At 53.7% G+C, this 57,671-nt stretch carries 51 protein-coding genes (1 of these 51 running past the window's edge); 20 read left to right on the forward strand and 31 right to left on the reverse strand.

Annotated elements, in window-relative coordinates:
* Window positions 1-127: 127 nt before the first annotated feature.
* From Q0336_RS08840 to dut, 7 genes are all read left to right on the forward strand, one after another.
* A complete protein-coding gene (locus Q0336_RS08840) occupies window positions 128-526 on the forward strand; it encodes a transposase (protein ID WP_366139538.1) in 399 nt (132 codons plus the stop codon).
* Between the two features lie 256 nt (window positions 527-782).
* Window positions 783-1,436, forward strand: coding sequence for a transporter (locus tag Q0336_RS07565; RefSeq protein WP_298527334.1), 654 nt, complete (start codon window positions 783-785; stop codon window positions 1,434-1,436).
* A 234-nt stretch (window positions 1,437-1,670) separates the two neighbouring features.
* Window positions 1,671-2,393: a hypothetical protein gene (locus Q0336_RS07570; RefSeq protein ID WP_298527335.1), complete on the forward strand. Its 723-nt coding sequence runs from the start codon at window positions 1,671-1,673 to the stop codon at window positions 2,391-2,393.
* 133 nt (window positions 2,394-2,526) lie between these two features.
* Window positions 2,527-2,907, forward strand: a complete 381-nt coding sequence (gcvH, locus tag Q0336_RS07575; RefSeq protein WP_021666630.1) for a glycine cleavage system protein GcvH — start codon at window positions 2,527-2,529, stop codon at window positions 2,905-2,907.
* Complete coding sequence (gene purE, locus Q0336_RS07580) at window positions 2,907-3,419, forward strand: 5-(carboxyamino)imidazole ribonucleotide mutase (protein ID WP_298527336.1); 513 nt, start codon at window positions 2,907-2,909, stop codon at window positions 3,417-3,419. Before gcvH ends, purE begins: the two co-directional genes overlap by 1 nt.
* A 79-nt stretch (window positions 3,420-3,498) precedes the next feature.
* Window positions 3,499-5,286, forward strand: coding sequence for a (E)-4-hydroxy-3-methylbut-2-enyl-diphosphate synthase (gene ispG, locus Q0336_RS07585; protein ID WP_298527343.1), 1,788 nt, complete (start codon window positions 3,499-3,501; stop codon window positions 5,284-5,286).
* 54 nt (window positions 5,287-5,340) lie between these two features.
* The gene (gene dut / locus Q0336_RS07590) at window positions 5,341-5,775 is read left to right on the forward strand and encodes a dUTP diphosphatase (RefSeq protein WP_298527344.1); all 435 of its coding nucleotides are present in this window, start codon (window positions 5,341-5,343) and stop codon (window positions 5,773-5,775) included.
* 97 nt (window positions 5,776-5,872) lie between these two features.
* On the opposite strand, the gene folD is transcribed toward dut, so the two are convergent.
* The 12 genes from folD to pflB all read right to left on the reverse strand — a co-directional run bounded on the left by folD (window position 5,873) and on the right by pflB (window position 19,689).
* A complete protein-coding gene (gene folD, locus Q0336_RS07595) occupies window positions 5,873-6,766 on the reverse strand; it encodes a bifunctional methylenetetrahydrofolate dehydrogenase/methenyltetrahydrofolate cyclohydrolase FolD (protein ID WP_298527345.1) in 894 nt (297 codons plus the stop codon).
* A 261-nt stretch (window positions 6,767-7,027) separates the two neighbouring features.
* On the reverse strand, window positions 7,028-8,749 hold the full coding sequence (gene lpdA, locus Q0336_RS07600; RefSeq protein ID WP_298527346.1) for a dihydrolipoyl dehydrogenase: 1,722 nt from the start codon (window positions 8,747-8,749) through the stop codon (window positions 7,028-7,030).
* Between the two features lie 39 nt (window positions 8,750-8,788).
* Window positions 8,789-9,901: a dihydrolipoamide acetyltransferase gene (locus Q0336_RS07605; protein ID WP_298527347.1), complete on the reverse strand. Its 1,113-nt coding sequence runs from the start codon at window positions 9,899-9,901 to the stop codon at window positions 8,789-8,791.
* Window positions 9,902-9,990: 89 nt separating this feature from the next.
* Window positions 9,991-10,995, reverse strand: coding sequence for an alpha-ketoacid dehydrogenase subunit beta (locus Q0336_RS07610; protein ID WP_298527348.1), 1,005 nt, complete (start codon window positions 10,993-10,995; stop codon window positions 9,991-9,993).
* 42 nt (window positions 10,996-11,037) lie between these two features.
* Entirely contained in the window at window positions 11,038-12,006 is a 969-nt protein-coding gene (locus tag Q0336_RS07615; protein WP_298527349.1) for a thiamine pyrophosphate-dependent dehydrogenase E1 component subunit alpha, read from the reverse strand.
* Window positions 12,007-12,763: 757 nt separating this feature from the next.
* Window positions 12,764-13,165: a DUF5606 domain-containing protein gene (locus Q0336_RS07620; protein ID WP_298527350.1), complete on the reverse strand. Its 402-nt coding sequence runs from the start codon at window positions 13,163-13,165 to the stop codon at window positions 12,764-12,766.
* A gap of 90 nt (window positions 13,166-13,255) precedes the next feature.
* Window positions 13,256-13,897, reverse strand: coding sequence for a dephospho-CoA kinase (coaE, locus tag Q0336_RS07625; RefSeq protein WP_298527351.1), 642 nt, complete (start codon window positions 13,895-13,897; stop codon window positions 13,256-13,258).
* Complete coding sequence (locus Q0336_RS07630; RefSeq protein WP_298527353.1) at window positions 13,875-14,897, reverse strand: CdaR family protein; 1,023 nt, start codon at window positions 14,895-14,897, stop codon at window positions 13,875-13,877. Before Q0336_RS07630 ends, coaE begins: the two co-directional genes overlap by 23 nt.
* Before the next feature lie 101 nt (window positions 14,898-14,998).
* Window positions 14,999-15,316: a preprotein translocase subunit YajC gene (gene yajC / locus Q0336_RS07635; protein WP_298527355.1), complete on the reverse strand. Its 318-nt coding sequence runs from the start codon at window positions 15,314-15,316 to the stop codon at window positions 14,999-15,001.
* 39 nt (window positions 15,317-15,355) lie between these two features.
* Window positions 15,356-16,411: a transcription antitermination factor NusB gene (gene nusB / locus Q0336_RS07640; RefSeq protein WP_298527358.1), complete on the reverse strand. Its 1,056-nt coding sequence runs from the start codon at window positions 16,409-16,411 to the stop codon at window positions 15,356-15,358.
* Between the two features lie 231 nt (window positions 16,412-16,642).
* A complete protein-coding gene (gene pflA, locus Q0336_RS07645; RefSeq protein WP_298527361.1) occupies window positions 16,643-17,371 on the reverse strand; it encodes a pyruvate formate-lyase-activating protein in 729 nt (242 codons plus the stop codon).
* A gap of 86 nt (window positions 17,372-17,457) precedes the next feature.
* Complete coding sequence (pflB, locus tag Q0336_RS07650) at window positions 17,458-19,689, reverse strand: formate C-acetyltransferase (RefSeq protein WP_298527364.1); 2,232 nt, start codon at window positions 19,687-19,689, stop codon at window positions 17,458-17,460.
* Window positions 19,690-20,263: 574 nt separating this feature from the next.
* Here pflB and feoB point away from each other — a divergent pair.
* Genes feoB through Q0336_RS07670 form a run of 4 tightly spaced genes read left to right on the forward strand, consistent with a single transcriptional unit; the run spans window position 20,264 to window position 26,258 of the window.
* Window positions 20,264-22,798, forward strand: coding sequence for a ferrous iron transport protein B (gene feoB / locus Q0336_RS07655; RefSeq protein ID WP_298527367.1), 2,535 nt, complete (start codon window positions 20,264-20,266; stop codon window positions 22,796-22,798).
* An 11-nt stretch (window positions 22,799-22,809) separates the two neighbouring features.
* Window positions 22,810-22,953 carry a FeoB-associated Cys-rich membrane protein gene (locus tag Q0336_RS07660; RefSeq protein WP_298527370.1) on the forward strand — a complete coding sequence of 48 codons (144 nt, stop codon included), beginning with the start codon at window positions 22,810-22,812 and terminating at the stop codon, window positions 22,951-22,953.
* A gap of 33 nt (window positions 22,954-22,986) precedes the next feature.
* The gene (locus Q0336_RS07665) at window positions 22,987-23,961 is read left to right on the forward strand and encodes a calcium/sodium antiporter (RefSeq protein ID WP_298527373.1); all 975 of its coding nucleotides are present in this window, start codon (window positions 22,987-22,989) and stop codon (window positions 23,959-23,961) included.
* Window positions 23,962-23,981: 20 nt separating this feature from the next.
* Complete coding sequence (locus Q0336_RS07670; protein WP_298527376.1) at window positions 23,982-26,258, forward strand: RelA/SpoT family protein; 2,277 nt, start codon at window positions 23,982-23,984, stop codon at window positions 26,256-26,258.
* Window positions 26,259-26,348: 90 nt separating this feature from the next.
* Here Q0336_RS07670 and Q0336_RS07675 read toward each other — a convergent pair whose 3' ends face one another.
* Both Q0336_RS07675 and Q0336_RS07680 read right to left on the reverse strand, forming a co-directional pair.
* The gene (locus Q0336_RS07675; RefSeq protein WP_298527380.1) at window positions 26,349-27,272 is read right to left on the reverse strand and encodes a magnesium transporter CorA family protein; all 924 of its coding nucleotides are present in this window, start codon (window positions 27,270-27,272) and stop codon (window positions 26,349-26,351) included.
* Window positions 27,273-27,679: 407 nt separating this feature from the next.
* Window positions 27,680-27,949, reverse strand: a complete 270-nt coding sequence (locus Q0336_RS07680; protein ID WP_298527756.1) for a helix-turn-helix domain-containing protein — start codon at window positions 27,947-27,949, stop codon at window positions 27,680-27,682.
* 369 nt (window positions 27,950-28,318) lie between these two features.
* On the opposite strand from Q0336_RS07680, the gene Q0336_RS07685 reads away from it, so the two are divergent.
* A complete protein-coding gene (locus tag Q0336_RS07685; protein WP_298527384.1) occupies window positions 28,319-32,341 on the forward strand; it encodes a glycoside hydrolase family 2 TIM barrel-domain containing protein in 4,023 nt (1,340 codons plus the stop codon).
* Between the two features lie 115 nt (window positions 32,342-32,456).
* On the opposite strand, the gene Q0336_RS07690 is transcribed toward Q0336_RS07685, so the two are convergent.
* The 4 genes from Q0336_RS07690 to Q0336_RS07705 form a co-directional block, all read right to left on the reverse strand.
* Window positions 32,457-33,287: a GLPGLI family protein gene (locus Q0336_RS07690; protein ID WP_298527386.1), complete on the reverse strand. Its 831-nt coding sequence runs from the start codon at window positions 33,285-33,287 to the stop codon at window positions 32,457-32,459.
* Window positions 33,288-33,382: 95 nt separating this feature from the next.
* Window positions 33,383-36,031, reverse strand: coding sequence for a carboxypeptidase-like regulatory domain-containing protein (locus Q0336_RS07695; protein ID WP_298527389.1), 2,649 nt, complete (start codon window positions 36,029-36,031; stop codon window positions 33,383-33,385).
* 54 nt (window positions 36,032-36,085) lie between these two features.
* Window positions 36,086-36,934: a GLPGLI family protein gene (locus Q0336_RS07700; RefSeq protein WP_298527392.1), complete on the reverse strand. Its 849-nt coding sequence runs from the start codon at window positions 36,932-36,934 to the stop codon at window positions 36,086-36,088.
* Between the two features lie 1,044 nt (window positions 36,935-37,978).
* Entirely contained in the window at window positions 37,979-38,383 is a 405-nt protein-coding gene (locus Q0336_RS07705) for a nuclear transport factor 2 family protein (protein ID WP_298527395.1), read from the reverse strand.
* A 134-nt stretch (window positions 38,384-38,517) separates the two neighbouring features.
* On the opposite strand from Q0336_RS07705, the gene Q0336_RS07710 reads away from it, so the two are divergent.
* A complete protein-coding gene (locus tag Q0336_RS07710; protein WP_298527398.1) occupies window positions 38,518-38,832 on the forward strand; it encodes a helix-turn-helix domain-containing protein in 315 nt (104 codons plus the stop codon).
* Between the two features lie 407 nt (window positions 38,833-39,239).
* Here the strand turns inward: Q0336_RS07710 and Q0336_RS07715 are convergent, their stop codons facing one another.
* The 10 genes from Q0336_RS07715 to Q0336_RS07760 all read right to left on the reverse strand — a co-directional run bounded on the left by Q0336_RS07715 (window position 39,240) and on the right by Q0336_RS07760 (window position 47,046).
* On the reverse strand, window positions 39,240-39,938 hold the full coding sequence (locus Q0336_RS07715) for a TatD family hydrolase (RefSeq protein ID WP_298527400.1): 699 nt from the start codon (window positions 39,936-39,938) through the stop codon (window positions 39,240-39,242).
* Window positions 39,939-39,967: 29 nt separating this feature from the next.
* Complete coding sequence (gene yidD / locus Q0336_RS07720) at window positions 39,968-40,210, reverse strand: membrane protein insertion efficiency factor YidD (RefSeq protein WP_298527402.1); 243 nt, start codon at window positions 40,208-40,210, stop codon at window positions 39,968-39,970.
* Complete coding sequence (locus tag Q0336_RS07725; RefSeq protein WP_298527405.1) at window positions 40,207-40,641, reverse strand: ribonuclease P protein component; 435 nt, start codon at window positions 40,639-40,641, stop codon at window positions 40,207-40,209. The genes yidD and Q0336_RS07725 overlap by 4 nt, the downstream gene beginning before the upstream one ends.
* Before the next feature lie 31 nt (window positions 40,642-40,672).
* Window positions 40,673-41,419: a uroporphyrinogen-III synthase gene (locus Q0336_RS07730; protein ID WP_298527407.1), complete on the reverse strand. Its 747-nt coding sequence runs from the start codon at window positions 41,417-41,419 to the stop codon at window positions 40,673-40,675.
* Window positions 41,416-42,114 (reverse strand): DUF4271 domain-containing protein, encoded by a 699-nt coding sequence (locus Q0336_RS07735; protein WP_298527409.1) that lies wholly within the window; start codon window positions 42,112-42,114, stop codon window positions 41,416-41,418. The genes Q0336_RS07730 and Q0336_RS07735 overlap by 4 nt, the downstream gene beginning before the upstream one ends.
* A gap of 107 nt (window positions 42,115-42,221) precedes the next feature.
* Window positions 42,222-43,133: a sugar phosphate nucleotidyltransferase gene (locus Q0336_RS07740; RefSeq protein WP_298527412.1), complete on the reverse strand. Its 912-nt coding sequence runs from the start codon at window positions 43,131-43,133 to the stop codon at window positions 42,222-42,224.
* Window positions 43,134-43,181: 48 nt separating this feature from the next.
* Window positions 43,182-44,639: a lytic transglycosylase domain-containing protein gene (locus Q0336_RS07745; RefSeq protein WP_298527415.1), complete on the reverse strand. Its 1,458-nt coding sequence runs from the start codon at window positions 44,637-44,639 to the stop codon at window positions 43,182-43,184.
* A 12-nt stretch (window positions 44,640-44,651) separates the two neighbouring features.
* The gene (locus Q0336_RS07750) at window positions 44,652-45,341 is read right to left on the reverse strand and encodes a DUF5683 domain-containing protein (protein WP_298527418.1); all 690 of its coding nucleotides are present in this window, start codon (window positions 45,339-45,341) and stop codon (window positions 44,652-44,654) included.
* 40 nt (window positions 45,342-45,381) lie between these two features.
* Window positions 45,382-46,281 (reverse strand): ParB/RepB/Spo0J family partition protein, encoded by a 900-nt coding sequence (locus Q0336_RS07755; protein ID WP_298527420.1) that lies wholly within the window; start codon window positions 46,279-46,281, stop codon window positions 45,382-45,384.
* Complete coding sequence (locus Q0336_RS07760) at window positions 46,282-47,046, reverse strand: AAA family ATPase (RefSeq protein ID WP_298527422.1); 765 nt, start codon at window positions 47,044-47,046, stop codon at window positions 46,282-46,284.
* Between the two features lie 625 nt (window positions 47,047-47,671).
* Here Q0336_RS07760 and tyrS point away from each other — a divergent pair.
* From tyrS to Q0336_RS07795, 7 genes are all read left to right on the forward strand, one after another.
* Window positions 47,672-48,967 (forward strand): tyrosine--tRNA ligase, encoded by a 1,296-nt coding sequence (gene tyrS / locus Q0336_RS07765; RefSeq protein ID WP_298527425.1) that lies wholly within the window; start codon window positions 47,672-47,674, stop codon window positions 48,965-48,967.
* 257 nt (window positions 48,968-49,224) lie between these two features.
* Window positions 49,225-50,955 (forward strand): lysine--tRNA ligase, encoded by a 1,731-nt coding sequence (lysS, locus tag Q0336_RS07770; RefSeq protein ID WP_298527428.1) that lies wholly within the window; start codon window positions 49,225-49,227, stop codon window positions 50,953-50,955.
* A 136-nt stretch (window positions 50,956-51,091) separates the two neighbouring features.
* Window positions 51,092-52,114: an NAD(P)H-dependent glycerol-3-phosphate dehydrogenase gene (locus Q0336_RS07775; RefSeq protein WP_298527431.1), complete on the forward strand. Its 1,023-nt coding sequence runs from the start codon at window positions 51,092-51,094 to the stop codon at window positions 52,112-52,114.
* Between the two features lie 32 nt (window positions 52,115-52,146).
* A complete protein-coding gene (locus Q0336_RS07780; RefSeq protein ID WP_298527434.1) occupies window positions 52,147-52,941 on the forward strand; it encodes a polysaccharide deacetylase family protein in 795 nt (264 codons plus the stop codon).
* Between the two features lie 27 nt (window positions 52,942-52,968).
* On the forward strand, window positions 52,969-53,715 hold the full coding sequence (locus Q0336_RS07785; protein WP_298527437.1) for an SIMPL domain-containing protein: 747 nt from the start codon (window positions 52,969-52,971) through the stop codon (window positions 53,713-53,715).
* 55 nt (window positions 53,716-53,770) lie between these two features.
* Entirely contained in the window at window positions 53,771-54,721 is a 951-nt protein-coding gene (locus tag Q0336_RS07790) for a glycosyltransferase family 2 protein (protein ID WP_298527758.1), read from the forward strand.
* Window positions 54,714-55,931: a glycosyltransferase family 87 protein gene (locus Q0336_RS07795; RefSeq protein ID WP_298527440.1), complete on the forward strand. Its 1,218-nt coding sequence runs from the start codon at window positions 54,714-54,716 to the stop codon at window positions 55,929-55,931. Before Q0336_RS07790 ends, Q0336_RS07795 begins: the two co-directional genes overlap by 8 nt.
* 115 nt (window positions 55,932-56,046) lie before the next feature.
* Here Q0336_RS07795 and Q0336_RS07800 read toward each other — a convergent pair whose 3' ends face one another.
* The 3 genes in view from Q0336_RS07800 to Q0336_RS07810 are tightly spaced (at most 8 nt apart) and all read right to left on the reverse strand, a layout consistent with a single transcriptional unit that may run on beyond the window.
* On the reverse strand, window positions 56,047-56,391 hold the full coding sequence (locus Q0336_RS07800) for a GntR family transcriptional regulator (protein WP_298527442.1): 345 nt from the start codon (window positions 56,389-56,391) through the stop codon (window positions 56,047-56,049).
* A gap of 5 nt (window positions 56,392-56,396) precedes the next feature.
* Window positions 56,397-57,179, reverse strand: coding sequence for a hypothetical protein (locus Q0336_RS07805; RefSeq protein ID WP_298527444.1), 783 nt, complete (start codon window positions 57,177-57,179; stop codon window positions 56,397-56,399).
* A gap of 8 nt (window positions 57,180-57,187) precedes the next feature.
* Window positions 57,188-57,671: the 3' portion of an ABC transporter ATP-binding protein gene (locus Q0336_RS07810; protein ID WP_298527446.1), read on the reverse strand. 371 nt of this gene lie beyond the right edge of the window; 484 of the gene's 855 nt are visible here — the last part of the coding sequence; its start codon lies off the right edge, out of view; it ends in the stop codon at window positions 57,188-57,190.

Here is a 57,671-nt window from a genome sequence, read left to right on the forward strand (position 1 = left end):
CGGGTACAAAAAGCACGTGCTGACCGATGGGCAAGGGTTGGTGGAGAGCATAATTGCCACGCCAGCCAATTGTGCCGACACGGTGGTATTGCCCGATCTGATAGAGTAGGCTGAGCTTACGCAGGGTATTAGTGTCCTTGCCGATAAAGGTTATTGTGGCAAGAGAAACTCGGCATGTCTCCTTGAGCGCGGCTTGATTGATGGGATTATGCTCAAAGCGCAGAAGGGGATGGAGCTCACAGAGCGACAACGTGAGCTGAATAACGCCACCAGCAAAATACGCTGTTTGATAGAGCGTACCTTCGGGAGTATTCGAAGGTGGATTTCAGGAGGGCAATGCCGCTACCGAGGGCTTGAGCGAACGCACACACAGAATATCTTGGAGGCTATGGCATACAATCTGAAGCGTATACCTGGGCTTCTTGTGCTCCAGAGCACCAATAGCCCAGAAAAGCCCCCTCTCGGGAGGATAATCCTCCCGAGAGGGGGCAAGGGGGAGAGACAGGCATCTCACTTCCCAGCCTAAAGATCCAGATTTTCAAGGCAAGAAGGTGGAAGCTGTAAAGAGATGGGCTTGCGCAATGGCCTCATATTGTCTGCTCAACACAAGCTCATCGGCAGAGCTTGGCACTAGGTATGGTGGGAGACGAAGCACTAAGCAAGAGGCCGATTGCTATCTTTGCACGAGATACTAGTTTGTACCTATACATCATCATATTAAGATGCGATTACACTCTTCTTTGTTCCGTAGATGGAGCCTCACACTCATAGCTATCACGGGGATGACCTGCGCTCTATCTGCCCAGACGGACGACGACAGGATGCAGGTAGACCGCCCTGACCATAGCCAAGGAACAAGCATCTTGAGTCCACGAAGCTTACAAGTAGAATGGGGCGTAGGTGGCGACTCTGGAGCACATAGCATGGACTTGATGCTTCGCTATGGTCTCATCCCAGATTTAGAACTCCGTCTAGGGGGACAACTCGAGCGCCCGCACCACGGAGCAGTACAATTCTCCACCCTCACCTTTAGTTCGAAGCTAGGCCTCTTCTCTGGCGAAGGATGGATCCCAGCGATGGCACTTGTCGGGGACCTGAACTATGCACCCCAAGAGGAGCAACGGAGACTCACCGGCGATCTCACCCTTGCCTTCGAGCATGAGCTGACCTCGGGCTTCTCCCTTACCTACAATATAGGTTCTGCCGAAGGGATGCGTCGGCTGGCTGTGACTGCAGAGCTGGGCTACGACTTCTCCGATCGACTCAGCTCCTTCGTCGAGTATTATGGGGTCTTTGGACCAGCGGAGCATGGGTGGGATCTCGGGCTAAGCTATGCACTGACGAAGGATCTACTCATCGACCTCTCTTGTGGTAGGACCTACTATCAGAGTGGAGGGGTGAGCTATGCCGCCTTCGGAGCTTCCGTTAGATTGTAGCCCAAACCTACAAGTCCCTCCTCCAGCGTCTCTTCAGACGGAGAAGAGATGATTATCGACTAGATAGCTCCTTATACAGCTAGCGAAGATCCCATCTAAGTACAATTAAATACCCCCACACCTCCTATATCAAGGGAGGTGTGGGGGTATTATCTTTAGGTAAAGATGGGCTTAGTAGATGCCCGATCTGCCCTCTAAAGTGTGTATCTTTGCGTAAACGTGTGATAATTGCCTATGGTCAAGATCTTCCCCCAGTTTCGCTATTTACTCCTACTCCTTATACTCGTCCCCCTATCCCTCGTGCGAGGCTATGCCCAGACCTTCGAAGACTACCTACAGCCCGACCGACCCGAGCAAAGTGAAGGCGTGGGGATCACCGACCCTGGTCGCCTTCGGCTAGAATGGGGGATCGGAGCCTCCTCACATGCCAAGATGGCGGGGCTGATGATTCGCTATGGGGTCATCCAAGATCTTGAAGTTCGCTTGGAAGGTGTAGTAAGAAAGCGAGGCGCAGAGGCTCCACGCTTTACTAACCTTAACTTCTGCTCCAAGCTCAACCTCTTCTCTGGTGAGGGGATCATCCCTGCGATGACGCTTCTCGGCTACTTGAGCTATGCCCCCGACTTCCAGAGCCGTCCGATCACCTCGGACCTCTGTATGGCCTTCGAGAATGCGATCACCTCTGCGCTTGCTCTCACCTACAACCTCGCTTCCTCCGACGGCATGCGAGGCCTCTTCGTCGTCACAGAGCTGAGCTACACCCCTTCGAAGCGATGGAACTGCTTCGTCGAATACTACGGCAACTTCCGCACCTATTACCACCCCGAGCATGGAGCAGATATAGGGATGCGGTATGCCCTCTCCTCAAGCCTCGAGCTTGAGCTCTGCTACGGCAGGACACACTCGAGCTATGACCCGATCAGCTATGCCTCTCTTGGAGGGACTTGGAAGCTCTAATTAGAGGAGAAAAAGAGAGAGGACAAAAGTTCCCGCTCCACTAGCGTAACATCCGAATATGTTGCTTATCTTTGCTTCATCAAGCAAACAAGCAAATCGTATCAACTAACTTTTATAACCCCAAAGAAAGAACATGAACATTCCACAGGAACTACGGTACACCAAGGATCACGAATGGGCTCGTCTCGAAGGTGATGTCGTCTACGTAGGTATCACGGACTACGCTCAGGGTGAGCTCGGTGAGATCGTCTTCGTCGATGTCGACACCGAAGGCGAAAGCCTCAGCGCAGAAGAAGTCTTTGGCTCCATCGAAGCTGTCAAGACCGTCTCTGACCTCCTCCTCCCTCTCGAAGGCGAAATCCTCGAAGTCAATCCTGACCTAGAAGACAGCCCTGAGCTCGTCAATAGCGATCCTTATGGCAAGGGTTGGATCGTGAAGATCAAGCCTGCCAATGCTGATGATGTAGAAGGTCTGCTCAGCGCTGACGACTACAAGAAGCTCATCGCAGGATAATGCAAGCCTCCCCACTAGTCAGCATCATCATGGGCAGTACCTCTGATCTGCCCATCATGGAGAAGGCCGCAGCTCGTCTGGATGCCCTAGGTATCCCCTTCGAGATGCTTGCTCTCTCAGCGCACCGTACTCCTAAGGAAGTGGAGCAATTCGCTACCTCTGCTAAGGAGCGAGGTATCAAGGTGATCATCGGCGCTGCAGGTATGGCTGCTCATCTCTGTGGTGTCATCGCTTCGATGACCTCCATCCCCGTCATCGGTGTGCCTATCAAGGCTTCCCTTGAGGGAGTAGATGCTCTCTACTCCATCGTACAGATGCCTCCAGGCATCCCCGTAGCGACAGTAGGGATCAACGCTGCAGAGAATGCCGCCCTCCTAGCCGTACAGATGATGGCGACCTCCGATGAGGAGCTCTACCGTAGACTTGAGGCCTACAAGGAGTCTCTCAAGGAGAAGGTAGTGAAGGCTAACAAAGAACTTTCTGAGGTGAAGTTTGCCCACAAGACGAACTAACACCTTGGTCTATATGTTGTAAGCCCAGAAGGTATCCCATGCCTTCTGGGTTTACTTTTGCACTCAAGATGACTCATTCATGGTAGAAAACCAATCCCCCTCGCTACACTCCCTCCCCTGCACCTATCACCGACGACACTCGGTCGTCGTACAGATCGGAGATACCCCTCTAGGCACTGGCTATCCCATCCGTGTCCAGTCCATGGCTACCGCCTCGACGCTAGACACAGAGGCAGCCGTAGCACAAGCTCAGCGTATCATAGCTGCTGGAGCTGAATATCTACGCTACACAGCACAGGACAAGCGTGTGGCTACTAACCTCGGAGTAATCCGACAAGAGCTAAGAGCTCGTGGGATCACTACTCCTCTAGTAGCAGATATTCACTTCAATCCGACAGCTGCCGATACCGCCCTAGAGCATATAGAGAAGGTACGTATCAATCCAGGGAACTATGTAGATAGCAAGGGTACTACCGAGTGGAATGATGAGGTATATGAGGCCATGCACCAGCGCGTGCGTGAGCGCTTCGGAGCATTCGTAGAGCGTGCTAAGGAGCTTCGTCGAGCTATCCGCATCGGAGTCAATCACGGCTCACTCTCTGAGCGTATGGTCATGCTCTACGGAGATACACCCGAAGGGATGGTCCAGAGCTGCCTCGAGTACCTCGATGTATCCAGGGAGCATGACTTCCATGATATCGTGATCTCGATGAAGTCCTCCAATACCGTCGTGATGACAGCTGCAGTGCGCCTGCTCGTCCAGCGTCTCGATGAACTAGGCTATCCAGCCTATCCTCTACACCTTGGGGTAACTGAGGCTGGAGAGGGAGAGGATGGCCGTATCAAGAGTGCCGTAGGCATTGGATCCCTCCTAGCCGATGGCATAGGTGACACCATCCGTGTCTCCCTTAGCGAAGAGCCCGAGTGTGAGATCCCCGTAGCTAGAGCCCTTGTAGACTACATCTCCCAGCGAGAGGAGGTCGCCTCACCCACAGGTGAATTACCCTCTTGGGAGGAATACCGATCCCTCAGCCAAGAGGACCGCAAGCGAAGCATAGCTCTAGGCTCATTTGTCGGAGGAGCTAACCTCCCCATAGTCCTCTATCCCTCCAGAGGCAATGAGGATCTATCTATGCTAGCACAGCGCCCCGATGCTATACTAACCTCTGAAGGAGAACTCCAACTCCCCAACTCGACTCCGATCATCGGGATACCCGTCTGCTCGCTCTCAACTGATGAGATCACCCCCGAGCGTGTGGCATCCCTCCTTGACCAGCCACAGACCCTTATTCTCCTTGAGAGCAAGGGTGCAAATCCCGTAGCAGACTGGCGCTGGGGCTTCACTCAGCTTCGCCGTCTAGGCATCCATGCTCCTATCCTACTCCGACGCACCTATGAGACGACCGACCTAGATCTCTTCCGCCTCTACGCTGCCGCAGACTGTGGGAGCATCTTCCTCGATGGTTGGGCAAATGGACTTGCACTAGAAGCACCTCACATCTCCCCCAAAGAGATCATCAAGACAGAGTTCGGGATCCTTCAGGCTGCCCGTCTGAGGATGAGTAAGACCGAGTTCATCAGTTGCCCAGGCTGTGGACGTACCCTCTATGACCTACAGAGCACCATCGCCGAGATCAAGTCAGCAACAGCACACCTCAAGGGACTCAAGATCGGCATCATGGGCTGTATCGTCAATGGACCTGGGGAGATGGCCGATGCAGACTACGGCTATGTAGGTGCCACCCCAGGGAAGATCGACCTCTACAAGGGACAGGAATGTATCAAGAAGGGGGTAGCTCAGGCACAAGCTGTAGAGCACTTGATCAACCTCATCAAGGAGGGGGGAGACTGGAAGGATCCAGCCTAGCGCAGCCTACATTCTTTCAATTCATCAGACACGACCCCTACTCTACTCAGCACTATGTTCGTCAAGCTAATCAATAAGTCACACCATCCAGCTCCAAGCTATGCGACAAGAGGGTCTGCTGGCATGGATATAAGGGCCAACCTAACAGCACCTATCGCCCTAGAGCCACTTGATCGGGTACTCGTCCCCACAGGGCTCTTCTTTGAGCTTCCCTTTGGCTACGAAGCTCAGATCCGCCCTCGTAGTGGACTTGCCACCAAGCATGGGATCACCCTCCCCAATAGCCCTGGCACCATCGATTCAGACTACAGAGGCGAACTCATGATCCCACTGATCAACCTCTCTCGTGAGCCCTTCACGATCCAAGATGGAGAGCGTATAGCTCAGATGGTCGTCGCCCGCCACGAGCTGGTCGAATGGGAACTTGTGACCGACCTCGAAGACACCGATAGAGGCTCGGGAGGCTTCGGCCATACGGGGAGAGAGTAAATCACCGAGTCGGGGACTAGCCCCCGTAATAGCAGAGAGCCTGCACCTAGTACACGAGGTATTAGGTGCAGGCTCTCTGCTATTACGGGAGGACGAACTAGGCCTCTTGGAGCTTAGCTGCTTGGAGGGTATTCAGCATGAGCGATATGATCGTCATAGGGCCCACACCTCCTGGGACTGGAGTGATGTAGGAGCTAAGAGGGGCAACTTCATCGAAGGCAACGTCTCCCGTGAGCTTGAAGCCGCTCTTGCGTGAAGCATCGGGTACACGAGTCGTCCCTACGTCTACGATGACGGCTCCTGGACGAACCATATCCCCCTTGAGGAACTCAGGCACCCCAAGGGCAGCGATGATGATATCGGCTTGTAGACAGAGCTCCTTGATATTGGTCGTACGGCTATGGCAGACCGTGACGGTACAGTCACCTGGATAGCCCTTATGAAGGAGGAGCTGGGCCATGGGCTTCCCTACGATATTGCTACGACCGAGGACGACGCAGTGCTTCCCACGAGTCTCGATCTTGTAGCGACTCAATAGCTCCATGATCCCCTGAGGTGTAGCCGAGACGAAGCAGGGAAGACCAATGCTCATTCGCCCGACATTGATTGGGTGGAAGCCATCCACATCCTTCTTAGGATCAACCGCCTCGATGATCTTCTGCTCATCGATGTGCTTCGGCAGGGGAAGCTGGACAATGAAGCCATGGACTTCGGGATCTTCATTGAGGCGGTGGATCTCCTGAAGTAGGCGCTCTTCAGTCACATCATCCTCAAAGCGAACCAACGTAGATCGGAAACCTACCTCGGCACAAGTCTTGATCTTAGAGGCCACATAGGTCTCACTGCCCCCATCATGCCCGACAAGGATAGCTACTAGGTGAGGTGCAGGCTTGCCTGCACCCACTCGAGCAGCTACCTCCGCAGCGATCTCACTCTTGATCTGTGCAGAGGTTGCCTTCCCGTCAAGGAGCTTGTAGTTCTGTTCTTCCATCGTGTTGTGTAGTGTTATTAGGACTAATCGTATCAGCCGTGTGTGAAACGATATTCAAAGATAGAGAAAGACCTATACATAGCCATAGGAGAACAAAAGTAGTAGATAGGCTGATCCGATCACCTCTGAGAGCTCTTCCCTCTGAGTTCCGATCTAGCCCTAAGCTATGAATAAAACGAAGTGGCTAGAGTATCACTATGGATACTCTAGCCACTCTTTTAGAATCAAGGAGATATACAGGCTCCTCGAACTAGGGGAATACTACTTCTTCTTAGCAGGAAGGTGGATAGCAAGCCCAAGGGCATCACCAATCGCTTCGTAGAGAGCTTCGGAGTAGGTTGGGTGACCGTAGATAGTAGCGATCACTTCCTCTGCCGTAGCCTCCATCTCCATGATCAGCGAAGCCTGGCTGATCATTTCAGCAGCCATAGCACCGATGATGTGGATACCAAGGATCTCACCATACTTGTTGTCGAGGATGACCTTGACGAAGCCCTGAGTTTCACCAGAAGCAAGGGCACGACCGTTAGCGACGAAGGCGAACTTACCGACACGGACTTCGCCATACTTCTCACGAGCCTGATCTTCGGTGAGACCAACCGTAGCTACCTCGGGACGCGTGTAGACGACCGAAGGAGCGGAGAGCATCTTGAGGGCACGTTCGTTGCCATGGAGAGCATTCTCAGCTGCGACTTCACCCATACGGAAGGCCGTGTGAGCAAGCATCTTCAGACCATTGACATCACCAGGAGCATAGATGCCCTTGACGCTCGTCTCCATGTACTTGTCTACCTTGATGCGACCACGTTCGATCTCGAACTCAACTTCGCCAACACCTTCGAGGTCAGGTACACGACCAATGGAGAGAAGAGCCTTCTCACCCTCGATCGCACGACCATCCTTGAGGATAGCAGCGAGCTTACCAGAGCGGTCTTCGATCTTATCGATAGCAGCACCCGTGAGGATGGTCACACCACGCTTCTCGAGCTCAGCACGAAGAGTCTGGGAGATTTCCTTATCAAGCGCAGGGATGATATAGTCAGCCATCTCGATGATCGTCACCTTAGTACCCAGAGATACCAGAGCTTCGGCCATCTCGACACCGATAACACCACCACCGATGACGACGAGGCTCTCAGGACGCTCCTGAAGGCTGAGTATATCGTCACTGGTCAGTACTGCAGGGTGCTCGATACCTGGGATAGGCAGACGGCCTACCTTAGAGCCACCAGCGAGGATGATCTTATCCGCCTTGATGATGTCCTTACCATCGACTACGACATCCTTGTCGCGGTTGATCTTACCGACACCACGGAAGACTTCGACACCATTGCTCTTGAGGAGGGAGTAGACACCACCCGTGAGCTTCTTGACGACGCTATCCTTGTAGCTAACGAGCTTCTTCATGTCTACGGAGAAACTCATATCTGCAAAGTTGATCCCACGTGCAGCTGCCTGCTCTACCCCGTCGATGATCTCAGCATTGCGGAGGAAGGTCTTCGTAGGGATACAACCCTTGTTGAGGCAGGTACCACCGAACTCAGACTTCTCAACGATAGCGACCTTAGCACCGAGCTGAGCGGCACGGATAGCTGCTACATAACCAGCAGGGCCACCACCGATGACGCAGAGGTGATAGGAGCCATCGAGACGGATCAGAGGCTTCTCTGCACCTTCGTGCTTAGGTCCGTCCTGCTTCTCAGGGATGATCTCATCCTTGGTACGGACGGTTTCGAGGCTTTCGCCTGGTTCGCCGATGTAGCCGATGACCTCAGCAATGGGCACCGTCTCGCCAGCTTGGTGGGTGATCTTGAGCAGGACACCAGAAGCTTCTGCTTCGAGCTCCATGCTCGTCTTGTCCGTCATGATCTCGAGGAGAACTTCACCAGCCTGCACGGGGTCACCCTCGTTCTTACGCCAGCTTACGATCTCACCTTCTGTCATGTCTAGGCCCGTTTTGGGCATGATGATCTCTGTTGCCATATCTATATAGGATATCTTTTGTGTTTCGTATGAGGTGAATTAAACGAGGAGTGGTAGGGGCGACTCCAGGGTAGCCTTGAGTTCCTGCATGAACTTAGCAGCGGCAAGGCCATTGATGACACGGTGGTCGGAGGTCAAGCTCATCTTCATGATGGGACGGATGACGACCTCGCCATTGCGTACGACAGGCATCTCCTTAGTCCCAGCGATGGAGAGAATAGCGGAGTTAGGCTGATTGATGATCGAAGTAAAGGACTCAACACCATACATCCCGAGGTTGGAGATCGTGAAGGTACTCCCTTCCTGATCTGCAGGCGTGAGCTTCTTACCGACAGCACGCTCAGTGATGTCCTTGAGACGAAGCATCAAGTCTACAAGGCCTAGCTTCTCAGCACCGTGGACGACTGGCACGAGAAGACCTTCGTCCATCCCTACAGCCATAGCGAGGTTCACATAGTTGTGAAGCTCGATCTGTGAGCCATCTGCTGAGAGAGTAGCATTGATGTAAGGGTGATTCATCAGCGTGCGCACGACAGCGATGGAGATGATATCGGTGACGGTAAGCTTCTTGCCCGTCTTCTCCTTGATTGGCTCGAGGAGCTGCTTACGGAGCTTGGTAGCCTCGTACATATCGACCTCGTAGTTCAGCACGAAGGTAGGTGCAGAGAAGTAGCTATCAGCCATGCGCTTAGCGATGACGCGGCGCATCATATTCATAGGTACGATCTCGATATCGCCCTTAGGAGCAGCAGATGCTGCGGGAGCTGCTACCGAAGCGGCAGGAGCAGAAGCCTTAGCAGCAGGAGTAGCTGCGGGAGCAGATGCTACAGCACCATCGGTATCCGTGAATGGATCGACGATGTCCTCGAGGTTAGGATAGTAGCGATCGCCCAGAGCCTTAGCTACGTCGGCACGCGTGATCTTGCCACGGAAGCCGGTTCCTTGGATCGAAGTCGTATCTAGCCCAAAGGAGTCTGCGATCTTCTTAGCCAAAGGAGTGATACCACCAGCCTTCTCGTAGCTGAACTCAGCCACATCCTCTGCATGGATACGTCCCTTGTAGCCCGATCCAGCGATCGCATTAAGGTCGACCCCCATGCGCTGAGCTAGAGAACGAGCCGCAGGTGTGGCTCTTAGTTTATCATTTCCCATATTTAGATTATGCTTATGGCGTATAGCCCTCTCCAGCGAATGAGTGGGAGGGCTATACGCATGAGTAGTTTCACTTATGTGAGGGGAGACTAGCGCTTGTTGTAGAGACGCTCAATATACTCTAGGATGCGATCTACATCGGGGAGCATGGCAGTCTCAAGAGAGCGGTTGTAGGGGGTAGGAATATCGTCTGCAGCAAGACGTAGGATACGGCTATCGAGGTAGTCGAATGCATCGCTCTCGATGATCGTCGCAGCGATCTCTCCGAGGAAGCCACCCGTCTTGTGGGCATCATTGACTAGCAGTACACGCCCTGTCTTCTTCGCAGAGTTGATGATCGCTTCCTTATCCAGAGGCATCAGGGTCATCAAGTCAACGACTTCGACTTCAATACCCTTTTCGAGTGCCTTGTCAGCAGCCTTGAGGACACGCTCCAGCATACGGCCATAGGTGACGACAGTCACGTCCTTACCCGTACGCTTCAGGTCTGCCTTACCAAGAGGCAGGACGAAGTCAGGAGAAGTAGGCACTTCACCCTTCATATTATACTGAGCCTTGTACTCGAGGAAGATCACGGGATTGTTGTCACGGATAGCAGCCTTGAGGATACCCTTGACATCAGCAGGGGTACCAGGAGCTACGACCTTCAGACCAGGGATGTGGCAGAACCACGCTTCCAAGCTCTGTGAGTGCTGAGCAGCAGAGCCCAGACCCGAACCAGCAGCACAGCGGAAGACTACGGGCACAGAGCCCTTACCACCATACATATAGCGCGTCTTAGCAGCCTGGTTGACGATGTTGTCCATCATGTAGACGATGAAGTCCATGAAGGTCACGTCGACGATGGGGCGCATCCCCGTCAGAGCAGCACCGACAGCACAGCCCGAGATAGCATTCTCGGAGATGGGGGTATCACGCACACGCTCGCTCCCGAACTCTTCAAGCATACCGACAGAGGTACCGAAGTCACCTCCATAGACACCGACATCTTCACCGATGAGGAAGACATTCTCATCTCGACGCATCTCTTCGCTCATCGCTTCGATGATCGCATCGCGTACGGACATCACCTTTGTTTCTTGTCCTTCTATCATAATAGTCTATTCGTTTAATAGGGTTAGTGAAGACCGAATGGCTTATTCGGTGAAGATATCTTCGAAGGCAGACTCTGGAGAGGGATCTGGACCCTTGCGTCCATACTCTACGGCTGCATCGACATCTGCATGGCTTGCTGCCTCCAGAGCATCCAGCTCTTCAACCTTAGCAAGCTTCTTATCGACAAGGTAGTTGCGGAACTTGAGGATAGGATCCTTCTTCTTCCACTCATCGACCTCTTCCTTTGTGCGGTACTTCCCTGGGTCAGAGGTTGAGTGACCAAACCAGCGATAGGAGATTGCTTCTACGAGTACAGGACCCTTGCCAGCACGTACATCCTTGATGACCTTGTCCATCGTCTCGCGTACAGCTATGACATCATTACCATCTTCGATGAAGATACCTGGGACACCATAGGCCGCAGCACGCTCATAGACATGCTTGGTACGCATCACCGAGGTAATGGGAGTAGAGATCCCATAGCCATTGTTGATACAATAGAAGATCACTGGGAGATTCCAGATCGCTGCCATGTTGAGCGTTTCGTGGAAGGTACCTTCGTTGGTAGCTCCATCACCGAAGCAGCAGACGACGATCTTGCCTGTGTTCTTCATTTTCTGAGTGAGGGCAGCACCGATAGCGACACCCATACCGCCACCGACGATCCCGTTGGCACCGAGGTTCCCTGCATCCACATCTGCGATATGCATTGAGCCCCCCTTACCCTTGCAGATACCATTAGCCTTACCCATGATCTCGGCCATCATCCCATTGAGGTCGATACCCATAGCGATACTCTGGCCGTGGCCACGGTGATTGGAAGTAATGAGGTCTCCCTTCTCAAGGCCACAGATAGCCCCGACATTGGCAGCCTCCTCTCCCACGGAGAAGTGCGTCATCCCTGGGATTTCCCCACGGCGCACGAGCTGATTGACCTTGTTGTCGAAGTTGCGGATGTCCTCCATCTTGCGGTACATCTCTAGCAAGTCTTCTTTCTTGAGTTTAGCCATAACTGCATTCTATATTAGGTACTTATGTAATCTTCTGTCCTCCGAACCGAAGGTGCGCCTACCCTACCTCATTGCGAAGTAGAGGACCACCCTATCTTCTCGTTCTGGTCGGTGGCAATCGAGGGGAGCAAAATACCCTTAATAATGGAAAATAATCTGTATTAACACCCTTTATTGCAACACTGACTACGCAAAGATATATATTATATCAAAACTTCAAGTCCAGCCATTCCCCTTCACCCCACTTGATAAGGCTCTACTGCTGAATAGAATGGGGCATTTCCCCTATAATCCTAGGCGGAAGAGGTGCTTCTAGCAAGTATTTTCCAAGGGAAAACCCTACTCTTCGAATAGGAAACCCCAAGATTATCAAATAGTTCATCTCATGGAAGCCTTATTTAATACCCTCTATCAATACCCATATTTACATCATCTATATCATGGGCTAAAAAGGGGGGAAGTAAGCGATGAAATTGCATCGGGAATAGAAGCAGATAGAATTCAAGCGACAGAGGGAAATAGCCATTCTACGCAAGGGGAAAAATCATCATCCTTAATATAGAAAGCAATTGCCCGAAAAGTTATCGGTGCCTAGGAGTAAGCCTCGATGACTTTACGGGCAATGAAATCATAACACTCAGGCGGAAAGAATAACTGCGTAATTAAGGGGTGACTACTCAGCCGAAAGAAGAGCCCCAAACACTAGGAGCATTTCTCCTATCGCTTGGGGCTATCAACTCAACTAAGAGTATTGGGCTTATTCTTCCGTCTCTTCAGCAAAGTCCGTGATTCCAGCTTCGAGGAGGATATTATACCAAGTATAGAGCTTCTTGATGTCTGAGGTGTAGACGCGATCACGGTCAAAGTTGGGGATCACCTCACCGAAAGAGGTACGCAGAGCATCTCCATCCTTGAGCAGATCTTCAGCGATAGCTACACCGGCCTGCTTCTCATGAAGGCGAGTGAGTACTTCGGAGAGGGGAAGATCCTCGCCATCGGTGAACATTGAGATATCTGATAGCGCTACGACACGATCCTTAGGCAGGATGGGCATACGCTTCTTCGTCTGAAGGGATTCGACGATGAGGTTATTCTTCCCCGAAGAGAGGAGGCGATAGAGTCCAGGCTTACCTGAGACTGAGAGAATGGTATTCAACATAAATGATACTGATAGTTCGGTGGACCTCCTAAGAGTTCCGTTTGGATGCAAAAGTAGGGATATTTGGGAGAATAGCCTCTAGCGAGAGGATCAGAGGGGAAGCTCTGCTAGAAGTCGATCGATCTGGGGAGCGAGGGGATGAGCATCATCGTTGTATAGGATGTAGTCTGCCCGATCAATGAGTTCCTCCTGGGCCATCTGATGCTGAATACGTGCCCGCACTGCTTCTTCGCTAGCTCCATCTCGGAGCATAGCTCGAGAGAGACGCACTTCTTCCTCAGCTACGACAGCTACAACGAGATCGACATACTCATCCAGCCCCGCATTGAGGAGCAAAGCACTCTCTAGCGCACAGAGACGCACACCCGCTTCGACCTGCTCACTACGCCAGCGGCAGAAGTCTCTACGCACGGCAGGGTGAACGAGCTTATTCACCTCCTCAAGCAAGGCACGATCGGCGAAGATCAGCGAGGCGAGGTAGGCTCGATCCAGATGACCTTCCGAAGAATAGATCCCAGCACCACAGAGCCTCATCATCGCCTCACGTAGCTCCTCGTCTTCATCATAGAGAGCCTTGGCACGCTGATCGGTAGCATAGACGGGGATGTGGCGCTCTTGGAGCATACGAGCGACAAAGGTTTTACCCGCTCCTATGCCACCAGTGAGGCCGATGGTATAGATACCTTCAGAAAAGAATGCGGAGAGCGAGCTACTTCCTCTCCTCGATGACATACTGCACATGGTCGGGAGTGATACGGTAATTCTTTAGCCAGTCAGGCTTCTTGATCAGCTGAATCGGGAGCTGTCGAGGTGCGTCGGACTTAGCCTCTCCACTGGAGACCAAGGTGGGATAGGCTACAGCGAGCGTCAGATCTTCGGGCTGGATCTCCTTGTAGCGGGAGCGAGGTAGCGTCAGCTGGATCGTCGCAGAGCTAGGCAGGGGCTGAAGGATGAAGCCCTCGGGAAGGCCCGTCACCTCTACGGGAAGCGTGAAGCTCTGCTCAGTAAGCTGCTCCACAGGGATATGTACCTGCACCATCGTCGTAGAAGCGTAAACACCTTCGGGGAGGTGAATACGCACCTTCGTCGTAGTCGTAGTCGTCAGAGACTCTTCCTCGAAGGGCTCCGTACGAAGCGATGTCAGCGTGTCAAGGGTACGTCCAGAAGCAAAGACAGTCACCTCTGCTGGGGTAAGTTCTACCTCGCCTATGGCATAGCCCGTAGCTATCTGAGGGAGGCTACCGAGAGTGATCGGGAGGACCTTCCTCTGACGGCGATAGGCAGTAGCACTGATCGTGGTAGGGGTGACGGAGATGATGCGTGCCGACGAAGAGAGGCGGCCTCGCACCTCTGCCGAGAGTGCACCAGAGCTGATTGAGAAGCCTGCGATGAGCTGCTGGTCTCGCTGTAGATGCAGACGTATGGGAGGGATGCCACGTACACTATATTCGAGGAGGCGACCTCCTTCGTCCTCTAGACTCACTTCGATGAACTCAGGGAGCTTAGACTGCAGCCCTACCTCTGGAGGGATCGAATCATAAGTCACGGGGATACGCAGCGTGTAAGTGAAGCGACGCTGGAGGCTCTGCACGAACCAGAATGTAGCCGAGAGAAGGACGAAGACGAGGAAGGTAAGGAACTCTCGACTTGTGCGCCGTCCCCGAGGAGAGGGCTTGAGACTCTTAGCTGGGATAGGTTTGCTAGGAGTGGGATTCTTCAGATCTAATCGCATGGCTCGTACTCGTTGCTCCGTCCGATCGAAGGAGCTATGAAGAGAGGCTGCCCGTATCTAGTGACAGAGCAGCCTCTATATAAGTGGGATTGTAGGAGGGTTTACTTAGCGTCTGCAGGAGCATCGCCAGCAGGGAAGACCGAGCCCTTGTCCATGCGGACACGTACGCCATCTGCGATCTCGACGACGAACTCAGTCTCCTTAATATCCTTGATCACTCCGTAGAGGCCGCCAGAGGAGACGATACGATCGTTGACACCGAGTGCATCACGCTTCTTCTGTAGCTCCTTCTGTCTCTTCTGCTGGGGACGGATCATGAAGAGCCAGAAGATGACGAAGATAGCGACCATCATGATGATCGTCGAGTAGCCACTGCCAGCACCGGCCTGACCTGCAGCCTGGAGGAAAATCATTTCCATTCGTTTTGCTTATTAAGATTGGATAAAAAATACGTATTGTTACTGCTTGAGGATCTTGCCCTCTTCCTTGAGCTTACGGGCCAAGGCATCCAGCACTCCATTGACGAAGGAAGCACTGTGCGCTGTCGAATAATGCTTCGCCAGCTCCACATACTCATTGATCGTGATCTGTGTGGGGATCATGGGGAAGTAGAGGAACTCCGTCAAGCCTAGGTTGAGCAGGAGCGCATCGAGGTCTGCTAGACGTTCACTACTCCACTCTGCGCTCAGCACAGGTTCGATGAGCTTCATCTGCTCACTGTACTTCAGGAGGGTCTGACGGAAGAGCATGCGAGCAAAGCGCTCGTCATCTTCGTCCTTGAAAGCAGGGCGGATCTCCTCATCGAAGGAAGTCTCCTCCTCACTCTTGCGCAGGGTCTTCTCCACGAAGTCCTTAACGATCTCTACGGGACCGTTCTCTAGGCGGAGGCTCTGATATACGCCTGCTTCACGAGCCTCAGCGAGCGCTTGCTCGACAGCGTCGTCTTCACTAGCAGGTCGATCCTCTGCCTCGGCCTTCTCCGTACACTTCAGATTGTTCTCCCAGTAGATCGATTGCTGCTCGAGCATCTCAGCCAGCTCTTCGTCTGTGGCGAAGAGTTCGTGGAAGATCTCCACCCAGAAGTCTCGGTCACGCTCGAAGCTTGACTCCTCAGCCTGCAGATAGCGGGCATAGATCTCGGAGCCTTCGATGCGACGTAGCAGATGACGAAGGAGCGACTCATCCTCCTCCCAGCGGAGATTGAAGCCTTCATACCAAGAGCTCAGCTTCTCGGATGAAGCCAGCTTCGCCGCTAGGCGATTCTCTACAAGACGAAGATTGGGGCTGCGCTCGGCCTTCGTGGCTAGGTGTTTCTTCTTGCGGATCTCTAGGACCTCGCGGTGAAACTCCGTAAGCGAAGGAATGAGCTGAAGAAGGAAGAGATAAAGGTCGTACGTGCGGTGGAGGCTGAGCAAGAGATCCTGCTCAGCAGCGGCAAGCCGAAGCTCTCCACGATGGAGGTGGGCATAAGCCACCTGAAGTACACGGGTGCGTATAAGTACTCTATTGATCATAATTTCAAGCCACTTACTCCTATCTACATACCTCTAGTGCGTCTCTGTAGATAGGCATAAGCAGGACAAAGAACGCACAGATACTCAAGAAGTAGTACACAAAGATAAAAGGAATTCACCAAACCTTCACTCTGGGATCTGATCCTTGAGGGAAGAGAGATGCCGCATCTACCTAAGTAGGATGCGGTCTATGCTCGAGGAGGGAAGAGCATCGCTAGTAGAGCCTCTGCTCTATTGCGTCCAGACGACGGGGAAGTACTGCTCTAGGATCTCCTGAGCGGCAGCGATCTCCTCGTGAGTAGGCTCATGTACCTGCTCCAGAGGATAGGCACGCCCGAGGGTCTCATACTTATGCTTGCCATAGGTATGGTAAGGCAAGAGCTCTAGACGCTCGATATTCTCATAGCTCCCGAAGTGTTGCCCTAGGGCATGCAAAGCCTCGGGCTGGTCACTGTAGCCAGGGACAAGCACGTAGCGCATACGGACAGGCTTACCCATCTGGCGGAGCTGCTCAGCTGTAGCTAGCGTATTGGCATTGGACTGCGTAGTCAGGCGGCGATGAGCCTCGGGGAGGATGTGCTTGCAGTCAAGGAGCACCATATCTACGATAGAGAGGAGCTCATCGACATAGCGATTGCGGATGCTTCCTTGGCTGTCTAGGCAGATGTGGATGCCCTCGGCCTTGAGCTGACGGCAGAGGGGGATAAGGGCCTCGGCCTGCACTGTAGGCTCTCCGCCACTGAAGGTGATCCCTCCACGCTTGCCGAAGAAGGGACGCTCACTGATGGCACGGCGTAGCACCTCCTCTTCCTCTATGAGCTTCCCTCCCTTACCGATGGGGATGGTATCGGGATTGGCACAGTAGAGACACTGGAAGTTGCACCCCTGAAGGAAGACGACGAGACGAAGCCCAGGGCCATCAAACGTCCCCATGGACTCAAAGGAATGAATACGTAGCATGACCAGCAAATAAGAGGGCGGGCGAAGGGTCGGTATCGATCCTTCGCCCGCCACTTTAGTGATAGAGATTCGGAGGGTCTCCTAGACTAGCGCATGCGCTGGTGGAAGGAGCGAGAGATGACCTCGAGCTGGTGCTCACGGCTGAGCTTGACGAAGTTCACGGCATAGCCTGAGACACGGATCGTCAGCTGAGGATAGTTCTCTGGGTGGATCATAGCATCCTCGAGCATCTCACGATTGAGCACGTTCACATTGAGGTGGTGCGCACCCTTAGAGAAGTAGCCGTCCATCATGGAGATGAGGTTCTCGTTCTGCTCCTGCTTGTTGGATCCAAGAGAGTGAGGGATGATGCTGAAGGTATTGCTGATCCCGTCAGCTGCATCGGTGTAGTCGAGCTTAGCCACCGAGCTCAGCGAAGCGATAGCACCATGGTTGTCTCGGCCGTGCATGGGGTTAGCACCTGGAGCGAAGGCTACGCCCTTGCCACGCCCGTCAGGGGTAGCACCCGTCTTCTTACCGTACATCACATTGGAGGTGATGGTCAGGACAGAGAGCGTAGGCTCAGCATTCTTGTAGACAGGGAGCTCCTTCAGCAGACCAGAGAAGATATGCGTGATATCGTAGGCGATGGTATCGGCACGGTCATCATCATTACCGTAGCAGGGGAACTCTCCTTCGATCTTGAAGTCTTCGGTGAGGCCTTGCTCGTTGCGGATAGGAGTGACCTTAGCGTAGCGGATCGCGGAGAGCGAGTCTGCTGCGATGGAGAGACCAGCGACCCCGTAAGCGAGGTTGATCTTAGGATCGGTGTCAATGAACGCCATCTGTGCCGCTTCGTAGTAATACTTATCGTGCATGTAGTGGATGATGTTCATCGATTCATTGTACACGCGTGCGATGGTCTTGAGCACCTTGAGGTAGTTGTCCCAGACTTCCTGGAAGTTGAGGACATCCCCCTTCAGTTCGGGGATACCTTCGACCATGAGCGTACCTGAGATCTCACAGCGTCCGCCGTTGATCGCCAGCAGAAGTGCCTTCGCAAGGTTCGTACGAGCGCCGAAGAACTGGATGTGCTTCCCGATCTCCTGATAGGATACGCAGCAAGCGATCCCGTAGTCGTCCGAATTGCGAGTAGCACGCATCAGGTCGTCGTTCTCATACTGGATAGAAGAGGTATCGATGGAGACCTGTGCAGCGAATTCCTTGAACCCTTCTGGCAGAGAGGGACTCCAGAGGACAGTGAGGTTGGGTTCTGGGCTAGGCCCGAGGTTATAGAGCGTGTTGAGGAAGCGGAAGCTAGTCTTAGTGACCTTGTGACGGCCATCGAAGAGACGACCTCCGATTGACTCAGTTACCCAAGTGGGGTCACCAGCGAAGATCTCATTGTAGGAGTCCATGCGCAGGTGGCGCACCATACGTAGCTTGATGACGAACTGGTCGATCAGTTCCTGAGCGAGCTCTTCAGTGATCGTACCGTGATCGAGCTCGTACTGGATGTAGATATCGAGGAAGCTAGAGACATTACCCAGCGACATAGCTGCTCCGTCCTGATCCTTGATAGCAGCCAGATAGGCGAAGTACACCCACTGCACAGCTTCGCTAGCGGTGTAGGCAGGTCGGCGCACGTCGAAGCCATAGGCAGCTGCCATCTCTACGATCTTCTTCAGAGCACGGATCTGCTCAGCCACTTCCTCACGCAGACGGATGACATGCTCCGTCATAGGTCCGTGGATACCTGCGAGGTCTTCCTTCTTCCAAGCGATGAGGCGGTCAGCACCGTAGAGGGCTAGACGGCGGTAGTCACCGATGATACGACCACGGGCATAGTTGTCGGGCAGACCGGTGAGGAAGCTATTGGAGCGGAAGGAGCGGATCTCATCCGTATAGACATCGAAGACACCATCATTGTGTGTCTTGCGGTAGTGGGTGAAGATATCGGTGACACGTGGGTCTACCTCGAGGCCATTCTCATGGACAGCCTTCTCGACGACCTTATATCCCCCGAAAGGCTTCATAGCACGGCGAAGGACCTGGTCCGTCTGTAGACCGAAGATCACTTCATTCTCTTTGTCGATATAGCCTGGAGCGAAAGCGGTGATGCCGGAGATAGTGCTCGTGTCGATGGAGCGAACGCCATTGTTCTCACGTTCTTCCTTGAGAGCCTGAAGGCAGTGCTCCCAGACGCGGCGTGTCTTCTCTGTGGGGCCACAGAGGAAGGATGCGTCTCCATCGTATGGGGTTACATTCTGAGCTACGAAGTCACGAACATTTAGTTCGACTTCCCATACTCCTGACTTAAACTGAGGTTGCTCTTGCATAATCCTTGTGAGGTTAGTTTAATGTAGATTGGCTTGCACGTAAGGCTTTGGAGGGGACGGTAGTGCTTAGCCTTAGACCGATCTCCTATGCCCTTGCACGGCAAAGATATGATAATTATCCAAATTGCAAACTACTATACGCAACAACCCTTATTAGCACACACTTCTTAGATCTGTGCAATTCTTCCTCTTTTGCCTTTTCCCTATCCTCGGAGAAGCTCCGCCTTCTGCACCCAACTAGTAGTACTACTAGTGCCTCAATGGAGGTAGCAGTAGTACCTCGCTTGAGGCGCTACTGCAAATGCCCACCACGTACGCTTGCTGCCTCCAAAGGAGACGAAAAGAGGAGAAGCACTGCTTATCGGCAAATCCTTTCTTCTTCCCCCAATGAAAGCCTCCCCGAAGAGGGCGGACTGAGGGGAAAGAACGAACCTCTAAGACACTTCTACGCTTACTAGGGTATAGCCCCCAAGGCGGGCTCTCTTCCCAGGCAAAGTCTCCCCTTCCATCCCTTACGCGAAGCAAGAGATCAGTAGCTCTAGGGAACTAGTGCATTTTACATAACTTTGTAGGTATGAACTTAGCTCAGCTACAGACGGGAAAGAAAGCCGTCATCGTGCGGGTCGGCGGATCAGGAGCCTTCCGAAAGCGCATCCTCGAGATGGGCTTCGTCCAAGGCAAGGAGATCACTGCCGTACACAACGCTCCACTCAAGGATCCGATCTACTACAAGATCCTCGACTACAATGTCTCGCTCCGACACAAGGATGCCGAGCGCATTGAGGTGCGCCTTCTCGAGCCCTTCGAGCTCGAGCGAGAGCCCCTAGAAGCTCCCGAAGAGCCACTACCTGAGCCTGTGCTCCACAGCCTACATCACAGGGAGTACCCTAGCCTTCGCTCTAAGAAGCTCCCTACCCTACGCATTGCACTCCTTGGGAACCCCAACTGCGGGAAGACTTCCCTCTTCAATCAAGCTAGTGGAGCCCACGAGCACGTAGGCAATTATAGCGGGGTGACGATCGAGGCTAAGACGGGCTACATCCACTACGGAGGCTACCGTATCGAGCTCATAGACCTACCAGGATCCTATTCCCTCTCGCCCTACAGCCCCGAGGAGATCTACATACGCAACTATCTGACGGGAAGCGAGCGTCCCGACCTCGTGCTCAACGTCATCGACACCTGCAACATCGAGCGAAACCTCTACCTCACACTCCAGCTCAAGGAGTTGGGGCTTCCGGTGGTAGCCGCTCTGAACATGTTCGATGAGTTCATGCAGCGAGAGGAGTACTTCGACTACCCTCGCCTCTCTCGCCTGATCGGTGTCCCTATGATCCCCACGATCTGTCGTACGGGACTAGGGCTGGAGGCACTCTTCGACGAAATCCTAAGCATCGCTAAGGGGCTCAAGGAAGGAGATGAAAGCCTCTTCAGCAGAGAGACGGGGAAGCTCCGCCCACTATGCATCCCCTATGGGCCGAACCTAGAGCCTCTGATCGAGGAGCTGACGGAGAAGATCCAGGAGCACACCGAGATCACCGATCCCTACTCCGCCCGCTCCATAGCCGTCAAGCTCCTCGAGCGAGACAAGGAGATCGAAGAGCAGCTCATCGCTCGCCATACCCGAGGAGGCTTCCTCATCTCGGCTCGAGACTTCGCCCTGCGTAAGCTCCGTGAGCATACGGACGAAGAGGCAGAGTCTCTGATCACCGATGCTCGCTATGGCTTCATCTCGGGAGCACTCAAGGAGACTTACTACCCCAAGCACTCAGGCAAGCGTACCCTCACCGACCGTATAGACGATGTCGTCACGAGTCGTCTCTGGGGCTTCCCGCTCTTCCTCCTGCTCATGGGGCTGATGTTCTTCTTCACCTTCACCCTCGGGCAGTACCCGATGGACCTCATAGATAGTCTGGTGGGGAAGCTCGGGGCATGGCTCGGGGCAAGCATGAGCGAAGGTCCCCTCAGGGATCTCCTCGTCGATGGAGTCGTGGCAGGCGTAGGGGGCGTGATCGTCTTCCTACCACAGATCGTCATCCTCTACCTCTTCATCTCCCTCCTAGAGGATAGTGGCTACATGGCTCGAGCAGCCTTCATCATGGACAAGCTCATGCACCGCATGGGGCTCCATGGGAAGTCCTTCATCCCCCTGATCATGGGCTTCGGATGTAACGTGCCCGCAGTGATGAGCACCCGCATGATCGAGAGTCGCAAGAGCCGACTCATCACGATGCTCGTCCTGCCCTTCATGAGCTGCTCGGCTCGCCTCCCTGTCTACTTGCTCCTCGCTGGAGCCTTCTTCCCCATCCCTTGGCAGGCGACCCTAGTCCTCTTCTCCCTCTACCTCATAGGTATCTTCATCGCAGTAGTATCAGCCCGACTGCTTAGGAGTGCGGTCTTCAGTGGCGAAGACATTCCCTTCGTCATGGAGCTCCCCCCCTATCGCAGACCGACAGTACGCTCGGTAGTCATCCATGTGTGGATGCGCTCCAAGCAGTACCTTCAGAAGATGGGTACCGTGATCCTAGCAGCGTCGATCATCGTGTGGTTCATGAGCTACTACCCTCGCCAAGACAAGGAACGTGCAGTGAAGGATGCACAGGTAGAGGCTCTGCAGCAGTCCTCTCTCCCCGAAGCCGTCCGCCAAGCTCAGATCGACTCACTCGAACATAGCTTCGCTACCTTCCACCAAGAGCAGTCCATCATCGGTCGTATCGGTCGCCTCAGCGAACCGATCATACGTCCTCTGGGCTTCGACTGGAAGATGGGGGTAAGTATCGTCTCGGGTCTCATGGCCAAGGAAGTCGTCGTAAGTACCATGGGGGTCATCTACACTGGCGATAGCGACGACGGGGATGAAGCGATCGCCCAGCTCTCGACCCGCATGAAGCAGGAGAAGCGCTCCGACGGAAGCCCCTCCTTCACTCCGCTCATCGCCTATAGCTTCATGCTCTTCGTCCTGCTGTACTTCCCTTGCATCGCCACCCTCATCGCTATCGGCAGGGAATCAGGCGACTGGAGATGGGGCTTCTTCTCTGCTCTCTACTCCTGCGGTATGGCTTGGCTCATTTGCTTCCTAGTATATCAGACTGCTCACCTGCTGAGCTAATTCCTCCAAGTATGATACAAGACATAGCTGTCGCACTGATCCTCATCATCGTGGTCTTCTTCATCGGGAGATCTCTGTGGCAGATGCTCCGCTCTAAGAAGGGAGACAACCACCCTGGCTCTGGATGCTCAGGCTGTACAGGTTGCTCCCACTAGCTCTATAGTCTCTCCTCAACTAACCCCTAGTATATGATCGTAGATATTCTACTCTTTCTCCTCGGGATCGTATTGATCATCGTAGGAGCTAACTACCTCACCGAGGGCGCTTCCACCCTAGCTCGTCGTATGGGAGTCTCCCCACTCGTCGTCGGACTGACTATCGTAGCCTTCGGCACCTCTTCCCCTGAGCTTATCGTCAGCCTCATGTCTGCCCTCAAGGGTAATGCCGACATCGCCATGGGGAATGTCTTAGGCTCCAACATCTTCAACGTCCTAGCCATCGGAGGGGTGACCGCCCTTGTTGCTCCCATCCGAGTAACACAAAGCACCATCCGCAGAGAGCTTCCGCTCATGATACTGGCGAGCCTTGTGCTTTTTGTGCTGGCCTACGATACGATCTTCTCGGGGATAGGAGCGACTGAGAATGTACTTACCCGTGGTGAAGGGATCGTCTTGCTGAGCTTCTTCCTCATCTTCCTCACCTATACCTTCGCCATAGCTAAGGGCTCCCCCAATGACCCTCACGCTGATCATGCCCCAGTGAAGGCCTATCCCCTCTGGCTCCTCATCCTCTTCATCATCGGAGGACTTGCCGCTCTTGTCTACGGGGGAGATCTCTTCGTCTCCTCGGCTTCGTCCATCGCCAGAACCCTTGGGATGAGCGAGAGCTTCATCGGGCTGACCATCGTAGCGGCAGGCACCTCGCTCCCCGAGCTCGCCACCTCCGTCGTCGCTGCTCTGAAGAAGCAGCCCGAGATAGCCATCGGGAACATCGTCGGGTCAAACATCTTCAACATCTTCCTCATCCTCGGCATCAGCTCCACAGTGACCCCTATCCGTGTGGGAGGAGTGACCCCTCTTGACTTCATCGTCATGATCGTCTCGGGGCTTCTACTCTATATCTTCGCCGTGCTCTTCGGGGATCGTATCGTCAAGCGCACGGAAGGCGCTATCCTTGCCCTAGGCTTCGTAGCCTACACCCTCTATCTGATCATGCAGCTCTAACCCCTTCGTATCTCACACTCATGGCACAGATCAGTCTCAACTTCACTCCCGAGGAGGAAGCTCTCATCAACCGAGAGTATCAGGCTCTAGTCGCTGACTATATAGCCTCGCCACATAGGCAGAAGACCGAGATCATCGAACAAGCCTTCCAGATGGCCCGACGAGCTCATGGCCTCGTACGTCGCCGCAGTGGAGAGCCCTACATCCTTCATCCGATCGCTGTAGCCCGCATCGCCTGCAAGGAGATGGGCCTTGGCTCTACCTCCATCTGTAGTGCCCTCCTGCATGATGTCGTGGAGGATACAGAGTACACGGTAGAGGACATCCGTCGGGCCTTCGGTGACAAGATCGCTCAGATCGTCGAGGGGCTTACCAAGATCTCTTCGGAGCAGGTACCACAGAACATCGATAGCCTCCAGGCTCAGAACATCCGCAAGCTTCTGCTCACCATCGGGGACGACGCTCGAGTGATCCTCATCAAGATCGCCGACCGTCTGCACAACATGCGCACCCTCGGCTCCATGAAGGCGGACAAACAGCTCAAGATCGCTGGGGAGACCTCCTTCTTCTATGCTCCACTAGCGGATCGTCTCGGGCTCTTCTCTATCAAGACGGAACTAGAGGATCTAAGCTTCCGCTACGAACATCCCGATGCGTATGACGAGATCCTGCGCAAGGTCAAGGAGAGCGAGGCAGGGCGTGAAGACCTCTTCCATCGCTTCGCTGCCCCCCTGAAGGCACGCTTCGATGAGATGGGGCTCAAGTATGAGATGAAGACCCGAGTCAAGGGTTGCTTCTCCATCTGGCGCAAGATGCAGATCAAGGGCATTCCCTTTGAGGAAGTCTATGACCTCTTCGCCGTACGTATCATCTTCGACAGCAGTGATGGCTATCCCGAGAAGAACCGCTGCTGGGATATCTATACCGCTATCACCGAGATCTACCGCAACCGCCCCGATCGTCTCCGTGACTGGCTCTCCACCCCTAAGGGCAACGGCTATCAAGCTCTTCACTTGACCGTGCTTGGTCCAGATGCGCAGTTTATAGAAGTGCAGATACGTAGCCGTCGTATGGACGAGATCGCAGAGCAGGGGCTCGCAGCCCACTGGCGCTACAAGAACGATGTCGTCGAAGAAGACCACGAGCTCGAAGTCTGGCTAGATACCATCCGTGAGGTACTGAACCATCCCGACTCCAAGGGCATGGAGTTCCTCAATACCGTTCACCTCAGTCTCTATGCCCACGACATCACGGCCTTCACCCCCAAGGGAAGACCGATCACGCTACCGGTAGATGCCTCGGTCCTTGACTTCGCCTATGCTGTCCATACCGACCTAGGAGACACTTGTATCGGAGCGAAGGTCAATCACAAGGTGCTCCCGATCTCCTACCGCCTCTCCAATGGGGATCAGGTAGAGATCCTAACGAGTAAGACGGTACAGCCCGAGCCTAGTTGGCTTGAACTGGTCGCCACGGCTTACGCTAAGGTGAAGATCGAGACCGCCCTACGTCGCCGACAGCGCGAGTCTATTGCCCATGGGGAAGCCCTACTCACCACCCAATTGAAGGGCTTGGGAGAGACACTCAACGGCCCCCTCCTCAATCGTCTGGCGCACTACTATCAGTACGACAAGCCCGACACCTTCCTTCGTAATATAGGAGAAGGGACGTTCGACTTCCCCGAAGACTTTGAGCAGGTCGTCAAGGGCAAGGCTACCAGCCGAAAGAGTCGTATGACTCGTGCCTTCTCTTCCCTCTTCGGAGGCAAGGAGAAGGAGCATGATGCTCCGCAGACAGCACCAACTTCCCCCAAGGACTTCGACAAGTCACACCCCTACGAACTCATTGAGCAGGACGGCAAGCTCAACTACAAGATCGCGACTTGCTGTCATCCCATTCCAGGCGATGATGCGCTTGGGGTCATCGCAGACGAAGGGCTAGTGATCGTGCACAAACGCTCTTGCCAAGAAGCTACCCGCTACAAGACTGCTCAAGGTGACCGCCTCCTATCAGTCCTCTGGGGTCCTTATCACGCTCCGATCTATGAGACGACCTTGGTCATCCGAGGCATTGACTCTAAGGGGCTGATCAATGCGATCTCGCAAGTCCTCCTTGAGGACTTCAAGGTGAATATCACCTCAATCAACATCAAGGCCTTCGACGGAGTCTTCCAAGGTACGATCTCGGTGAAGGTGCTCGACACTCAGCAGGTCGATGCGATCTGCGCCATCTTGAGACGCAATCCTGCCATTCACGAAGCCTACCGACTCTCAGAGCTTGACACTGGCAAGGAGTAAGCACGCTCTAAGCACTCCCCTCTACAAACGACAATCCCCCCTGATGAACAGTTTCATCAGGGGGGATCGTCGTTTATAAGGCTCACTAGGCTAGAACCACTTGATCTTTCGGAAGAGGTAGAAAGCTAGTCCCGATATGGCAGCAGAGATGCAGAAGATGACGAGGAATGCCCAATACCATTCTCCCAGATAGACATTGACGTTCATCCCGAAGAAGCTTGAGATCATCGTCGGTATCGTCAGCACGATGGAGATGCTCGTCATTCGCTTCATGATGGTATTGACGTTGTTGGAAATGATGTTTGCCGAAGCATCCATCATACTCGTCACGATGTCGGTGTAGATATTGATGGTATTGTACGCCTGCCTCAGCTCAATGCTTACGTCTTCGAAGAGGTCGGGGTCAATACTCGAAGCTCGTGAAGTGGTACGAAGGCGACCAAGCATCGCTTCATTGCCTCGGATAGACGTGCTGAAGTAGACCAGTGATCGCTGAAGGCGCATGATACGCAGCAGATCTTCATTACGAATGCTTAGCTCTAGTTCCTTCTCTGCACGATTGATCTCGAGGTACATCAACTTCAGGTACTTCAGGAACCACACCGCCGAGGAGTAGATCATCCGAGTGATGAACTCCATCTGATTGGAGATCCCGATGTTCTTGCGTCGGATATGATTGATGAAGTCGGGCAGGAGCTGCGTGCGCCGGTAGCATACCGAGACCGTAGCCATTTGGCTCGTGATGATCCCTATAGGTACGGTCTGATAGGGCATACCTGGACCTCCTCCGTCCATAGGGATACGAAGGATCGTCAGTAGCCAATCGTCCTCACGCTCAGCACGAGGGCGTTCGTCAATATCGGCGATGTCGGAGAGAAATTCGCGTGGGATCCCCAGCTCCTTCGTAAGGAAAAGGAAGTCATCTTCGTCGGGGCACTCGACATGCACCCAGCAATTGGGGGCAAACTCTTCGAGTTCGGGCAATCCTGGCTCGAAGGTAAGATAGCTCTTCATCTAATTTATGCTTGTGTCTAAGTGGGTGAGACTGGTCTCTAGGTCCAATATGCTAGAGGGCTGTGTATCGACTCACCACGTAGACACCAGAGTAAGGATCGGTGTAAGGCAAGACGACTGCTAACGAGGAGCGCTTACACAGCGCTCATTCGGCGGGAGGGAATCATCCATGATCTTGCGTCTTATTATCCTTAGCTATTCTATTTGGCCTGAGTAGCGCTCCTTCAAGGCGGGCGCTAACAGGGCTGAAAGTCCGGAGGCAAAGGTACAAAAAAGCACCTAATACCTCAAGGGAATCTCCCCGAAGGGACTAGCCTCCGTGGAGGCTCGACTCACCTATTCTCCTGCCAGCACTATTCTTCTCCCCCACTCTCCTTCTATTTCCCCAAGGAAACCCTGCCTAGAGCTTATGGACGAGGTGCACCCATCCTCTTCCTGAACTCTGTCGGAGACATGCCGAAGGCACGACGACAGTACTTCCCGAAGAAGGAAAGACTAGGGAATCCGAGATCATCACAGATCTCGGTGATACTTCGGTCAGTATTGAGCCGGTAGTATCGGATGTCAGCTTCGGTGTACTCACGCACCCACTTCATAGCGGTCTTCCCACTGATCTTACGGCAGACCTTCGTCAGATAGTTGGCCGATACGAATAGCTCCTGTGCATAGGTCTCTATCTGCTGGAGCTTGAAGGAGAGCGTCCCTACATAGCCAGCGAACTACTCTCGCTCTTCGGCGCTGGGCCTGATGTGATTGGTCTGATAGATGTAGAGACATCGATGTCAGCTACGAGCAGACCGTAGCGAAACGCAAGGCTACAAAGCCCAAAACGAAGCCCAAAACAAACGAAGGCGGTACGCCTCCTGAGAATGGCGGTCACGTAGGTATCTAAGCCTCGGCAGCTGAACCCATGCTATTCGCCCCGTCTCCCTTTGCAGGAGGCGGGGCGAATTCATTCACCTTAGAAGGAATGTGCTTGTAAAAGGGTAATTTTACCGCCGGTCTTCAGAGGCCACCATCCTTCAGCAACCCCTTAGCACAATAAGATGACGAAAATCATGACCGTACGTTCGCTACTCTCGGTACTTGCTCTTTCGCTCTCGGCAAGCTTGAGTGCCCAGCGAATCTTGCCGGGCTACCAGTATCAAGACGAGGCGAATCCGAAGGGCGATGAATGGCAAAGCCCCCAGAATCATGCCCTCAACAAGGAGCAACCGCATGCGTTCTTCTTCTCCTTCGGCTCGAAGGAGCAGGATCAGATCACCAAGGTCCTTCCCCAGAATAGTTCTCTTTACCAAGACCTTAATGGAACGTGGGCCTTCCACTGGGTGCGAACCCCCGAGGAGCGTCCTCGAGACTTCTTCCAGCCAAGCTACGATGTCAGCCGGTGGGACAAGGTATCCGTGCCGATGAATTGGAACGTCTACGGCCTTCAGAAGGATGGCCAGCAGAAGTATGGCACTCCGATCTATGTCAATCAGCAAGTCATCTTCTGGCATCAAGTGAAAGTCGATGACTGGCGTGGAGGTGTCATGCGCACCCCGCCTAAGGAGTGGACGACCTATCGTGACCGTAATGAAGTCGGATCTTACCGCAGAAGCTTCACCATCCCCAAGGACTGGCAGGGACATGGTGTGTATCTCAACTTCGATGGTGTAGATTCCTTCTTCTACCTCTGGATCAATGGCCACTACGTCGGTTTCTCTAAGAACTCCCGTTCGCTGGCGTCCTTCGACATCTCCCGCTATCTCCGCCCCGAGGGAGAGAATGTCGTGGCCGTCGAAGTCTACCGCAATAGCGATGGGTCGTTCCTAGAAGCGCAGGACATGTTCCGACTTCCTGGGATCTTCCGTTCGGTCTATCTGACGGCTAAGCCCCGTATCCACGTGAAGGATCTTCGCCTCATCCCCGACCTTTCTCCTGATCTTCGTGAGGGGACACTCCGTATCTCCGCCGACCTCGACAGTAAGTGGATGAAGGCTATTCAGAAAGATCTCCGCCTTCGCTATAAGCTCTACCGCGTCGCTCTCTATTTGGATGAGGTCGATCCTGTAGCAGTGGCGAGCGCAGAAGCCCGCACTTCGGCTCCTGCCACCGCTACCACCGAACTGAAGATCTCGATGCCCCAGCTTTGGTCAGCCGAACTTCCTCACCGATATGTCTTAGTCGCCGAGCTCTTCGACAAGTCCGGTAAGCGCCTTCTTGATCGAGCTTCGACCTACACAGGCTTCCGCAAGGTCGAGATCAAGGATACGCCAGCGGGAGAAGATGAGTTCGGTCGTGCCGGTCGCTACTTCTATGTCAATGGCAAGTCCGTCAAGCTCCGTGGGGTCAATCGTCATGAGACCAACCCTTCTTCAGGTCACGTCCTGAGCCATCAGCAGATGGAGCAAGAGGTCTTCCTCATGAAGCGAGCCAATATCAATCATGTGCGCAACTCACATTACCCTGCCGATCCCTATTGGTACTATCTCTGCGACAAGTATGGTATCTACCTCGAGGACGAGGCCAATGTAGAGTCGCACGAATATTACTACGGCAAGGCTTCGCTCTCCCATGTTCCTGAGTTCGAAGCGCAGCACGTCTCCCGCATGCTGGAGATGGTTCACGCCCACATCAACCATCCAAGCATCGTCATCTGGTCGCTGGGCAACGAGGCTGGTCCTGGTATCAACTTCACCAAAAGCTACGAAGCGACCAAGCGCATCGATACTTCCCGTCCCGTACAATATGAGCGCAACAACGACATCGTAGATATGGGCTCCAACCAATACCCTTCGATCGCTTGGGTAGAAGGTGCAGCCGAGGGCGACTATGATATTAAGTATCCCTTCCATATCTCCGAATACGCTCACTCGATGGGGAATGCTTGTGGCGGACTTGCTGATTATTGGAAGGCAATTGACCGTACAAACTTCATCTGCGGCGGTGCTATCTGGGACTGGGTAGACCAAGCGCTCTACAATCACACCTCCGATGGCCGACGCTACTTAGCTTATGGCGGGAACTTCGGTGACCTACCTAACGACGGGATGTTCGTGATGAACGGCGTGATGTTCGCTGATCTTCAGCCTAAACCTCAATATTGTGAGGTGAAGAAGGTCTATCAGAGCGTCAGCTTTGAGCCTGTAGACCTTGCCCAAGGTAAGGTGCGTCTCTTCAATAAGAACTATTTCTCTTCGCTCGACGACTACGAACTTCACTGGTCCCTTTGGCAAGACGGAACGATGATCGGCGATAGTATCCATTCGCTCCCCGCTGTAGCTCCCCGCACGGCAGAGGTGCTTTCGCTCCCCATCTCTACCTCTTCTCTCGATCCTAAGAGCGAGTACTTCCTCAAGCTCGAGTGTCGTCTCCGCTCCGCTAAGCCTTGGGCTGAGGCTGGCTATGTCGTAGCCGATGAGCAGATCAGTCTACAGCCTCTCCTTCAGAAGGCATCTCGTGAGGCAAGTCCTTCGGTTCGCCTTCAGTCCAGAGCCCTCTCTCCGAAGGCTTGGGAAGTAAAGGGGAAGGATTTCTCTGTGAACTTCGACCTTGAGCAAGGGACGATCGGTCAGCTGGTCTACGCACAAGACACGCTCATTCACTCGGGACAGGGCCCGAAGATCTCGGCCTTCCGTGCCCCTGCGGATAATGATATCTGGATCCGTTCAGCTTGGGTCACCAACGGCTTACATAACCTCCGCCACCGAGTCCTTGCCCATCAGACCCGAAAACTCTCTGATGGCTCTGTCGAACTCTTCTTCACCATCCGCTCCCAGGCACCACAGGGGGCGAGCCTCTCGATGCACCGAGCTTCGGGGTGCTATGAGATCGAAGAGGATGTAGAGCATCCCTTTGGCGAAAGTGACTTCTATATCCTAGCGCAGACGGTCTGGACGGTGCATCCTGATGGAAGTATCGAGCTCCGATCCAGTCTATCGACGAATAAGCCTACCCTTACGCTTCCTCGCCTTGGCTATGAGTTCGTCCTGCCCAAGAGCTACGATCGCTACACATATTATGGACGTGGCCCGATCAATAACTACGGCGACCGCAAGGCCAGCCAATACATCGAGCGTCACGAAAGCCGAGTGACCGACCAATTCGTTGATTTCCCCAAGCCTCAGACGATGGCTAACCGCGAGGATGTCCGTTGGGTCAGCCTCACGAACAAGGCAGGTCGTGGGCTACTCTTCTCTACTGACAGCGTGATGACCAGCTCGGCGCTCCCATATTCAGCGCTAGATCTGATGCTGGCAGCGCATCCGCATGAGCTTCCAGCAGCGGGTGATACGCACCTTGTACTCTCCCGTTCGACGACGGGTCTTGGTGGAGCGAGCTGTGGTCAAGGTGGACCCTTGGCAGAGTCCCAGACGCTTGCCTCGCCTCAAACCTTTAGCTTGGTGCTTCGTCCCTTACGTTCGGGCGAAGATCCCAGCCAGCTCGCTAAGATAGAACTATCAGGTGCCATCGCTCCTACGATCTCCCGTAGCACGAATGGCGAACTCTCCATCTCGAGCACTCCTGGAGCTCGCCTCTTCTATTCCATTGGTCGGGGCAAGGCTCAGCGCTACACCCAGCCTATTCCCTTTGCCCAAGGCGGGGAAGTGAAGGCATGGGACGAGCGTTATCCTGGGCGTATCTCCTCGGTTCGTCTGGAGAAGATGCAGTATGCTGAGGCACGGATCATCTTCTGCAGTAGCGAAGAGTACGGCTACGGCTCGGAGCAATTCATCGACGAAAGCCCCGACACGATGTGGCATACGGTCTGGACGGTGACGGTACCCAAGCATCCGCACTGGCTTGACTTTGATCTCTATCAGGAGAAGGATATTCATGGGATCACGTACCTCCCACGCCAAGACGAGAGTACAGTTGGAGACATCAAGGACTTCGCTCTTTCGGTCAGCCGAGATGGCAAGCGTTGGACGGAGATTTATCGTGGTACGTTCGCCAAGGAGAAGAAACTTCAGCGTGTGACACTCCCCAAGTCCTCCCGAGCTCGCTATCTCCGCTTCACGGCACTGAGTGCTCATGACGGTCAAGACTACGCTTCTGGTTCGGAGCTCCGCATCATCGCCGACTAGTCTTCGCCCGTTCTTCATCTCCAAGCAAGCCTGCCTCAGTGACCACTTGGTCGCTGAGGCAGGCTTACTTTATGAGGGGCGTTGAGCCACCTCCTTTGACAGAGGTGGAGGAAGATCACTCTAGTTCGATGGGATTGTAGTAATAGGTGGTCTGTCTGAACTCCAGTCCAGCTCGAGGGAACGAAGCCCTCAGTGCTTGTACGATATTAGCGTGCATACGCTTGCAGAGCTCACGGACCTTGCTTCGCTCGGTGCTCTTGTAGTGCTCCTTGTACTTGACGATGGGCAGTACCTGTTCGGGGCGTGAGATACCCGTAGCTTCGAAGTGGTACTCCTGCTTCGTGTCATAAGCCTCCAGTATGAGCCCAGGCACACCACCCAAGAGCCACGGACCATCCGATACGGGAATATCTGTAGCGACCCAAGCTATATAGTCGCGCCCTCGGAAGCTGGTCGTCGCCTTCTGGCAAGGATAGCCAAGGATTTCCTTGTATTCATTAGCAAGCGTCCAAGACTGAGGGTGGAGCTCATCAGGGTAGACGAAGGTATAGAGGGAGGAGTAGATGAAGAGCCTAACCGTAAGTTCACTATAGCGCTTGGCACCGCTGTGGTACTTGTAGACTTCTATTCCTGCTAAGCCTCGAGCATCTATGCCACGTCCTACTCCTCGATCATGTATCTCTGCGATCTCTTCCTTGGCATCAAGGACGGAAGCGTGTCCGAACTTTGACATCCTCCGACCAATAAGGAGGTACATGTCATGAGTCACCTGTACTCTGTGCTTGGGATCAAGGATACAGGTCGTCCTGTAGTCAATGCGATAGCTTGCCGTATCTAGGATGGTGTACTCCCTGATGTCAAAGGGGAAGATAGTGCCGACGGGACTCTGAGCACTGGCTGTAAGAGCGATGCTGAGTAAGAGGAAGGAGAATAGGACGGACTTCATAGGGAGATCTTGATCAGAGGACAAGGGGAGCATCTAGGAGCTTGTTTCGCTTGATACGCTGGGAGGCGCACGCCCTTACTCAGGGGCTATGCGTCTTAGAAGAGCTTGAGGCGTGCTCGGAGCATGATAGCGGAGGGACGAATGTCGTAGTGGCTGTGCGAGGCGACGAGGTCAGTGATGGTAGCCGAGCTATAGCGACGAACCCCGAGGATGTTCGTCCAGTCAAGCGATAGGCGCACCTTCCTCCAGGTATAGGCTAGACCAAGGTCGGCGAGCGTGAAGTGTCGTCCTTCGGTGACCGCATCATTATAATAGTGCTCGGCGATGAGCTTGAGCGCCAGATCCTTCAGGAGTGTCACGTGGGAGGTGACCTTATGACTCAGCCTCTGTATCGGAGTAAGCCAACTAGTCCCTTCCCGCCTACTTCGATACGCACCCCACGAGACATTGTACTCGAGTGAAAGCCAAGGGGCAGGCTTGAGGGCGCACTTCCCTTGGGCGGTGATCCATTGGTTGGTGTAGCCGAGGAGCCTGCCCTCTAGGTAGCTCTTGCCTTCGCCCTCTCCTAGGGAAGCTTCTCCCGAGATGAGGAGCGAAAGCCAGTCATAGCCCTTGCTGAAGCGGGCACTAGCAGAATAGCTCTGCCCCGTATGCGGTAGAGGGAGACGCTCCACGATGCTGAGGGGGCTCTCGATCTTCACCGAACTAATCGCATCGCTACGATAGTGGCTGTAGCTAAGCCCTGCTCCAAGGAAGAGCATCGAGAAGATATCCTTGTAGGCGAGGCTCAGCGTAGTGCTCGCCGTCAGGGAGCTAAACTGGCGCATCTCGCTACGAGTAAGGCTGCGATAGCTCCGCATGATGTAGCCAGCGTAGAGCGAACCAAGATCCGGCAGGGAGCGAGCTACCGATCCCTCGACCTTCACCGAGAAGTCGGGGGTGAGCTGGTAGCTTACCCAGCCGTGGGGCTCGAAGTATAGCTTCCCCTCGGATAGTCGCTGGCTGGGTCGGAGCTTGTCCTCTACTATCGTGTGGTAGTAGAAGAGGGGGAGCACGGCGTAGAGGCTCAAGCCCTCGGACTTGTAGCTAAGTACATGGCCGATCCCTGCACCGAGCCGAGTGAAGCTAATTCCGTTGTGCATCTCCTCCGATGGTAATGGACGATAAGTTCCCGCCAGGCTTGTCGCTCCGAGCTCGGAATCAAGCCTCTGATGCTGGGCTCGAAGGAAGAACGTGGGGCTTACTCTGATCCTACCGAGAAGCCACGCTGAGAGCAGGGAGAGATCGGCATGGCTGAGGAAGGAGCTGTGCCGTACGTCCTGTGTAAGCTGGGAGTAAGGCACCCCTTCATTGATCCGTGGAGCATAGAGCCCAGGCTGGATACTGAGCCGATGTGGGGAGGTAGCCACTGCATTTCTCCATAGGAGGTCAAAGCCTCTCCCCTGCTGGCCCGAGCGTACCCAATGTGCCGTGTTCGTCGCCGACAGGTAGCGCTGGCGCATCGCTTGATCAAGCTCCTCGCTGGTGGTAGCATGGCCTTGCTCTTCGATCCAAGAGGCTTTCAGCTCCAAGAGGTTATTGAAGTAGAGCTGGTTCTTATTCAGGTGGTAGCGGAGCTCTCCCTCAAGTTGGTTGGTGGTACTACGATTGCGAAGGTCTTCACGGATGATCTTCGTTCCCTCGGGGAGGAAGTAGGTCGTCTGCGAAGAGCCATGTACCTGCTCTCGGTCATGCAGATAGATGAGGTTAGCATTCAGCTCGCCCTCGTTCGTCAGCTTGTAGAGATTGTTGGCGGTGAAGGCATGGGTATCATTATGGTAGTAGCGGGGACGAAGGATATCGGGTGTCTTCGGTGCTTCGAGGGCGGTCATCGTCATGGTGGGCAAAGGTGAGGCACTAGTGAAGGAGCGTAATTCGGCCCGTACGTCCTGCCCGCTGTCGTTACTCTTTGCGGTGAGGATATGCTGTCGACGCTTGGCGACGTAGAGGCCTACTAGTTCCTCGCTTCGCCTCAGCTTACCATCGTAGCCCAAGCCAAGCTGTGCCGTCATGCCGAAGGTGCCTTTGACCTCTTCCTTCAGCTTGAGGTTGATGGCAGCGTCGGAGCTAGGCTGGGTCTTCTCCAGGGCTTTGATAGGTTGGTGATTCTCCAGCACCTGCACGGTGGCCACATCTCGAGCCGAGATGTTATTCGTAGCGATGCCGTAGCGTCCCTGCAGGGCATCCATCCCTTCGATGTAGAACTTATTGATCGCCTTCCCCTGATACTTGATGAGCCCGTCGAGCGAGACTTCTATGTTCGGGAGCTTCCTCAGTACATCGGCGATCACTACGTCGCCCTCACCGATGAAGGCGCCGACGGAGTAATTGATCGTATCCTTCCGTCCCCAGATCTTACGGGCCTTCACCTGTACCTCCTTCAGGAAGATACGAGCTTCTCGGACGGTGAAGTTGTATGTCTGGCTGACGTTGGGGATGAGCCTGTCTGTCCGCTCGATCTCCATGCTTGCAGCGCTGAGGATAAGCTGGGGTAAGGTGCTATGGATGCTCAGGCGGTAGCTCCCCGTGGCATCGGTGAAGGTGTAGCCCAAGATCGTGCTGCCACCGGGGGCTAAGGCCAGCACACGAGCATACTCGACAGCCTTCCCCTGCAGCGTGCGCACGTGCCCCGTGATGGTGCTCTGCCCATAGACGGCGGGCAGGGAGAGCAGAAGGGCAATGAGGGATAGGAAAAGTCGCTTCATGATAGCGCTAGTAGTAAGGGGTGCACGAAAGATATGCAAGGTCTCTGCGAAGGGCTACTCTACCTCTAGCCACAGCCAAGGGAAGGAGAAGCTCCGATTCTTATTGCTATCTCCAATGTGTATCTTGCTACCAAGTGCCTGCTCACAGAAGAGGATCGGTTGCTTGTGCATGCGCTGGATGACGGACCGTAGCTTCTCACGGGTGGACTTGGTGTGCGGGTAGGTCCAGAATCGGATCGGTGTAGCCTGCCTATTCTCAACACCTATGCAGGTGAAGACAAAGCAGGCCTCCGTATCTTGCACCTCAAGGATAAGCCCTGGCAGGCCACCGAACTTCCATGGCCCATCAGAGAGGGGAATATCCGAAGTGAACCAGGCGATATACTTCCGCCCTCGGTGCTCCCCTAGGGCTTTCTGACACGTGTAGCTGAGTATCTTCTTGGTCTCAGACTGGATCTGCCATTTGAAGTCAGGTAATGCTTCTGTATACTGCCCATAGCCCGAGCCAAGGAAGAGGCGGTAGGAGGTAGTCAGTACCCCCTGTTCAGGGTAGCCCTTGAAGACATCCTCAGGGAAGGTAATATCACTAAAGCTATCGACAGTCTCAGCCCCTTTCTTGGTCTCTGCATCCACCTTCTCTCGAGCCTTCAGGATATCACGGCTATAGGTCGCTGAGATATGCTTGCCGATGAGTAGCGTCTGCGTATCCTTGTAGGCGACGTGGCTATACTTGGGATTGGGGTTGAGCCTAGCTGCGATCTGATAGGTGATCTCATACTTGGCGGTATCGACCACTTGGCACTTATCCGATGGCCCGTAGGAGGTCGGGAATATGTACATCTGGGCAGACAGCGTCGTAGCTGACATCGATAGGCAGAGTAGGAAGGTTTTTACGAGTCTCATAGCTCCTGATGGGATGGGGTGATACGGGATGAACGTTTGTATGGGCAAGGCTTTCATGGGGGAGCAATGTAGGCCATTTGTTGCGAGGTGTATTGTCTTCTGGTGTGTGAGGAGGGAGCTCCTTCATTCTTCATGGAGGCAGGCGATGCGTTAGGAGAAGCCTCCGCTGCCAAAGGGATCCCTGAACTCAGTTATCTACCACAAACTTAGGAAAAATCTGCCACGATGAAGGGGCAAAGAAAGAGCCCCCTGACGCACGGCTATCCGCACACGTCAGAGGGCTTGATTGCGATACTTCGGGAGGGAGCTTGCACTCTGAAAGATGCCACAGAGTCTCTAGTAGCTACTCCCGCTGGTAGAGCACCTTGGCTTGACAACTTAAAGAATAGGAATATCCTCTTGCTATCAAGCGACCTGACACCAAGTCCATGCTTCGGGAGCATCTACCTACGGATGAAAGAGGCCCGCACAATAGGTAGACGAAAGCCCCCTATCATGGGTCGATGAAGTGACCCATTCATGGGTGACCACGACGACCCATTCATGGGTCACCTGACCGCCCCATGAATGGGGTACTTCCCCGAGCTAAGATGGCTCGTCTTGCTTCCCCGCTTAGTGGGCTCAAGCGAGCTTACCCTACCCCTCGGGGTCAAAACGTATACGTTTCATGTCCAAGATGTATACGTTTCACGCTCGAAACGTATACGTTTTCACCTCGAGACGTATACGTTTTGCTCGCCAAACGTATACGTTTCGTCCCAATCAGGCTATACGTTGTGGTGAAGGCTGAGAGAAGGAGGACTGTAGAAGAGGGAAAAGATTGAGATTGGATTGGGAAGTTCCTTGACTTCCATCCGAATGTTATATTACTTTCGTCTAAATGTTATATTACTTCCAGAGAAAAGCAACATTACTTTTCGGAGAATGTAATATTACTTCTGACGGGAATTCAAGGAGCTTCCTAAGCGAAGATCAAACGAATACGAAAACAGGCAGTAAGATGCATTCATCTTACTGCCTGCTATCAGTGGAGTTGGTTATTGATCAGCCTTGCGCTAGAGCCGTCCAAAAACGGTCTTCTTCGTCAATTCGCTCGGAGAAAAGCCAGACTTCCTTGATCAAACCATCCTCAAAGCGGAAAAGGTCTACCCCTTTCATCTCCATCGAATATCCGCTTGCCGACACGGCGAATGCAACCGCTGCCACGACCAAATCTCCGTTTTCCGTTACGTAATCCACTTGGTCGATGGCGAATGTCCCATTACTCAGCTGAGCCATCTTACTCAAATGGGCAAAGACATTCTGCTTACCGCTGTAGATGCCAGACAATGCTCCCTTCCCTGGCTGATGCCATATCAAGTCATCGGAGAGCAAGGTCCCCACCGTTTCAAAGTCACCTTGAGCCAATGCTGCATAGAATAGGCTCACCTTCTCTGTCTTCTTTTCCATAAATCAGTGTTTTTAGTTGTTGAAATCACTGCAAATCTATACCTTAGAACCACGAATAACAAGTACTTACGACATGGTATGCTACTTACTTAATTGTTAGAATTGCTGATTATCAACAAGAAAAAAATGCTCACATGGAAAGGAAAATCTCAGATAAGGACTGTCCCGTGCGCAAGTCAATGCAAATCTTCGCCGGCAAATGGACTCTGCTCATCATCTTTCAACTCAACCAAAGGACGATCCGCTATGGAGAACTCAAGCGTGCTATTCCTAACATCAGCGAGAAGATGCTTACCGACGAATTGAAATTCTTGTGTAATAAAGGGCTCGTCAAAAAGGAACAGTATCCCGAAGTTCCTCCAAGAGTAGAGTACTCCCTAACAGAATTAGGAGAGAAAGTACTGCCGATCATCGACGAGATAGCCAAGTTTGGCATGGAGAATTTATAACTCATCTAGTACTTCTCATGCAGACTTTTTGCTCCCAAACGAATCGTTATCCCTCTGCAAAACAAAGGCCTCCCCGAAGCGAAGCCAAAGGACTTCCCAAACGAAATCAAGAGACTTCCCCTGCGAAGTAGAGATCCTTCACGGGCGAAGACATTGAGATTGGATTGGGAATTGATTGGATTTCTTTCTTGGATTGATTGAACTTCCTTCTTGAAGTTCCTTCTTGAAGTTCCTTGAGTTCTCTTGGGAAGTTCCTTGAGTTCCTTTCAGAAATAATATAACATTCGATCGGAAGTAATATAACACTCCAATGAAAGTAATATAACATTCGGACGAAAGTAATATTGCTTTTCCCAGCCCCTTCAATTATCTTCGGTCGAAGGGGGTATTAGATTGCGTCGAAGGAGCTAGTAGCTCCCGCCTCCGCTTAAGAGTCTGGGGAAGAATGTAAGGGCTTGGTCGTAGAGCTTCTCACGAAGTTCTTCCACCGAAAGGCCGAGCGAATGAGCAGCCTCTGAATAAACTGAGCTGATCAAAAGATCGGGAACGTCATCCGTTTCTAAGAAAGCCCGCCCTTCGCCATAAGCCAAGGCTAGGCTCTCCGAATGGAAATAGCGACCGAAACTTAAATAGAAACCCGACCGAAGAAGTTGAGCAGCCTGCTCAGGCTTCCCACGAAAGCCATGGATGAGCCAAGATGAATGAGGACGAAGTTCCTTCTTCAGGCGAAGGATATCCTCTTGGGCACGCACCAAGTGAATGATGAGGGGAAGATCAAGACGATCAGCGAGCCGTGCTTCTTCTCGGAAGAAGTGCAGCTGCTTCGAATAGGGCGTGTCGCATATTCGGTCAAGCCCCGCTTCGCCTAAAGCCACTACCCGAGGCGAGGTAAGAAGCTTTTGCTCCAAAAGAAGGAGACTTCCCTCCGTCAGATCCTCAGCTTGCCACGGATGAAGCCCGATGCTCACAAACGACCTTCCAGCAAATCGCTCGGGGGCAGCCTCCGAAAGATGAAGGCTCTGGATCTGAAGGCTCGTCACATCACCTTCATCAGGCCAATGCGTATGAGCGTCGACGTAGGGGAACTGAAGTGCTTCGGGAGTCATCTCAGAGGAAGGGGCGAGAGCCTTCTCAATTAAGGCACGGGGTCATAACCGCTTCCTCCCCAGGGATGACAACGGAGGATGCGGCGAATGGCAAGGTAAAGCCCCTTCACAGGGCCGTGTTTTCGGATCGCTTCCAGAGCGTACGTTGAGCACGACGGCGTGAAGCGACAGGACGGAGGTGTAAGAGGCGAGATCGCTCCCTTATAGAAATAGATCGGCAGGAGCAGAAGCCAAACAAGCGCTTGGCGAAGAAGTCCGAGGAGACGTTTCATAAGCCTTCGGGAGAAGTTCCTTCTTTCTCGAGCTCCACAGCGATGCGAGCCAGCGCCTTCTCCATGCCCCGATCGACGTCGGTCTGCTTAGGTAGCTCCTTCGCTACAGAGAGTAAGCCCAGATGAATATGCACCCGATGCTCCTCGGCCAAGACTAGAAGCGGGTGCTTACGCCTGCGGTAGCTCTCCCTGATCAGCCTCTTGACCCGATTGCGCTTATTAGCTCGTCGGAAATACTTCTTTGCCGCCACGACGAGGATCGCTGCACTTGGCTCGTCGCCCTCTGCTACGGGGGCGAAATGATAGACCACCCGAAGCGGATAGGCAATGAAGGCCTGCCCAGAAGCAAAGAGGGCGTCCACATCTCGCTTGAGATGCAGACGCTCTTCCTTGGATAACGTATAGCGAGGGGATCGGATAGGATCTTCCACAGATATTATCCCTCCACGAGTAGAGGTACTGCTAATTGTTCTTCTGGAGATATTGATCCAGAGCCATCGCCATAGAAGGTGCCCCAGGAGATGGCGCTGAGAGATCAAGACGTAGACCTGCCTGCTCGATGGCCTGACAGGTAGCTGGACCGAAACCACCGATGAGTACCTTCCCCTGCTTATAGTCTTCGTGATTGGCGAGCAGTGAAGTCACCCCAGCAGGACTGAAGAAGATGATCATATCATACTCTTCCTTCTTCTCTTGGTCGGTGAACTTCTTGCTGACCGTGCGGTACATCACCGCCTTAGCAAACTGCAGTTTCTTCGACTCCAAGAGGTCGATCAGATCGTTCTTGTGGTCTTCGGCCATCGGTAGGAAGTAGACTTCCTTGTTGTGCTTCTGCATGATCGCCACCAGTTCGGCTTGACCGCCTGCCTCGGGATAGAATACCTTGCGCTTGCGGTAGACGATGAACTTCTGGAGGTAATTAGCCACCTGCTCGTTGATGCAGAAGTACTTCATGTCATCTGGCATAGTGACGCGGAGCTCTTCACTGAGCTGGAAGAAATGCTCCATGGCTTTGCGCGAAGTGAAGACGATAGCCGTGTGGTCTAGGATATTCACTTTCTGATTGCGAAACTCTCGAGGAGTCACCGACTCGACTTCGATAAACGCACGGAAAGTAGCCTTAGCTCCATGGCGTTCGGCAATATCATAGTAAGGGGACTTCCCTGACTCGGGCTGAGGTTGGGAGATTAGAATCTTCTTGATACTCATTGATACAAATTCGGAAGGAGATCACTCCTCATCAGATACATACCTCCCCCTACGAGATAGAGGAATGGTACAACTTCGTGGGCGCAAAGGTACAAAAAAAGAAAGAGGCCTCCAGCGGATCCATGCGACATGCGACGTACGACCTGTACTATGCCAAGGAGCTGAACGAGTACTAATGTACCGATGACGATCCCCCAAAGAACGAGGGTGGAAAGCGGTGCAAAGGTCAGCAATGAGACCAATGCCATCAGAAGTGCTCTTAGCCAATCCTGGAAGAAATAGTCTTGAGCCAGTAGCCCTCCAGTGAGATCATCAAGCAGGACATAGCGCCAGAGCTTGAAGGCTTTCGAGCGAAAATAAAGGAAGAGATATACTCCAGCAAAGAGCACAGCCAGCTGCACCAGAAGCCCCGCATAGTCACTCCGGAGGAGAAGTCCATCACGAGCAGCAAGCCTCAGCACCGTCAGCGCAATGGATAAACTCCCTAGCACATAGGAGAGGAAGCGAAAGAGCCCATACGAGACAAAGCGAGAGATGTAGACAGCTCCCGAGTCGGGATTGCCCTGTCGCCATGCTCCCACAGCTACCCCGATGAGTCCAGGCGTATAAACCCAGACGATCAAGGTAAGTAGCCAGATGACTAGCTCTGTGATATAGCTGACATTCGCTAAGGGCTCGGTGAGCGCAAAGTCCATGCTTGTGGAGATAAGAGAGAGCACTAGGAATACTAGCTCGTAGAGCGAGGATAAGCCCTCAGCTCCACGAGCTAGCTATAGGAGGAGAACCTCCTGATGTCCTTGGATTAGCTAAAGAGCTTCTTGGGATAAGCTCCGTCTTGGGCTAGAGCAGCGAGCTTAGCGACGACATCAGGGCGATCCTCAGCGTAGGTCACACCGAACCAAGAGTCTGGCGTATCCAGTACCTCTACCGTCGAAGTTCCTTCTGCTACGAGGTGGTTCACCACGAGTGGGATGTAGTACTCAAACTTAGGATTCGTCTCTACGGAGCTTAGGAAGTGACGGAAGAGACGCTCTGAGTGCTCGAAGTAGTCAGGCGTGAAGCCCCACATATTCATGGAGACGGGGGTATTCTCATCGAGGATCACCTTCTCACCATGCTCATCGGTGAAGGCGATATTACCCTCCTCATCACGAGCAATAGCGGTACGCTCTACGACACCCGTAAGGAAGCCGTTAGCATCTACCTCACAGACACCTCGTGCTACACTACCGCTTTCGCTGAGGGTATTCCCTACACGATAGCCGACCATGCAGTACTTGTCGTGCGAGTCAGAGAAGCTACGGAGCTTGTCAGCTAGAGCAGCGAAGCCATGACGACCATAGAAGTCATCGGCATTGATCACTGCGAAGGGCTCCTTGACGACTTCAGCAGCCATCATGACTGCGTGGTTCGTACCCCATGGCTTCTCACGACCCTCAGGCACAGAGAAACCTTCGGGGAGCTTATCAAGATCCTGGAAGACGATCTCCACGGGGATCTTGTGCTCGTACTTGGAGATGATCTTCTCACGAAACTCCTGCTCGAAGGTACGACGGATGACGAAGACGACCTTGCCAAATCCTGCACGGATCGCATCAAAGATCGAATAGTCCATGATCGTCTCCCCAGAAGGGCCGACACCATCAAGTTGCTTAAGGCCGCCGTAGCGACTGCCCATGCCTGCTGCAAGGACGATTAGAGTTGGCTGTTTCATTACGTTTGCTTTTACCAGCGTGATATATGATGTTATGCTTGTATCGTATTATCTACGTCTCTTCTTACCCTTCTTGGTCGACTTAGCCGATCGTGAGGAGGACTTAGTAGCCTTGCTAGGCTTAGTGATCTTGATCTTCTGACCAACACTAAGCTTGTCCGTGCTGAGGTTATTGTTCTTCCTCAGCTCCTCGACCGTAGTCCCATACTTATGGGCTAGGGAGTAGAGCGTCTCTCCCGAAGTGACTGCATGAGTACTGGTGCTGTGACGCTCTGCAGTGCGCTTGCCTCGACGAGTAGAGGGCTTGGTGTCTTCCTCCTCAGCAGACTCCTCTTGGGCCTCTTGCTGATCCTTGCCTCGTACCGTAGAGCGGGAGGACGCGACAGACGCAGGACCATCGAAGTTCACACGTAGCTCTGGAGAATACACCTCGGAGCCTGCACTGTCGAGCTTCAAGATAGCAGAGAGCGGGAGACGTACGGGATAAGGAGTGGTATTGCCTGGGACGATGCCACGACGGAACTGAGGGTTGAAGGTCGAGATAAGCTCCGTCGTCAGTCCTGTGATCTCTGCGATGCGCTCGAAGGAGACACGATGATTGGCTGTATAGTAGTCGGTAGCCAAGGGACGGCCGAGCTGTCGGGGATAGATCCCATACTCTCTATGGTAGTGCATCGCAAAGTAAGCCCCGATGAAGAGCGGGATGTAGCGTCTCGTCTCATTGGGCAGGTAGCGATAGATCTCCCAGAAGTTAGGTCGATCGGTACCCGTGCGCTTGAGAGCACGATTGACGTTCCCTGGTCCGCAGTTATAGGCGGCTAAGACTAGCCACCAGTCCCCGTAGATCCGATAGAGGTCCTTGAGGAAGCGACAAGCAGCCTCGGTACTCTTGACGGGATCCATACGCTCATCGACGAGGCTATTGACGGTGAGGCCATAGATCTTACCCGTGGGGAGCATGAGTTGCCATAGACCTGCAGCACCTGCAGGAGAAATGGCTTTGGGGTTGAGTGCAGACTCGACGATGACCAGATAGCGTAGCTCCATAGGAAGCCCGCTCTTATCGAGGGTCATCTCGATCTCTGGGAAATAGAGGTCGGAGAGTGAGAGCATGGAGCTCAGCAGTCCACGACGCTTGAAGAGGTAGAGCTCGATGGCCTCACGGACGAGGGGGTTGTAGCTGAAGCGCATAGCCGATGGCATCCTATTGAGCATACGGATATATGTGCTATCAGGGGTATAGGGTATGGACACTGAGGAGTAGCGCCCTGACTGCTGGCGTCCGCCAGTAGAGTTGCCATAGCCCGAATACCACTGCTCCAGCATGCGCTCTACATCCTTATCCAGGGAGGCAGGCAGGGTGATGGGGTCGAGCAGAGCCGAGGCCAAGGTAAAGGGAGAAGTAGGTCTATCCACACGCTTCACACTATCGACCTGAGCGGGCAGGGTACTCGCACTTAGGAGGAAGAGAGCGGTGATGGAGAGGAGCTTGATGAGAAGCTTCATCTATCGTAGCGATTAGAAGGTGAGGCTACAGTTGACCCCTAATTGGTAAGAGGGGATACCGAGCTTGGGTAGCCCCACCTCGGGAGCTACACGCAGAGAGAGATCGGGGCTAATATCGAAGGTGTAGAGCTCAGCATCGACATAGGCATCGAGTATAGAGAGTCCGTAGACGAGGACACTGGCTAGGATACTGAGGTCACGATAGCGACGGTAGAAGTCATTGCCTCGCTTGAGGGTGGACTTGAGGGTAGACTGGTAGGTCTTATAGTCTTCGGCCTTAGCCCCTGCAGGAGCGAAGGCCAGCCAAGAGGTATTCTTCGAGGGGTCTTCGCTTGAGAGGTCACGATAGGCGGCGTGGTACTCTTGGTACTGACGATGATTCCACGTCACCGAGTAGTAGCAGGTCACGAAGGCACCCCAGACGATGGGTAGCTTCCAGTACTTGCGGTTGTATATCTGTCCTCCACCGGGGAGAAGAGCCCAGAGGAGAGCTTTGCTCGAGTTGGGTTGCCAGTTCACCTGATCATGGATCTTCAGAGCTTGTTCACGGAAGCTCGGAGCAGTCGACGAATGAAGCTCGGTCGTATCCTGAGCTCCGATCAAGAGGCTCTTCTCCTGAGGTGAAGATGGAGACTCCTGCCCCCAGACGGGAGTCAAGGGTGCGAGGAAGAGAAGGAGCAAGAAGATGTAGATCGAACGCACGAGAGTGACTATTGAGGCGAACTAGAGGAATAGATCGAGATTAGTGCTGGACACGCTCCAGAAGCTGCATGATACGCTCCAGCTCTTCATCACTTGAGAAGGGGATCGTGAGTTTACCCTTACCCGAAGCGGAACATCTGAGGGTGACACTGGAGGAGAAGACCTGAGAGAGGTGCTGCTCCAGAAGACGGAAGTCCTTGCGCTCGGCTGAGCGTCGTGGCTTGTCGGGAGTAGCAGTGGACTCATCCCCCGAGGGCTGATCGGCAATGGCACGAGCCAGCTCCTCGACAGCTCGCACGCTGAGGTGCTCGGAGAGGATCAGGTTGTAGAGCTCGATCTGACGCTCGGTATCCTCGACCTGAAGCAGGGCACGAGCATGCCCCATGTCGATGAGTCGCTGGGTGAGGCCGAGCTGGATCTCCGCAGGGAGGCGAAGTAGACGTAGGTAGTTGGATACAGTAGCTCGCTTCTTCCCTACACGGGCTGCCAGCTCCTCCTGCTTGAGGTGATGGAGGTCAAGGATCTGCTGGTAGGCTAGAGCCACCTCGATGGCATTGAGATCCTCACGCTGGATATTCTCGATGAGGGCAAGCTCTAGGACTTCATCCTCGGTGGTGGTACGGATGTAGGCAGGTAGCGTCTGGAGACCTGCTAGAGCAGCTGCACGCCAGCGTCGTTCGCCCGAGATGATCATGTATTGACCCGAGGGGAGCGCCTGCACGGTGATGGGCTGCACAAGCCCTAGAGAGCGGAGTGACGCAGCGAGCTCCTCTAGACTCTCGTCATCGAAGAGTTTGCGAGGCTGGTCTTTATTGGGGATGATCTTATCTATCGGTAGTTCCTGGATAGAGGCAGCCCCTAAGAGAGGCTCTTCGGTAGGAGCGCCAAGGAGATTACCCAGACCTCGTCCTAGGACATTCTTATTCTTTGACTTTGTCATCTACTTATTCTTGTTGATCAGCTCAGAGGCTAGCTGTAGGTGATTGATCGCTCCACGGCTATCGGCATCGTAGAGCAGAGCTGGCAGACCATGGCTGGGGGCTTCACCCAGCTTGACATTGCGCTGGATGACGGTCTCGAAGACCAAACTCTTGAAGTGCTCCTTGACCTCTTCGTAGATCTGATTATTGAGCCTCGTACGGCTATCATACATGGTCATTAGGAAGCCCTCGATCTCCAGCTGAGAGTTGAGCCGCTGGCGGACAATACGGATGGTATTCAGGAGCTTAGAGATCCCCTCTAGGGCGAAGTACTCGCACTGCACGGGGATGAGCACGGAGTGAGCCGCCACGAGGGCATTGACCGTGATCAAGCCAAGTGATGGAGAGCAGTCGATGAGGATGTAGTCGTAGGCATCGACCACAGGCTCGAGCACCGAGCGCAGGATATACTCCCTTCGCTCCCGCTCCAGAAGCTCTAGGTCTGCTCCCGCTAGGTCAATATGGGAGGGCAGGATATCTAGCCCATCGACGACGGTCTTAGTGATCGCCTCACGAGCTGGCAAGCCTGCACACAGACACTCATAGATCGTCTTACCCAGCTGCGAAGCATCGATCCCGATCCCCGAAGAGGCATTGGCCTGAGGGTCGGTATCCACTAGGAGTACACGCTTCTCCAGCGAGGCCAAGGAGGCCGCTAGATTGATCGCTGTGGTGGTCTTCCCCACACCTCCCTTTTGGTTAGCTAATGCTATGACTTTGCCCATATCGCTAGGTGATCCGTATTCTTAAAACTCTCTTTACTCTGTCTATGGTATCTCCTTTCGTCCCATTCAAGGCTCCTCAAGGAGGGATAGAAGACACCAAATTAGCCCCCAAAATTACTACTTCTCACTGACATGGCTTGCCCCCTAGCTTTATCTATCAGAGAATAAGGTCTGTACCAGATAGGACCGCACAATCCAAGCCGAAGAAAGCCCTTCGCTCGCCTACTCCTTCTCCTTAGACCGAGCAAAGCTGGAGCAAACAAGACACACCAAGCTCCCTCGACAGCCCGCTCTACCAGCTCCCGTCTCATGGGGCTCTAAGGAACCCATTCATAGATCCCCTCAGTCCCCCATGATGGGGCACCAGCACGACCCATTCATGGGTCATCGATGTGACCCATGAATGGGGTACTAAACTCCCCCAGCATAGAAGAGACCTTTCCCTCCTCTAACTTCTCCCTGCAAAGATCCCCTAGAAGCGAAGATGATACCAGAGGAAGCCTCCACAGAAATGTGAGGCACCATCATCCGACGCTCCTTGACTCTAGAGCTGGGCTCTTCTACATTGTTTCACTACCTTTGCAGTGTTTTTACTATAGATAATCATCTAGCTCAAGGAAAAGAAATGACCAATTTTATTGAAGAGCTGCGCTGGCGTGGGATGATCCACGACATGATCCCAGGCACAGAAGAGCAGCTACAGAAGGAGCGCTCTTCGGCTTATCTAGGGATCGACCCCACGGCGGACTCACTGCACATTGGGCACCTCGTAGGGGTGATGATGCTTCGTCACTTCCAGCTCGCTGGTCACCGTCCCATCGCCCTCATCGGCGGAGCCACGGGGATGATCGGAGACCCATCAATGAAGTCTGCCGAGCGCAATCTACTCGACGAAGCCACTCTACGTCACAATCAGGAGTGCATCAAGAAGCAGCTCTCTAAGTTCCTAGACTTCGAGAGCGATGCTCCCAATGCTGCGGTCCTCGTAAACAACTATGATTGGATGAAGGACTATAGCTTCTTAGGCTTCATCCGTGACATCGGTAAGCACATCACCGTCAACTATATGATGGCGAAGGATTCGGTCAAGAAGCGTCTCAACGGGGAGAACTCCAACGGGATGTCCTTCACTGAATTCAGCTATCAGCTCCTCCAAGGCTACGATTATCTATACCTCTACCGCAACTACGGCTGCCGCCTGCAGATGGGGGGGTCCGACCAGTGGGGCAACATCACCACCGGCACCGAACTCATCCGCCGTATGGAGGGAGGCGAAGCTTATGCTCTGGTCTGCCCACTGATCACCAAGGCTGACGGAGGTAAGTTCGGTAAGACCGAGAGTGGCAACGTCTGGCTCGACCCAGCACGCACCAGCCCCTACGCCTTCTATCAGTTCTGGCTCAACGTCAATGACGCTGACGCAGCTCGCTACACCAAGATCTTCACCACCCTCACCCAGGAGGAGATCGCTCGCCTAGAGGAAGAGCAGGCCGCAGCGCCACACCTCCGTCCTCTGCAGAAGCGCCTCGCCGAAGAGATCACCGTCCTCGTCCATGGTCGAGACAACTATGAGGCAGCAGTAGCGGCCTCTGGCATCCTCTTTGGTCAGGGGACGAAGGAGCAGCTCCAGTCGCTGGATGAGGCTACGCTCCTAGCCGTCTTCGAGGGTGTACCTCAGTTCGAGATCTCCAAGGAGAAGCTTGAGTCTGGTGTCAAGGTCGTCGACCTCCTAACGGAAGAGGCAGCTGTCCTACCCTCCAAGGGGGAACTTCGTAAGCTCGTCGCCGCTGGAGGCCTCAGCATCGACAAGGAGAAGGTTGCTTCTCCCGATGATCTGGTCACCACAGCTCAGCTCATCGCCGATCGCTACCTCCTCGTCCAGCGAGGCAAGAAGAACTACTACCTCCTTATCGCTCGATAAAGCTCCGCTTATCAGCGCCACTTAATAGTAAAAGGGAAGATGCTCACCTCCTCGGGTGAGCATCTTCCCTTTTCTCCTTATTATAGGCATGGAGCTACGAGCCCAATCTATCTCCTGCCAGCTAGGCCTGTTCCTTAGGACACCCCCAGCCCCGTCCTTAGAGTCCAAGCGGGATAAGCCTCCTACCCTACCTATCGTAGAAATGCCGTATCTTTGTGTACATTAGTGTAAATAGACAGACAGCATTATAGTATAGCATGAATATCTTAGAGCTGAGCGAACAGGAGATCTTCCGTCGCCGTAGCCTGGAGGAGCTCCGTGCCCTAGGCATCAATCCCTACCCCGCAGACGAGTACGAAGTCACGGCTTATGCCCAAGAGATCCTAGATACCTTCCAGGATGACGCTCCTCGTCGCCACGTCCGCGTAGCAGGGCGTGTCATGGGACGCCGCATCATGGGTAAAGCATCCTTCCTAGAGCTACAAGACTCTACCGGACGTATCCAGATCTACATCACCCGAGATGAGCTCTGCCCCACCGAGGACAAGGAGCTCTACAATAGCGTGGTGAAGAAGCTCATGGACATCGGGGACTTCATCGGCATCGAAGGGGAAGTCTTCCGTACCAAGATGGGCGAGATCTCCGTACATGCTCACTCACTTACATTCCTTTCGAAGGCTCTTCGCCCTCTTCCCGTAGTCAAGGAGAAGGATGGGCAGACCTTCGACAGCTTCACCGACCCCGAGCTCCGCTTCCGTCAGCGCTATGTAGACCTCGTAGTCAATAGCCACGTCAAGGAGATCTTCCTCAAGCGTACGAAGATCTTCAACGCCATGCGCCAGTTCTTCAATGAGCGAGGCTACATCGAGGTAGATACCCCCGTCCTGCAGCCCATCCCTGGTGGAGCAGCAGCTCGCCCCTTCATCACCCACCACAACGCTCTAGATATCCCCCTCTACCTGCGTATCGCCAATGAGCTCTACCTGAAGCGTCTCATTGTCGGAGGCTTCGAGGGTGTGTACGAGTTCAGCCGTAACTTCCGTAACGAAGGGATGGACCGCACGCACAACCCAGAGTTCACCGCTATGGAGATCTATGTCTCCTACAAGGACTACAACTGGATGATGGCCTTCACGGAGCAGCTACTTGAGTTCATCTGCCTCCAAGTACTCGGTACTACTAAGGTACGTGTCGGTGACAAGGAGATCGACTTCAAGGCTCCATTCAAGCGTATCACGATGCTCGATGCCATCAAGGAACACACGGGTATCGACATCAGCCAGATGAACGAAGAGGAGCTACGTGCTACCTGCAAGCAGCTCGGCATCGAGGCCGATGAGACGATGGGTGTAGGTAAGATGATCGATGAGATCTTCGGCGAGAAGTGCGAAGGCACCTATATCCAGCCTACCTTCATCACCGACTATCCTAAGGAGATGTCTCCTCTAACGAAGGAGCACCGTACCAACCCTCGCCTTACCGAGCGCTTCGAGCTCATGGTCAATGGTAAGGAAATAGCTAATGCTTACTCTGAGCTCAATGACCCCATCGACCAGCGTGCACGCTTCGAAGATCAGCTTCGTCTCAGTGAGAAGGGAGACGATGAAGCGATGTTCATCGACCACGACTTCCTACGTGCCCTCGAGTATGGCATGCCCCCCACCAGTGGGATGGGTATCGGGATGGACCGCCTCGTGATGCTCCTGACGGGTCAGGAAAGCATCCAAGAAGTACTCCTCTTTCCTCAGATGCGCCCCGAGAAGGTAGCCCCACGAGACAAGAAGGAAGTCTTCGTCTCTGCTGGCATCCCAGAAGAATGGGTACCCGTACTTCACAAGGCTGGTTATCTGACCCTCGATGCTGTAAGAGCCGAGGAGAAGCCAGGACGACTCCTCCAGCAGCTACAGGATATCAAGAAGAAGTACCAGCTTGACCTCCAGCCTATCAGCCTCGAGACTGTCACGGCTTGGACCGAAGGTAGCAACTAAACCCTACCCCATAGCTCATGCGCCACTGAGGGTGCATGAGCTGCGGGGAGGTCAAATGAAACTTAGGGGTAGTAGTTCCCCTTCCTCCTAGACAGCCTCTCCCCCAAGAGACTGCCTAAAAGCAACGAAAAGTATCATGTCAGAACAGACCTCTAGCATCCCCGGACGTGTAGGTATCCTCGGCGGAGGAAGCTGGGCTACAGCCCTGGCAAAGATCGTCCTGACGAAGCAGCCTCATCTCAACTGGTTGCTCCGCACGACGAATCATGTCAAGGAGTTCACTCGCCTGAAACATAATCCTAGCTACCTTACCTCTGTCACCTTCGACTTGTCGAAGATCACGTTCTTCACCGACTCGGATGTCAATGACTTCTTCCGTTCGTGCGACACCGTGATCCTTGCGACTCCGTCCCCCTATATCCGCTACTACCTCAAGCGTGTCCGTAACTCCGTCATCCGCCCGAAGCTCATCATCAATGCGATCAAGGGGATGGTACCCGAGGAGAACGTCCTGATCTCCGATTACCTGCAGGAGTACAAGGAGCTACGCCCCGGACAAATCGCCGTCATCGCTGGCCCTTGCCATGCCGAGGAGATCGCCAAGGATCGTGTATCCTACCTCACCGTAGGGTGCTTCGATATGGGGAAGGCTAAGGTCCTCAGCGAAGAGCTCTTCAGCAATGACTTCGTCCACTGCGCCGTGAGCCGAGATGTCGTCGGCATCGAGTACTCTGCAGTCCTGAAGAATATCTACGCCATCGCAGCGGGTATCTGTCATGGGCTGAACCTCGGTGACAACTTCCAGTCTGTCCTCATCTCCAATGCTATTGCGGAGATGAGCAACTTCGTGAGCACCGTCCATCTCGTCAGTCGAGATGTCACCGAGTCCGTCTATCTCGGAGACCTCCTCGTCACCGCTTACTCCAGCTTCAGCCGTAACCGCACCTTCGGGAATATGATCGGTAAGGGCTACAGCGTACGTGCCGCACAGATGGAGATGAACATGGTAGCAGAAGGCTACTATGCCGCAAAGTGCATCCACTTGATCAACCTTCGCTATCAAGTGAACATGCCCATCTGCCGCACCATCTACGAGATCCTCTACGAAGGTGCTCCCGTCGAACAGTCTATCCGTCGCCTCTCTACCCTCTTCAAGTAGCCCCCTTCCGTCTCCCTCTACCCTCACCTAGTATGACAGCTCGACAGCAGCATATCCTACTGAGCTTCGACATCGAGGAGTTCGATGTACCCTGTGAGCATGGGGTAGACCTTCCCATGGAGGAGCAGATACGTATCTCTGTAGAGGGTACACATGCGATCCTTGATGTCCTCAAGGCTCAGGGGGTACGTGCGACATTCTTCTCCACAGCGAACTTTGCACAGCGTGCCCCAGAGGTCATCCAGCGACTCATCTCGGAGGGGCACGAATTGGCTTCGCATGGCTTCTACCATTCCTCCTTCGAGGTCGCTGACCTGAAGAAGTCGAAGGATGCACTAGAGGCTCAGACAGGACAGACCATCAGAGGCTATCGTATGGCTCGTATGATGCCCGTCTCCGAAGCAGAGGTCGCTAAGGCAGGCTACACCTACAACACTTCCCTCAACCCCACCTTCATCCCAGGGCGCTACATGCACCTAGGGACACCCCGTACCCATTTCATGCAGGACGGGGTATTACAAATCCCAGCCTCGGTAACCCCTTGGGTACGCTTTCCCCTTTTCTGGCTCTCCTGCCACAATCTCCCCTTCTTCCTTTACCGCTGGCTCTGCCGTCGTACGCTCCGTCACGATGGCTATCTCGTGACCTACTTCCATCCGTGGGAGTTCTACGAGCTGAATGAGCATCCCGAGTTCGGTCTCCCCTTCATCGTACGCAATCACGCTGGACGGGGGATGATCGAGCGATTAGACCGCTGGATCACCTCATTCAAGAGTGAAGGAGCAAGCTTCATTACTTACTCTGAGTTTGCAGACATTATTTCCTAATCCTTTCACACATAAAACATCACTTCTATGAACATCAACAAGTCAGCTCTGTACATCAGCCTAGTAGCGGCTGTAGCTCTAGTAGCCTCTGTCCTCATCCTCGCAGGTGGGCTGAGAGACTTCCGTAGCAAAGGCGCCAAGACGATCACAGTGACAGGTAAGGCCGAGCGCAACTTCCAGTCTGACCTGATCGTCTGGTCTGCAAGCTTCACTGCTGAATCAGCTAACCTACCTAGCGCCTACTCTGAGCTCAAGGAAAAGCAGCAAGCTGTCTCCGCCTTCCTCAATGGGAAGAACATCCCTAGCGACGCTATCTCCTACAGCAGTGTCAGCATCTCCCGTGAGAATGAGAGCTACTATGACTCGACTGTAGAGCGCACCTTCTATCGCTTCAAGGGCTACTCTCTGACACAGACGGTCACGATCACCTCCAACAACATCGATGCGATCGAAGCTGTCTCTCGTCAGATCTCTGAGCTCATCAACAAGGGCATTGAGATCGAGTCTGGCTCTCCTCGCTACTACTACACGAAGCTCAACGATCTCAAGATCGAGATGCTCAAGGAAGCCTCCGAAGATGCCTACAATCGTGCTGGTGTCATCGCAGAGGGTAGCAAGAGTAGCCTAGGCAAGCTGGATCGCTCCAACATGGGTGTCTTCCAGATCGTCGGGCTCAATAGCGATGAAGACTACAGCTGGGGGGGCTCCTTCAACACCACCTCTAAGATGAAGACGGCTAGCATCACCGTCAGCGCTACCTACTCGATCAAGTAATTCCACTTAGATCCCCCTTTTTCTCTCCTTTAGTCATCACATGACCTCTAACCCCATACCTAGACTAGTGATCGTCTCCCCGTGCTACAACGAGGAGGCGATCCTTGCTTATTCAGCCCGCGAGCTGACGCAGCTTCTGGAGCACCTTATCTCCAACCATAAGATCCTCCCCACGAGTCACGTCCTCTATGTCAATGACGGAAGTCGTGACCGCACGTGGGAGATGATCGAAGGGCTACACCAAGAGAATACCTTCATCGATGGGCTCTGCCTAGCAGGCAATGTAGGTAGTGAGCTAGCCGTGATGGCGGGGCTCATGGCAGCGAAGGACGAAGCTGATGTCGTAGTCTCTATCGATGCCGACCTCCAGGATGATCTAGCAGCTATCGAAGAGATGATCGATCGCTACCTCGAAGGCTACGACATCGTCTATGGGGTCAAGAAGTCACGTGAGGCAGATCCCTTCCTCAAGCGCACCACAGCACAAGCCTTCTACCGCCTACAGCAGTCGATGGGCATACGTATGGTCTACAACCATACCAACTTCCGTCTAATGAGTCGGCGAGCGCTAGAGGCACTCTCTAGATACCCTGAGCGTAACCTCTATCTACGAGGCATCATCCCGATGCTGGGCTACCCTTCGACTACGGTGGATGATATCATACGAGAGCGTGTAGCTGGGGAATCAAAGTACAACTACCACAAGCTCCTCTTCCTCGCTGTCGATGGGATCACCTCATTCACGACCCGCCCCATCAGCTGGATCGTAGGGATGGGCTTCTTCTGCCTGCTCATCAGCATCTGTATGGCTGTCTATGTGCTGATCTCCTATATCGAACATCTGGCTGTACCAGGCTGGGCTTCGCTGATGCTGTCTCTGTGGTTCATCGGCAGTATGCTTCTACTCTCCCTCGGGGTCGTCGGTCAGTACATCGGGAAGATTTACATCGAGGTCAAGGATCGTCCTCGCTACCATATAGCCACACACCTGAAGCATCATGACTAAGGCTCAGCCTTTCCTAGACCTTTGCACCAAGCTCCAGAGCTTCTTCCGTAAGCCTTTCTTCACTAGCCCTCGCACCACCTTTGCGCTATGGACACTGGTGGCACTCCTAGCTGGGCTCACGAAGATCGCTCCCCATCGACACAATAACTTCCTCATCTTCCGAGGTGTCTTCTGGCATACACTCCAAGGGGTATCGCTATATGCTCCCTATCCTCAGGAGTACAATGACCACAATTACTACGGGCCCGTCTTCAGCCTCGTCATTGCGCCCTTTGCCCTAGTACCTGACGCTCTTGGTCTCCTTCTATGGCTTGTAGCCCTAGCACTAGGGATGTACTATGCTGTGCGCAAGCTACCACTTGCCGAGGGGCGACAGATCTTCCTCTATTGGTTCTGTGCTCATGAACTACTGACTGCACTACAGATGCAGCAGTTCAACATCGCTATCGCAGCGATCATCATCGGCACGTTTGCCGCTGTCGAGCGAGGACGGGAGATCACCGCCGCCTTCCTCATCGTCCTAGGGACGTTTGTCAAGCTCTATGGGATCGTGGGGCTTGCTTTCTTCTTCTTCGTCAAGCGTAAGCCACGCTTCATCCTCGCCCTCATAGGCTGGTCTGTGGTGTGCTTCGTAGCTCCCATGATCATCAGTAGCCCAGAGTATGTCATCGGGCAGTATGTGGAGTGGTTCGGTAGACTCGGTGTCAAGAACGGAGCCAATACCTTCTCACTCATGCAGAATATCTCCCTGCTGGGTATGATCCGTAAGATGACGGGTCTAGCAGACTATTCCGATCTTTGGGTTATCCTTCCAGGGATGGTACTCTTCGCTCTACCCTACCTGCGCATTGGACAGTATAGACATCTCGCCTTCCGCTATGCGATCTTGAGTTCGGTGCTCCTCTTCGTCGTCCTCTTCAGCACAGGAAGTGAGTCGAGCACCTATATCATCCCCTTTGCAGGTATAACCCTATGGTACACGACGAGCCCGTGGAAGAGATCGGGCTGGGATCTGGCGCTCCTGATCATCGCCTTTGTCCTCAGTAGTCTTTCTCCTTCGGATCTCTTCCCCCGTAGCCTGCGTGAAGCCTATATCCTACCCTATGCACTCAAGGCTCTTGCCCCGACACTTATCTGGCTTCGACTGAGCTGGGAACTACTAACCAAGGACTATGCGCCTATCGAGACTCCGCCCTCGACCTTAGCCTAACCTAAGACAGGATAGCTATCAGCCTCTACCAGCATGAGGCATCGAAGCGAAAAAGCCCCTATCTCCACTCGGGAGATAGGGGCTCTTTCGTTAGGACTAGGGATGGAGGATCTTCCTAGAGTTCGAGCAGTGCTCTGAGCTCCTCGGGTGTGATCCCCAGCAGGCGTGCGTCACGCTTGAACTGAGGGACCGTCTCCTCATGGAAGAGCTTACGTCGCTGAGCCATCACCGACTTATAAGCTCCAGGGGAGATGTAGTACCCCACCCCACGCTGGGTATGAATGAGCTCACGCTGTGAGAGCTTGTCATAGGCGTGGACGACGGTATTGGGAGCTACCTGCATCAGCACTGCCATATCTCGCACCGAAGGTATTCGTTCGCCTTCGGGGAAGCGTCCTGTAAGGATCCCTTCGCAGATATAGTCGATGATGTGCGTGAAGCCTATATTGATATATGCCATGTCTTTTACTTAAGTTGGATCGTCTTGATACGGTAGTAGATAGCCCAGCAGAGGAAGGCATCGATCGCAGCTAGTATCCCTGCAAAGATATAAGAAAGAACCTCTTTATTGACATCCTTGAGCATCACGAAGAGCGACCCAATATCCATTTTACTCAGGATCGATACCAAGAGGAAGAAAGCCACGAACTCAATGAGGATAGACCAGCAGAAGGCGAAGAGAGCCTTACGGAAGTGGATCATGCACCAAGCCATCAGCAGGAAGATATGGAGACCGAAGAGTGTGACTATGACATAGAAGATCGTAGGCACACAGGAGGCCTCGTGGGCTACGAAGGCCCAGAGTAAGAGGGTCGTCCAGTCCATGGGTACTGCCAGCGATAGAATGAACGTAATCACCAGCGAGGAGACTAGAGCGATGAGGTGGTAACCGATGACGAGCAGGGCCATCGAGATAGACTTCTCTCCTGCGGAGGCTGGGAGCTGCGTATAGACTCCTGGAGAAGCCAAGTGCACGAGCTTATTGAGCCAGACCAAGCTGAAGATCGTCGTCCCGAAGAGGTAGGGAGCGACTACCCCACCCTCATTGTACGAACTAGCGAGGCGACTAAAGGCCTCTACGATATCGAAGCCCGTCGATAGGATCAGGATCATGAAGGGGAAACCAAAGAGGGCCACAGCCATGATCAGATGGAAGATCAGCAGGGGTCTGAGTGAACTGAAGAAGCCTTCACGTGTAAGGAGGAAGACACGCCCCCATGAAGATCTATGCAATGCAGCGGTATTCATCTTCTGAGCTAGATATTAGAGTTCGACGAAGAGTGGATGATACGAAGGAGCGCATCCCGCTGGCTGACGACAGCGTTGAAGAAGAGCTCCATGCTGAAGGTGTCCTCCGTAGGCTCACCCGTAGCGGGGAGGATACCGACCGTCCCGACGATCGAGGGCTCGCTGTAGAGAGCACGAGCTTGATCTTCGCTGGAGATAGGACCGAAGTAGAGCTTCTCCGATAGATCAGCGATCGACTCATTGCAGTAGATCTTCCCCTGCTCGAGGATTACTACTCGGTCGATGAGCTGCTCTAGGTCACGCACCTGATGAGTGCTGATCACGAGCGTCTGATCTTCGTTGAGATAGCGAGCCACAGCCCGACGGAATTCACCCTTCGATGGGATATCAAGCCCGTTGGTAGGCTCATCGAGCAGAAGCAGAGGCACACGCAGCGCAAGGGCGAAGGCAATGAGCGCCTTCTTCTTCTGCCCCTGAGAGATCTTCTTGAGA

It is taken from the genome of uncultured Porphyromonas sp., assembly GCF_938039215.1.
Lineage (GTDB): Bacteria > Bacteroidota > Bacteroidia > Bacteroidales > Porphyromonadaceae > Porphyromonas.

Coding starts and splice junctions, on each gene's coding strand:
- Q0336_RS07605 (WP_298527347.1), bottom strand. CDS start 9,901: ATGGGAAATGATAAACTAAGAGCCACACCTGCGGCTCGTTCTCTAGCT.
- coaE (WP_298527351.1), bottom strand. CDS start 13,897: ATGTCATCGAGGAGAGGAAGTAGCTCGCTCTCCGCATTCTTTTCTGAA.
- purE (WP_298527336.1), top strand. CDS start 2,907: ATGCAAGCCTCCCCACTAGTCAGCATCATCATGGGCAGTACCTCTGAT.
- Q0336_RS07780 (WP_298527434.1), top strand. CDS start 52,147: ATGACAGCTCGACAGCAGCATATCCTACTGAGCTTCGACATCGAGGAG.
- Q0336_RS07660 (WP_298527370.1), top strand. CDS start 22,810: ATGATACAAGACATAGCTGTCGCACTGATCCTCATCATCGTGGTCTTC.
- Q0336_RS07695 (WP_298527389.1), bottom strand. CDS start 36,031: ATGAAGCGACTTTTCCTATCCCTCATTGCCCTTCTGCTCTCCCTGCCC.
- pflB (WP_298527364.1), bottom strand. CDS start 19,689: ATGCAAGAGCAACCTCAGTTTAAGTCAGGAGTATGGGAAGTCGAACTA.
- Q0336_RS07785 (WP_298527437.1), top strand. CDS start 52,969: ATGAACATCAACAAGTCAGCTCTGTACATCAGCCTAGTAGCGGCTGTA.
- Q0336_RS07755 (WP_298527420.1), bottom strand. CDS start 46,281: ATGACAAAGTCAAAGAATAAGAATGTCCTAGGACGAGGTCTGGGTAAT.
- ispG (WP_298527343.1), top strand. CDS start 3,499: ATGGTAGAAAACCAATCCCCCTCGCTACACTCCCTCCCCTGCACCTAT.
- Q0336_RS07710 (WP_298527398.1), top strand. CDS start 38,518: ATGGAAAGGAAAATCTCAGATAAGGACTGTCCCGTGCGCAAGTCAATG.
- Q0336_RS07685 (WP_298527384.1), top strand. CDS start 28,319: ATGACGAAAATCATGACCGTACGTTCGCTACTCTCGGTACTTGCTCTT.
- Q0336_RS07675 (WP_298527380.1), bottom strand. CDS start 27,272: ATGAAGAGCTATCTTACCTTCGAGCCAGGATTGCCCGAACTCGAAGAG.
- Q0336_RS07805 (WP_298527444.1), bottom strand. CDS start 57,179: ATGAATACCGCTGCATTGCATAGATCTTCATGGGGGCGTGTCTTCCTC.
- Q0336_RS07615 (WP_298527349.1), bottom strand. CDS start 12,006: ATGGCTAAACTCAAGAAAGAAGACTTGCTAGAGATGTACCGCAAGATG.
- Q0336_RS07610 (WP_298527348.1), bottom strand. CDS start 10,995: ATGATAGAAGGACAAGAAACAAAGGTGATGTCCGTACGCGATGCGATC.
- Q0336_RS07630 (WP_298527353.1), bottom strand. CDS start 14,897: ATGCGATTAGATCTGAAGAATCCCACTCCTAGCAAACCTATCCCAGCT.
- Q0336_RS07745 (WP_298527415.1), bottom strand. CDS start 44,639: ATGAAGCTTCTCATCAAGCTCCTCTCCATCACCGCTCTCTTCCTCCTA.
- dut (WP_298527344.1), top strand. CDS start 5,341: ATGTTCGTCAAGCTAATCAATAAGTCACACCATCCAGCTCCAAGCTAT.
- gcvH (WP_021666630.1), top strand. CDS start 2,527: ATGAACATTCCACAGGAACTACGGTACACCAAGGATCACGAATGGGCT.
- Q0336_RS07700 (WP_298527392.1), bottom strand. CDS start 36,934: ATGAGACTCGTAAAAACCTTCCTACTCTGCCTATCGATGTCAGCTACG.
- Q0336_RS07800 (WP_298527442.1), bottom strand. CDS start 56,391: ATGGCATATATCAATATAGGCTTCACGCACATCATCGACTATATCTGC.
- Q0336_RS07740 (WP_298527412.1), bottom strand. CDS start 43,133: ATGAAACAGCCAACTCTAATCGTCCTTGCAGCAGGCATGGGCAGTCGC.
- folD (WP_298527345.1), bottom strand. CDS start 6,766: ATGGAAGAACAGAACTACAAGCTCCTTGACGGGAAGGCAACCTCTGCA.
- Q0336_RS07670 (WP_298527376.1), top strand. CDS start 23,982: ATGGCACAGATCAGTCTCAACTTCACTCCCGAGGAGGAAGCTCTCATC.
- Q0336_RS07565 (WP_298527334.1), top strand. CDS start 783: ATGACCTGCGCTCTATCTGCCCAGACGGACGACGACAGGATGCAGGTA.
- Q0336_RS07715 (WP_298527400.1), bottom strand. CDS start 39,938: ATGACTCCCGAAGCACTTCAGTTCCCCTACGTCGACGCTCATACGCAT.
- Q0336_RS07775 (WP_298527431.1), top strand. CDS start 51,092: ATGTCAGAACAGACCTCTAGCATCCCCGGACGTGTAGGTATCCTCGGC.
- Q0336_RS07690 (WP_298527386.1), bottom strand. CDS start 33,287: ATGAAGTCCGTCCTATTCTCCTTCCTCTTACTCAGCATCGCTCTTACA.
- yajC (WP_298527355.1), bottom strand. CDS start 15,316: ATGGAAATGATTTTCCTCCAGGCTGCAGGTCAGGCCGGTGCTGGCAGT.
- tyrS (WP_298527425.1), top strand. CDS start 47,672: ATGACCAATTTTATTGAAGAGCTGCGCTGGCGTGGGATGATCCACGAC.
- nusB (WP_298527358.1), bottom strand. CDS start 16,411: ATGATCAATAGAGTACTTATACGCACCCGTGTACTTCAGGTGGCTTAT.
- Q0336_RS07665 (WP_298527373.1), top strand. CDS start 22,987: ATGATCGTAGATATTCTACTCTTTCTCCTCGGGATCGTATTGATCATC.
- Q0336_RS07735 (WP_298527409.1), bottom strand. CDS start 42,114: ATGGACTTTGCGCTCACCGAGCCCTTAGCGAATGTCAGCTATATCACA.
- Q0336_RS07795 (WP_298527440.1), top strand. CDS start 54,714: ATGACTAAGGCTCAGCCTTTCCTAGACCTTTGCACCAAGCTCCAGAGC.
- feoB (WP_298527367.1), top strand. CDS start 20,264: ATGAACTTAGCTCAGCTACAGACGGGAAAGAAAGCCGTCATCGTGCGG.
- Q0336_RS07705 (WP_298527395.1), bottom strand. CDS start 38,383: ATGGAAAAGAAGACAGAGAAGGTGAGCCTATTCTATGCAGCATTGGCT.
- Q0336_RS07620 (WP_298527350.1), bottom strand. CDS start 13,165: ATGTTGAATACCATTCTCTCAGTCTCAGGTAAGCCTGGACTCTATCGC.
- Q0336_RS07730 (WP_298527407.1), bottom strand. CDS start 41,419: ATGAGTATCAAGAAGATTCTAATCTCCCAACCTCAGCCCGAGTCAGGG.
- pflA (WP_298527361.1), bottom strand. CDS start 17,371: ATGCTACGTATTCATTCCTTTGAGTCCATGGGGACGTTTGATGGCCCT.
- Q0336_RS07760 (WP_298527422.1), bottom strand. CDS start 47,046: ATGGGCAAAGTCATAGCATTAGCTAACCAAAAGGGAGGTGTGGGGAAG.
- lysS (WP_298527428.1), top strand. CDS start 49,225: ATGAATATCTTAGAGCTGAGCGAACAGGAGATCTTCCGTCGCCGTAGC.
- Q0336_RS07570 (WP_298527335.1), top strand. CDS start 1,671: ATGGTCAAGATCTTCCCCCAGTTTCGCTATTTACTCCTACTCCTTATA.
- lpdA (WP_298527346.1), bottom strand. CDS start 8,749: ATGGCAACAGAGATCATCATGCCCAAAACGGGCCTAGACATGACAGAA.
- yidD (WP_298527402.1), bottom strand. CDS start 40,210: ATGAAACGTCTCCTCGGACTTCTTCGCCAAGCGCTTGTTTGGCTTCTG.